Annotated in this window: 53 protein-coding genes (1 of these 53 only partly in view); 35 read left to right on the plus strand and 18 right to left on the minus strand. The window is 73.6% G+C overall.

The window, feature by feature from the left end; genetic code table 11:
* Positions 1-157: 157 nt before the first annotated feature.
* From ABZ479_RS16995 to ABZ479_RS17005, 3 genes are read left to right on the plus strand one after another with little or no spacing between them, the layout of a single operon-like run.
* Positions 158-805 carry an HAD family hydrolase gene (locus ABZ479_RS16995; protein WP_500462349.1) on the plus strand — a complete coding sequence of 216 codons (648 nt, stop codon included), beginning with the start codon at positions 158-160 and terminating at the stop codon, positions 803-805.
* A 43-nt stretch (positions 806-848) separates the two neighbouring features.
* Positions 849-2,078, plus strand: coding sequence for an MFS transporter (locus ABZ479_RS17000; protein WP_500462350.1), 1,230 nt, complete (start codon positions 849-851; stop codon positions 2,076-2,078).
* A complete protein-coding gene (locus tag ABZ479_RS17005; protein ID WP_500462351.1) occupies positions 2,029-3,204 on the plus strand; it encodes an acetoin utilization protein AcuC in 1,176 nt (391 codons plus the stop codon). The genes ABZ479_RS17000 and ABZ479_RS17005 overlap by 50 nt, the downstream gene beginning before the upstream one ends.
* 50 nt (positions 3,205-3,254) lie before the next feature.
* Here ABZ479_RS17005 and ABZ479_RS17010 read toward each other — a convergent pair whose 3' ends face one another.
* Positions 3,255-4,808 carry a GMC family oxidoreductase gene (locus tag ABZ479_RS17010; protein WP_500462352.1) on the minus strand — a complete coding sequence of 518 codons (1,554 nt, stop codon included), beginning with the start codon at positions 4,806-4,808 and terminating at the stop codon, positions 3,255-3,257.
* A gap of 145 nt (positions 4,809-4,953) precedes the next feature.
* On the opposite strand from ABZ479_RS17010, the gene ABZ479_RS17015 reads away from it, so the two are divergent.
* The 5 genes from ABZ479_RS17015 (at position 4,954) to ABZ479_RS17035 (ending at position 8,761) form a co-directional block, all read left to right on the plus strand.
* Entirely contained in the window at positions 4,954-5,769 is an 816-nt protein-coding gene (locus tag ABZ479_RS17015) for a phosphatase (RefSeq protein WP_500462353.1), read from the plus strand.
* 128 nt (positions 5,770-5,897) lie between these two features.
* A complete protein-coding gene (locus ABZ479_RS17020; protein ID WP_018558718.1) occupies positions 5,898-6,110 on the plus strand; it encodes a helix-turn-helix domain-containing protein in 213 nt (70 codons plus the stop codon).
* Between the two features lie 107 nt (positions 6,111-6,217).
* On the plus strand, positions 6,218-6,316 hold the full coding sequence (locus ABZ479_RS17025; protein ID WP_003948845.1) for a 30S ribosomal protein bS22: 99 nt from the start codon (positions 6,218-6,220) through the stop codon (positions 6,314-6,316).
* Positions 6,317-6,500: 184 nt separating this feature from the next.
* Positions 6,501-7,553: an NAD-dependent epimerase/dehydratase family protein gene (locus tag ABZ479_RS17030; RefSeq protein ID WP_500462354.1), complete on the plus strand. Its 1,053-nt coding sequence runs from the start codon at positions 6,501-6,503 to the stop codon at positions 7,551-7,553.
* 26 nt (positions 7,554-7,579) lie between these two features.
* Positions 7,580-8,761: a lysophospholipid acyltransferase family protein gene (locus ABZ479_RS17035; protein ID WP_500462355.1), complete on the plus strand. Its 1,182-nt coding sequence runs from the start codon at positions 7,580-7,582 to the stop codon at positions 8,759-8,761.
* A 69-nt stretch (positions 8,762-8,830) separates the two neighbouring features.
* Here ABZ479_RS17035 and ABZ479_RS17040 read toward each other — a convergent pair whose 3' ends face one another.
* From ABZ479_RS17040 to ABZ479_RS17050, 3 genes are all read right to left on the minus strand, one after another.
* Entirely contained in the window at positions 8,831-10,021 is a 1,191-nt protein-coding gene (locus tag ABZ479_RS17040; RefSeq protein WP_500462356.1) for a DUF5667 domain-containing protein, read from the minus strand.
* A 216-nt stretch (positions 10,022-10,237) separates the two neighbouring features.
* Complete coding sequence (locus tag ABZ479_RS17045) at positions 10,238-11,032, minus strand: ECF subfamily RNA polymerase sigma factor, BldN family (RefSeq protein ID WP_499606295.1); 795 nt, start codon at positions 11,030-11,032, stop codon at positions 10,238-10,240.
* A 308-nt stretch (positions 11,033-11,340) separates the two neighbouring features.
* Positions 11,341-12,270, minus strand: coding sequence for an HAD family hydrolase (locus ABZ479_RS17050; RefSeq protein ID WP_499606297.1), 930 nt, complete (start codon positions 12,268-12,270; stop codon positions 11,341-11,343).
* Between the two features lie 109 nt (positions 12,271-12,379).
* Between ABZ479_RS17050 and ABZ479_RS17055 the strand changes: the two genes are divergently transcribed.
* The 8 genes from ABZ479_RS17055 to ABZ479_RS17090 all read left to right on the plus strand — a co-directional run bounded on the left by ABZ479_RS17055 (position 12,380) and on the right by ABZ479_RS17090 (position 20,653).
* Complete coding sequence (locus tag ABZ479_RS17055) at positions 12,380-12,676, plus strand: glutaredoxin family protein (RefSeq protein ID WP_500462357.1); 297 nt, start codon at positions 12,380-12,382, stop codon at positions 12,674-12,676.
* Between the two features lie 93 nt (positions 12,677-12,769).
* Entirely contained in the window at positions 12,770-13,492 is a 723-nt protein-coding gene (locus ABZ479_RS17060) for a 3'-5' exonuclease (RefSeq protein WP_500462358.1), read from the plus strand.
* A 131-nt stretch (positions 13,493-13,623) separates the two neighbouring features.
* Positions 13,624-14,394: a redox-sensing transcriptional repressor Rex gene (locus ABZ479_RS17065; protein WP_499606301.1), complete on the plus strand. Its 771-nt coding sequence runs from the start codon at positions 13,624-13,626 to the stop codon at positions 14,392-14,394.
* Entirely contained in the window at positions 14,391-15,815 is a 1,425-nt protein-coding gene (locus ABZ479_RS17070; RefSeq protein WP_500462360.1) for a glutamyl-tRNA reductase, read from the plus strand. Before ABZ479_RS17065 ends, ABZ479_RS17070 begins: the two co-directional genes overlap by 4 nt.
* On the plus strand, positions 15,812-16,789 hold the full coding sequence (gene hemC / locus ABZ479_RS17075; RefSeq protein WP_499606304.1) for a hydroxymethylbilane synthase: 978 nt from the start codon (positions 15,812-15,814) through the stop codon (positions 16,787-16,789). The genes ABZ479_RS17070 and hemC overlap by 4 nt, the downstream gene beginning before the upstream one ends.
* On the plus strand, positions 16,786-18,504 hold the full coding sequence (locus ABZ479_RS17080) for a bifunctional uroporphyrinogen-III C-methyltransferase/uroporphyrinogen-III synthase (RefSeq protein WP_500462361.1): 1,719 nt from the start codon (positions 16,786-16,788) through the stop codon (positions 18,502-18,504). The genes hemC and ABZ479_RS17080 overlap by 4 nt, the downstream gene beginning before the upstream one ends.
* 188 nt (positions 18,505-18,692) lie before the next feature.
* Positions 18,693-19,697: a porphobilinogen synthase gene (hemB, locus tag ABZ479_RS17085; protein ID WP_500462362.1), complete on the plus strand. Its 1,005-nt coding sequence runs from the start codon at positions 18,693-18,695 to the stop codon at positions 19,695-19,697.
* 632 nt (positions 19,698-20,329) lie between these two features.
* Complete coding sequence (locus ABZ479_RS17090; protein WP_499606308.1) at positions 20,330-20,653, plus strand: hypothetical protein; 324 nt, start codon at positions 20,330-20,332, stop codon at positions 20,651-20,653.
* An 82-nt stretch (positions 20,654-20,735) separates the two neighbouring features.
* Here ABZ479_RS17090 and ABZ479_RS17095 read toward each other — a convergent pair whose 3' ends face one another.
* A complete protein-coding gene (locus ABZ479_RS17095; protein ID WP_500462363.1) occupies positions 20,736-21,548 on the minus strand; it encodes a DUF4253 domain-containing protein in 813 nt (270 codons plus the stop codon).
* A 92-nt stretch (positions 21,549-21,640) separates the two neighbouring features.
* Positions 21,641-23,386 carry an arginine--tRNA ligase gene (gene argS, locus ABZ479_RS17100; RefSeq protein WP_500462364.1) on the minus strand — a complete coding sequence of 582 codons (1,746 nt, stop codon included), beginning with the start codon at positions 23,384-23,386 and terminating at the stop codon, positions 21,641-21,643.
* A 128-nt stretch (positions 23,387-23,514) separates the two neighbouring features.
* Between argS and lysS the strand changes: the two genes are divergently transcribed.
* Together lysS and ABZ479_RS17110 are read left to right on the plus strand one after the other, a co-directional pair.
* Positions 23,515-25,182, plus strand: a complete 1,668-nt coding sequence (gene lysS / locus ABZ479_RS17105) for a lysine--tRNA ligase (protein ID WP_500462365.1) — start codon at positions 23,515-23,517, stop codon at positions 25,180-25,182.
* A 331-nt stretch (positions 25,183-25,513) separates the two neighbouring features.
* The gene (locus ABZ479_RS17110) at positions 25,514-28,132 is read left to right on the plus strand and encodes an MXAN_6230/SCO0854 family RING domain-containing protein (protein WP_500462366.1); all 2,619 of its coding nucleotides are present in this window, start codon (positions 25,514-25,516) and stop codon (positions 28,130-28,132) included.
* Here the strand turns inward: ABZ479_RS17110 and ABZ479_RS17115 are convergent.
* From ABZ479_RS17115 to ABZ479_RS17125, 3 genes are all read right to left on the minus strand, one after another.
* Positions 28,129-29,400, minus strand: a complete 1,272-nt coding sequence (locus ABZ479_RS17115) for a DUF2637 domain-containing protein (RefSeq protein WP_500462479.1) — start codon at positions 29,398-29,400, stop codon at positions 28,129-28,131. The two genes, ABZ479_RS17110 and ABZ479_RS17115, sit on opposite strands and share 4 nt — an antisense overlap.
* A 119-nt stretch (positions 29,401-29,519) precedes the next feature.
* On the minus strand, positions 29,520-30,224 hold the full coding sequence (locus ABZ479_RS17120) for a DUF3558 domain-containing protein (RefSeq protein WP_500462367.1): 705 nt from the start codon (positions 30,222-30,224) through the stop codon (positions 29,520-29,522).
* 65 nt (positions 30,225-30,289) lie between these two features.
* Entirely contained in the window at positions 30,290-31,096 is an 807-nt protein-coding gene (locus tag ABZ479_RS17125) for a hypothetical protein (RefSeq protein ID WP_500462368.1), read from the minus strand.
* Between the two features lie 217 nt (positions 31,097-31,313).
* Between ABZ479_RS17125 and ABZ479_RS17130 the strand changes: the two genes are divergently transcribed.
* The 3 genes from ABZ479_RS17130 to ABZ479_RS17140 all read left to right on the plus strand — a co-directional run bounded on the left by ABZ479_RS17130 (position 31,314) and on the right by ABZ479_RS17140 (position 33,585).
* Positions 31,314-32,507, plus strand: a complete 1,194-nt coding sequence (locus tag ABZ479_RS17130) for an RtcB family protein (RefSeq protein ID WP_500462369.1) — start codon at positions 31,314-31,316, stop codon at positions 32,505-32,507.
* Between the two features lie 84 nt (positions 32,508-32,591).
* Complete coding sequence (locus ABZ479_RS17135; RefSeq protein WP_500462370.1) at positions 32,592-33,428, plus strand: outer membrane protein assembly factor BamB family protein; 837 nt, start codon at positions 32,592-32,594, stop codon at positions 33,426-33,428.
* Entirely contained in the window at positions 33,391-33,585 is a 195-nt protein-coding gene (locus tag ABZ479_RS17140) for a hypothetical protein (protein WP_500462371.1), read from the plus strand. Before ABZ479_RS17135 ends, ABZ479_RS17140 begins: the two co-directional genes overlap by 38 nt.
* Positions 33,586-33,598: 13 nt before the next feature.
* On the opposite strand, the gene ABZ479_RS17145 is transcribed toward ABZ479_RS17140, so the two are convergent.
* Positions 33,599-34,354, minus strand: coding sequence for an SDR family NAD(P)-dependent oxidoreductase (locus ABZ479_RS17145; RefSeq protein ID WP_500462372.1), 756 nt, complete (start codon positions 34,352-34,354; stop codon positions 33,599-33,601).
* Between the two features lie 247 nt (positions 34,355-34,601).
* On the opposite strand from ABZ479_RS17145, the gene ABZ479_RS17150 reads away from it, so the two are divergent.
* Positions 34,602-35,588 carry a 2-hydroxyacid dehydrogenase gene (locus tag ABZ479_RS17150; protein ID WP_500462373.1) on the plus strand — a complete coding sequence of 329 codons (987 nt, stop codon included), beginning with the start codon at positions 34,602-34,604 and terminating at the stop codon, positions 35,586-35,588.
* A gap of 20 nt (positions 35,589-35,608) precedes the next feature.
* Here ABZ479_RS17150 and ABZ479_RS17155 read toward each other — a convergent pair whose 3' ends face one another.
* Complete coding sequence (locus ABZ479_RS17155; RefSeq protein WP_500462374.1) at positions 35,609-36,346, minus strand: hypothetical protein; 738 nt, start codon at positions 36,344-36,346, stop codon at positions 35,609-35,611.
* A gap of 443 nt (positions 36,347-36,789) precedes the next feature.
* Here ABZ479_RS17155 and ABZ479_RS17160 point away from each other — a divergent pair, with 443 nt between their 5' ends.
* Both ABZ479_RS17160 and ABZ479_RS17165 read left to right on the plus strand, forming a co-directional pair.
* Positions 36,790-37,185 (plus strand): hypothetical protein, encoded by a 396-nt coding sequence (locus tag ABZ479_RS17160; RefSeq protein ID WP_500462375.1) that lies wholly within the window; start codon positions 36,790-36,792, stop codon positions 37,183-37,185.
* Positions 37,186-37,218: 33 nt separating this feature from the next.
* Positions 37,219-38,214 (plus strand): phosphotransferase family protein, encoded by a 996-nt coding sequence (locus ABZ479_RS17165; RefSeq protein WP_500462376.1) that lies wholly within the window; start codon positions 37,219-37,221, stop codon positions 38,212-38,214.
* A gap of 53 nt (positions 38,215-38,267) precedes the next feature.
* On the opposite strand, the gene ABZ479_RS17170 is transcribed toward ABZ479_RS17165, so the two are convergent.
* A complete protein-coding gene (locus tag ABZ479_RS17170; protein ID WP_500462377.1) occupies positions 38,268-38,861 on the minus strand; it encodes a hypothetical protein in 594 nt (197 codons plus the stop codon).
* A gap of 115 nt (positions 38,862-38,976) precedes the next feature.
* On the opposite strand from ABZ479_RS17170, the gene ABZ479_RS17175 reads away from it, so the two are divergent.
* Positions 38,977-39,708, plus strand: a complete 732-nt coding sequence (locus tag ABZ479_RS17175) for a DUF429 domain-containing protein (protein WP_500462378.1) — start codon at positions 38,977-38,979, stop codon at positions 39,706-39,708.
* A 33-nt stretch (positions 39,709-39,741) separates the two neighbouring features.
* Here ABZ479_RS17175 and ABZ479_RS17180 read toward each other — a convergent pair whose 3' ends face one another.
* Positions 39,742-40,170: an ATP-binding protein gene (locus tag ABZ479_RS17180; RefSeq protein WP_500462379.1), complete on the minus strand. Its 429-nt coding sequence runs from the start codon at positions 40,168-40,170 to the stop codon at positions 39,742-39,744.
* On the minus strand, positions 40,170-41,072 hold the full coding sequence (locus ABZ479_RS17185; protein WP_500462380.1) for an MEDS domain-containing protein: 903 nt from the start codon (positions 41,070-41,072) through the stop codon (positions 40,170-40,172). The genes ABZ479_RS17180 and ABZ479_RS17185 overlap by 1 nt, the downstream gene beginning before the upstream one ends.
* 659 nt (positions 41,073-41,731) lie before the next feature.
* Between ABZ479_RS17185 and ABZ479_RS17190 the strand changes: the two genes are divergently transcribed.
* Together ABZ479_RS17190 and ABZ479_RS17195 are read left to right on the plus strand one after the other, a co-directional pair.
* Positions 41,732-45,649, plus strand: a complete 3,918-nt coding sequence (locus ABZ479_RS17190) for a Pls/PosA family non-ribosomal peptide synthetase (protein WP_500462381.1) — start codon at positions 41,732-41,734, stop codon at positions 45,647-45,649.
* Positions 45,646-47,010 (plus strand): M1 family metallopeptidase, encoded by a 1,365-nt coding sequence (locus ABZ479_RS17195; RefSeq protein WP_500462382.1) that lies wholly within the window; start codon positions 45,646-45,648, stop codon positions 47,008-47,010. The genes ABZ479_RS17190 and ABZ479_RS17195 overlap by 4 nt, the downstream gene beginning before the upstream one ends.
* A 157-nt stretch (positions 47,011-47,167) precedes the next feature.
* On the opposite strand, the gene ABZ479_RS17200 is transcribed toward ABZ479_RS17195, so the two are convergent.
* The 3 genes from ABZ479_RS17200 to ABZ479_RS17210 all read right to left on the minus strand — a co-directional run bounded on the left by ABZ479_RS17200 (position 47,168) and on the right by ABZ479_RS17210 (position 48,630).
* Positions 47,168-47,608 carry a protein-tyrosine phosphatase family protein gene (locus ABZ479_RS17200; protein WP_500462383.1) on the minus strand — a complete coding sequence of 147 codons (441 nt, stop codon included), beginning with the start codon at positions 47,606-47,608 and terminating at the stop codon, positions 47,168-47,170.
* Entirely contained in the window at positions 47,598-48,323 is a 726-nt protein-coding gene (locus ABZ479_RS17205) for a hypothetical protein (protein ID WP_500462384.1), read from the minus strand. Before ABZ479_RS17205 ends, ABZ479_RS17200 begins: the two co-directional genes overlap by 11 nt.
* Before the next feature lie 79 nt (positions 48,324-48,402).
* A complete protein-coding gene (locus tag ABZ479_RS17210) occupies positions 48,403-48,630 on the minus strand; it encodes a hypothetical protein (protein ID WP_499606341.1) in 228 nt (75 codons plus the stop codon).
* A gap of 555 nt (positions 48,631-49,185) precedes the next feature.
* On the opposite strand from ABZ479_RS17210, the gene ABZ479_RS17215 reads away from it, so the two are divergent.
* Entirely contained in the window at positions 49,186-49,488 is a 303-nt protein-coding gene (locus ABZ479_RS17215) for a hypothetical protein (RefSeq protein ID WP_500462385.1), read from the plus strand.
* A 32-nt stretch (positions 49,489-49,520) separates the two neighbouring features.
* Here ABZ479_RS17215 and ABZ479_RS17220 read toward each other — a convergent pair whose 3' ends face one another.
* Positions 49,521-50,099: a hypothetical protein gene (locus ABZ479_RS17220; protein WP_499606343.1), complete on the minus strand. Its 579-nt coding sequence runs from the start codon at positions 50,097-50,099 to the stop codon at positions 49,521-49,523.
* Positions 50,100-50,205: 106 nt separating this feature from the next.
* On the opposite strand from ABZ479_RS17220, the gene hemL reads away from it, so the two are divergent.
* From hemL to resB, 7 genes are all read left to right on the plus strand, one after another.
* Complete coding sequence (gene hemL, locus ABZ479_RS17225; RefSeq protein WP_499606344.1) at positions 50,206-51,519, plus strand: glutamate-1-semialdehyde 2,1-aminomutase; 1,314 nt, start codon at positions 50,206-50,208, stop codon at positions 51,517-51,519.
* On the plus strand, positions 51,516-52,190 hold the full coding sequence (locus ABZ479_RS17230) for a histidine phosphatase family protein (protein WP_499606345.1): 675 nt from the start codon (positions 51,516-51,518) through the stop codon (positions 52,188-52,190). The genes hemL and ABZ479_RS17230 overlap by 4 nt, the downstream gene beginning before the upstream one ends.
* A 259-nt stretch (positions 52,191-52,449) precedes the next feature.
* Positions 52,450-53,769: a polysaccharide deacetylase family protein gene (locus ABZ479_RS17235; protein ID WP_500462386.1), complete on the plus strand. Its 1,320-nt coding sequence runs from the start codon at positions 52,450-52,452 to the stop codon at positions 53,767-53,769.
* Positions 53,770-53,859: 90 nt separating this feature from the next.
* A complete protein-coding gene (locus ABZ479_RS17240; protein WP_500462387.1) occupies positions 53,860-54,432 on the plus strand; it encodes a type 1 glutamine amidotransferase domain-containing protein in 573 nt (190 codons plus the stop codon).
* A gap of 87 nt (positions 54,433-54,519) precedes the next feature.
* Positions 54,520-55,137: a TlpA family protein disulfide reductase gene (locus ABZ479_RS17245; protein ID WP_500462388.1), complete on the plus strand. Its 618-nt coding sequence runs from the start codon at positions 54,520-54,522 to the stop codon at positions 55,135-55,137.
* Position 55,138: 1 nt separating this feature from the next.
* Positions 55,139-55,897, plus strand: coding sequence for a cytochrome c biogenesis CcdA family protein (locus tag ABZ479_RS17250; protein ID WP_500462389.1), 759 nt, complete (start codon positions 55,139-55,141; stop codon positions 55,895-55,897).
* A 3-nt stretch (positions 55,898-55,900) separates the two neighbouring features.
* On the plus strand, positions 55,901-56,022 hold the 5' portion of the coding sequence (gene resB, locus ABZ479_RS17255) for a cytochrome c biogenesis protein ResB (RefSeq protein WP_500462390.1). Its footprint extends 1,651 nt past the window's final position; 122 of the gene's 1,773 nt are visible here — the first part of the coding sequence; its start codon is at positions 55,901-55,903; the stop codon falls past the right edge of the window.

Here is a 56,022-nt window from a genome sequence, read left to right on the forward strand (position 1 = left end):
TTTCAGCGCCGATGGTACTGCAGGGGGGACCCTGTGGGAGAGTAGGACGCCGCCGAACAATTTTTAGCCTCAGCCCCCGAGTTGATACTCGGGGGCTGAGGCATTTTTGCGTTCGGCACCCGCAGGGCCGGGTCGTGTGCCCGACTACAGTGGGGCGGTGTACTACGACCTGGTCATCTTCGACAACGACGGCGTGCTCGTGGACAGCGAGCCGCTCTCCAACCGCATCCTGGCCGGCCTGCTGACGGAGCTGGGCCACCCCACCACGTACGAGGAGTCCGTCCGCGACTTCATGGGCGCCGCGATGCACCGCGTCCACGACCTGGTGGCGGAGCGCACGGGGCAACGGCTGCCGGAGGACTTCGACGCGACCTACTACGCGCGGGTCTTCGAGGGCTTCCGGCGTGAACTGCAGCCGGTGCCGGGCGTGGCGACCGTGCTGGGGAAGCTGGCGGCGGACGGGGTGCCGTTCTGCGTGGCGTCCTCCGGGAGCCACGAGCGGATCCGGGTGGCGCTCAAGAAGACCGAACTGTACGGGTACTTCGGCGAGGAGCGGATCTTCAGCTCGCAGGACGTCGGGCGGGGGAAGCCGGCGCCGGACCTGTTCCTGCACGCGGCGCGCACGATGGGTGTGGCGCCGGAGCGGTGCGCCGTGGTGGAGGACAGCCCGCTCGGGGTGCGGGCGGCGGTGGCGGCCGGGATGGACGCGTACGCGTTCACGGCGATGACGCCCGCGGAGAAGCTGGCCGGGGCGCGGGAGCTGTTCGCGGACATGGCCGAGCTGCCCGGGAAACTCTTTGTGTGATCTCCCTACCCGTGCGTAGCGTGCGGCCCTACGCTGCACGCTCATGGACGGCATCGACGGCGGTTTGCGCCACGGACGGGCCTCGTTGGCCGTCGGTTTCTTCGCGCAGGGGGCGGCCTTCGCGCTGCTGGTGACGCGGATCCCGGCCCTGCAGGACCGTTACGGCGTCAGTGACGCGCTGCTGCCCGCGTTCCTGGCCGCGGTGCCCGTGCTGGCGGGCGTCGGGAGCGTCGCCACCGAGCACCTGGTCAAGCGGGTGCGGCCGAGTGTGGTGCTGCGCTGGGTGCAGCCGGTGGTGTGCCTGGCGCTGCTGGGCGCCGGTGCCGGGAGCGCGCTGTGGCAACTGGCGGCGGCGTTGGCCGTGTTCGGGATATGCGTCGGTGCCCTGGACGCGTCCATGAACATGCTCGGGGTGAGCCTGCAGCGCGCGTACGGGCGCAGCATCATGCTGGGCTTCCACGCCGCGTACAGCTTCGGCGGCATCCTGGGTGCGTCGCTGGCCTGGGCGGGGGCGCACTGGCACCTGTCGCTGGCGGTGCTGTACGGGCCGGTGGTGGCGGTGCTGATCCCGCTGACGCTGGTGGCCAGTCGCTGGTACGTCGACCGGAGGGCGGAGGCGCAGGCCCAGGACGGCCCGGACGCACCGGTCGCGGCGCCGGTGGCGATGCGGTTGCTGCTCCCGCTCTGCCTGGTGATGGCGTTCGCGTACATCGGCGACTCCACCGTCTCCAACTGGAGCGCCAAGTACCTGCAGGACGTGCTCGGCGGTTCGGAGCAACTGGCGACCGTCCCGTACAACGTCTACATGGTCACCACCCTCCTGGGCCGTTCGGTCGGCGACCTCGGTGTGCGGCGCTTCGGGGCGGCCGCGGTGGTGCGGGCCGGTGCGCTGCTGGCGGCGGCGGGCTTCGCGGTGGTCGCGGCCGCGCCGGGCGCGTGGGCCGGGATGGCCGGGTTCACGTTGCTGGGGCTCGGTTTGTGCGTGATCGTGCCGCAGACGTTCGCGGCCGCCGGGCGGCTCTTCCCGGGGGCGTCGGACACCGCGATCGCCCGGCTGAACATCTTCAACTACGTCGGTTTCCTCGTCGGTTCCCCCCTGGTGGGCGCGCTCGGCGACGCCTGGAGCTACCGGGGGGCGATGCTGGTGCCGATGGTGCTGGTGGCGGCGACGCTGCTGTACGCCCGCTCGTTCGGGGCGGACCCCGCCCGATACGGTGTCGACCATGAGCGGCCGCGCACAGCTGATGTGGGACGAGCAGGTAACGGGCTATGACTTCGGTCGCGGCCACCCGATGGACCCGGTGCGGCTCGCGCTGACCATGGGGCTGGTCCGGTCGCTCGGACTCGACCGGGCGGTCACGGTCGCCGCGGCCCCCGTGGCCGGCGACTCGACGCTGCGCCTGGTGCACGACGCGGAGTACGTGGCGGCGGTGCGCCGCGCCTCCGCCGACCCCAAGGGCATGACGGAACTGGCGTACGGCCTCGGCACCGAGGACACCCCGGCGTTCGAGGGCATGCACGAGGTCTCGGCGCTCATCGCGGGCCAGTCGGTCGGGGCCGCCGAGGCGGTGTGGCGGGGCGAGGTGTCGCACGCGGTGAACTTCGCGGGCGGACTGCACCACGCGATGCCCGGGATGGCCTCGGGCTTCTGCGTGTACAACGACGCCGCGCTGGCCGTCGCCCGGCTGCTGGAGCTGGGCGCGGAGCGCGTCGCGTACGTGGACGTGGACGTGCACCACGGGGACGGCGTCCAGACGGCGTTCTGGGACGACCCGCGCGTGCTGACGATCTCGCTGCACGAGCACCCCCGCACGCTTTTCCCGCAGACCGGCTGGCCGGAGGAGACCGGCGGCGCGGCCGCGGAGGGCGGCGCGGTGAACGTCGCGCTGCCGGCCGGCACCGGGGACGAGGGCTGGCTGCGGGCGTTCGACGCGGTCGTCCCGGAGCTGCTGGCGTCGTTCCGGCCGCAGGCGCTGGTGACCCAGCACGGCGCGGACACGCACTTCGAGGACCCGCTGGCGCACCTCGCGGTGAGCCTGGACGCGCAGCGGGCCGTGGCGGAGGCGCTGCACGGCCTGGCGCACGAGCACGCCGAGGGCCGCTGGGTCGCCCTGGGCGGTGGCGGCTACGCGGTGGTGGACGTGGTGCCCCGGACGTGGACGCACCTGGTGGGCATCGCCGCCGGGCGGCCGGTCGCGCCGGAGACGGCGACGCCCGAGGAGTGGCGGGCGGAGGTGTACCGCAGGACGCGGCAGATGGGGCCGCTGCGGATGACGGACGGGCGGGACGCGGCGTTCACCGGTTTCCACGACGCGGGGTACGACCCGGCGGACCGGCTGGACCAGGCGATCCTGGCGACCCGGCGGGCGGTCTTCCCGTTGCACGGGCTGCTGCCCTGAGCCGCTCCCGGGCAGGGCGCGCTCCCGCGGGGAGGCGGGGTCAGGCGCGGTCAGGCGCCGTTGCGCAGTAGCTCCGCGGCCCGCTCGGCGATGGCGTGGACGGTGGCGTTGGTGTTCGCCGAGACCGGGGCCGGCATCACGGACGCGTCGGCCACGCGCAGGCCGTCGACGCCGCGTACCCGCAACTGGGGGTCGACGACGGCGTAGGCGTCGGTGCCGATGCGGCAGGTGCCGGCGTAGTGGTTGTAGGAGCGCAGGTTGCGGCGGAGGTAGGCGCGCAGCTCCGTCGCGCCGGTGGTGTCCGGGCCGGGGAGGACCTCCTCGCCGTACCAGTCGGCCAGCGCGGGGTCGGCGGCGATCTCCCGCGCCGCGTCCAGGCCCCGCGCCATCGTGTCGAGGTCGCGGACGTCGGCGTAGTAGCGGGGGTCGATCAGCGGTGGCGCGCCGGGGGCGGTGCCGGAGAGCCGGACCGTTCCGTGGCCGTACGGCGCCATGAGGGCGACCATGACCGTCCAGCCCTCGCCGGCGGCGGGCCCGGGCAGGCTCTCCTCGCGGACCGGTACGTCGACGACCTGCAACTGCACGTCGGGGCCCGGTGCGTCGGGCCGGGTGCGGATCAGTCCCTGGACCTCGCCGTGGCCGTTGGCGCCCGGCGGGACGGGTCTGGGGGAGCGTACGACGATGCCGGAGAGCACGTGGTCCAGCAGGTGGGAGCCGACGCCGGGCAGGTGCACGGCGGTGGGGATGCCCCAGTGGCGCAGGTGGTTGCGGGGGCCGATGCCGGAGAGCATCAGCACGTGGGGGGTGCCGACCGCGCCCGCGGTCAGGACGACCTGCCCCGAGGGGGAGCAGCGGGCGGTGCGCGGCTGCCCGTCGACGGTGTACTCCACGCCCGTGCAGCGGCCGCCGGCCAGCAGGACCCGGTGCGCGAGGGCCCCGGTCACCACGTGCAGGCCCGGCCGGTGCAGTACGGGGCGCAGGTAGGCGGTGGCGGCGTCCTGGCGTACGCCGTCGGCGATGCTGAGGTCGCCCCAGCCGAAACCCTCCTCCAGGCCGCCGGCGAGGTCGTGCGCCCGGGGGTGGCCGGTGCCGAGCGCGGCGCGCAGGAAGTCCCGGGCGAGGGGGTGGCGACGGACGGCGGGGCCGACGCGCAACGGGCCGTCCGTGCCGCGCAGTTCCGGGTCGCGGTCGGGGACGCCGGTGACGTTCTCGCTGCGGCGGAAGAAGGGCAGCAGGTCGTCCCAGCCCCAGCCGTCGGCGCCCTCGGCGGTCCAGGCGTCGTAGCCGGAGCGGTGGCCGCGCAGGAAGTTCATGGCGTTGACGGCCGAGCTGCCGCCCAGGACGCGGCCGCGGGGCCACGGGACGGTGAGGCCGGTCTCGGTCTGCGGCACGGTGCGGTCCGCCCAGTCGAGGGAGGTGCCGAGCAGGCCCGGCCAGGCGGCCGGGACGGAGACCTCCGGGGGGTGGTCGGCCGCGCCGGCCTCGAGGAGCAGTACGCGGGCCGCGTCGTCCTCGGAGAGGCGGGCGGCGAGCACGCAGCCCGCGGTACCCGCCCCCACCACGACGTAGTCGAACCCGCCGGCGCCGGCGGAGGTGTCGGCCACGGTGGACCTCCCCTCGCTGTCGCGCGGTACGCCTGCATTGTACGGAGGGCCCCACCGGGGGCGCGGACCCGAACAACCGCCCCTCGGGAGTGATGTTCGGGCCGTTCCGGCACGTGGGCGGGCGGGGACGGCCACCATCGGCTGCGTGGTGACTGTTGCCGCGCTGCGCGCGCATCTGGTGGGGGCGGGGATCGCGGGGGTCGTGACGACACCGCGGGAGAAGAGCCTGCGCAGCTACCGGCTGTTCGTGGCGGGCGATCCGCGGCAGACGCTGGGGCTGGAGCCGGCGCGGCCCTGGACGCAGACCGGTCTCCTGCGGTTGATGGCCGACCGATGTGGGGTTTCGCCTGACCCGGGGCACACTTCCGGGCAGGATGTGATCGACCCGGACCGTACGCTCGCGGGGCTGGAGGCCTTCGCCGTCCGGCTGGGGGAGGCCGCGCAGCGCAGGGAGCCCGTCCTCATCGGTACTGGTCACCCGCATCGGCTGCTCGGGTTCTACGCCGGATTGGCGGCCGCCCTGTCGGCGGCGGGATGTCCCGTCCTCACCCCATCGCATGGCCGATGTATCGACATGGCGACCCGATTCGGCCTACGCACGTACAACCTCTGGTACGTAGGGGGCGTCGCGACGGTCCGGGATGCGCCGGGTGGGGGCGCCCGTGGTGCGCCGTCGGTACACACGCACTCCCCGCTCCCGGTTCGGGCCGCGCTGGCGGGTGCGGCAGGACGCGGGGGGCTGCTGCCGAGCCTCGTGGTGGGAGACCACGGCTGGGTCTGCGGAGCAGGTCAGCTGGGCATCGAGGCCATCGGACTGGCCGATTCGGACGACCCGGCGGTGTTCGTCGCGGAGACGGAGGGCAGGGTCTCGGTCGTGGTTCCGCTTGATGACGCTGTGCGGTCCGATTACTACCGACCGCTTACGCGCTATGTACTCAATCGAGCGTGTCTGTCACAGTAGTCAACCGATCGCTACTCCTCTTCCCCACTTGCATCACCCGCACCTAATCTGGGGAGGAGCGCACGTGCGAGAGGGAGTCACCGGAGGGGAAGCCGGTGCCCGTCATGTGCGGAAGGTTCAGGTGTGTCATGGCTTCAAGCGAGAGGCCTCTCAACGAGGTCGTGTTCCTGACCGTGGCAGAGGTCGCCGCGGTGATGCGAGTGTCCAAGATGACCGTGTACCGGCTGGTGCACAGCGGTCATCTGCCGGCGATCCGGGTGGGGAGGTCCTTCCGGGTCCCGGAGCAGGCCGTCCATGACTATCTTCGGGAGTCCTACGTGGGGGTGGGGGAAACTGCCTGACGACCGCCTCGGTTTCTGCTCGGCGCTTGCGGACGGGTAGGCTGTGCCGACGTAGGTCGTGTGGGCTCGGACGCCCCGCACCGAGTGAAAACGAAGCGAGGGTAGTCGTGGGCTCTGTCATCAAGAAGCGGCGCAAGCGTATGGCCAAGAAGAAGCACCGCAAGCTGCTGAAGCGTACGCGTGTGCAGCGTCGCAACAAGAAGTAAGCGAGCTACGCGTCGCACTTCGCTGCCCTCCCGCCCCCACGGACCGTGGGGGCGGGAGGGCAGTTGCGTTCCCGGGGGCCGGCGGGCCGTGCCCCCTTGACGGTGCTCGTACGTTCGGGCGTCATCACGGCGCAACATCGAACCGATACGGTGCGTACATGCGGTGCGAGGGAAGGCGCTGATCTTGGGCAAAGTGGTGCTGGTGACCGGAGTGGCCCGCCGGCTCGGCGGCCGGCTGGTACGACGTGTGATGCGCGACCCCGACGTCGACCGGGTGATCGCGGTCGACACGATGCCGCCCACGCACCAACTGGGCGGTGCCGAGTTCGTCCGTGCCGACATCAGGCACCCGATGATCGCGAAGGTGCTGGCGGAGCACTCGGTCGACACGGTGGTCCACATGGACGTCAGCGGCACCCTGCCGGGCCGCAGCAGCCGGACCGCGGTCAAGGAGACCAACGTCATCGGCACGATGCAGCTGCTCGGCGCGTGCCAGAAGGCCCCGACGGTGCGCCGCCTGGTGGTGAAGTCCACCACGAGCGTCTACGGCTCCGCGCCCCGCGACCCCGCGGTCTTCACCGAGTCCATGCCGCCCAAGTCGCTGCCCAGCGGCGGCTTCGCGAAGGACGCGGTCGAAGTCGAGGGCTACGTACGCGGCTTCGCACGACGTCGCCCGGACGTTGCCGTATCGGTTCTGCGGTTCGCCAACATCCTGGGCCCCCGGGCCGACACGCCCCTCGCGGAGTACTTCGCGCTGCCGGTGCTGCCGACCGTGTTCGGCTACGACCCGCGGCTGCAGTTCGTCCACGAGGACGACGTCGTCGACGTCCTGATGCTGGCCCTGCGGGACGAGCGCAACGGGACGATCAACAGCGGCACGTTCAACATCGCCGGTGACGGGGTGCTCCTGCTGTCGCAGACCGCGCGGCGGCTGGGCAAGCCCACGGTGCCGGTGCTGCTGCCCGCCGTCACGTGGGTGGGGCAGGTGCTGCGCACGGCCGGCGTCACCGACTTCTCGCGTGAGCAGATCCGGTTGCTGACCCACGGCAGGGTCGTGGACACCACGCAGATGCGCGAGACGCTCGGGTTCGCCCCGAGGTACACCACCGCCGAGACCTTCAGCGACTTCGCCCGCAGTCGCGGCCCCGGCCTGCTGCCGCCCGACCGGCTCGCCGAGGCCGTCGACCGGCTCGCCGCGCTGGTCCCGGCGGGCGGCCCCCGAGGACTGAGCTCGTGAGCACTGCTGCGAGGAGGAACCGCACCATGGCGGACGCCAAGGTCATCCCGTTCGACGAGGACACGCGGACACGGAGGGGGACGCCGCGCTCGCGCGGGCGGGCCGCGGCCCGCGGCAAGGCGGCCGGCGACACCGGGAACCCGGTGGCCGCCCTGCCGGTCGAGGAGCGCACCGCGGACGCCGCGGCGGGGACCGGCGCCGCCGAGGACGCCGTGACGGCCTCCGCGGACGCGCCGGGCACCGGTGGTGCCGGTGAGGCGTCCGAGGGCGCCGGGACCGCCCCGGAGGGCGCCGAGGGGCCGTCCGGCGGCACCGCGGGCACCCCGCTGGCGGCGGCCCTCGGCTCGGCGGCGGACCGGCTGCTGGGCGCGCCCTGGGAGCGCCGGGTGGCGCACGGGCTGGCCTTCCTGCGGCGCCGGATCACCGGCGACTACGAGGTCGACGACTTCGGCTACGACGAGGAGCTCACCGACCAGGTCCTGATGTCGCTGCTCCGGCCGCTGTACGAGTCGTACTTCCGGGTCGAGGTGAAGGGCATCGAGAACATCCCGGCCGAGGGCGGGGCCCTGGTGGTGGCCAACCACTCCGGGACGCTGCCGCTGGACGGGCTGATGATGCAGGTCGCCGTCCACGACCACCACCCCGCGGGGCGGCACCTGCGCCTGCTGGCGGCGGACCTGGTGTTCGTGCTGCCGCTCGTCAACGAGCTGGCCCGCAAGGCCGGTCACACCCTTGCCTGCGCGGAGGACGCGCAGCTGCTGCTGGAGCGCGGTGAGGTCGTCGGGGTGATGCCCGAGGGCTTCAAGGGGCTGGGCAAGCCCTTCTCCGAGCGCTACAAGCTGCAGCGCTTCGGGCGGGGCGGTTTCGTCGCGACCGCGCTCAAGACCGGGGTGCCGATCGTCCCGTGCTCCATCGTGGGCGCGGAGGAGATCTACCCGATGGTCGGCAACGCGAAGACGGTGGCGCGGCTGCTGGGCTTCCCGTACTTCCCGCTGACGCCGACCTTCCCGTGGCTGGGTCCGCTGGGCATGGTGCCGCTGCCGACGAAGTGGACGATCCAGTTCGGCGAGCCCATCCCGACGGACGGCTACGCGCCGGAGGCGGCCGAGGACCCGATGCTGGTGTTCAACCTGACCGACCAGGTACGGGAGACCATCCAGCACACCCTCTACAAGCTGCTGGTGCAGCGCCGGTCGGTCTTCTTCTAGGACGACTCGGGTTCCAGGACGACGTGGGCCGGGGCGTGATGCCCCGGCCCACCGCCGTGAGGCGCTCGCTCAGTCGCCCCTGTCGTCCTCGGCGCTGAGCCCGAGGCCCGGGAGCAGCCCGGGCAGCAGCGGCGGGAGGGTGACCGACGGCTGGGTGCCGTCGCCGCCCGGGGAGCCGCTGCTCGGCGTGGGGTCGAGCAGATCGCCCGTGCCGCCGATGAGGCCGCCCTCCGCAGTGCGGGACGCCGACGGGCTGGACCTGTCGTCGCCGCGCTCGTCGGCCGAGCCGCTGGCGGAACCGCTGACCGAGGGCGAGGGCCCCCGGGTGCCGCTCGCGGAGCGGCTGCCGCTGCCCGGCAGGCCGCGGCCGTCACCGTGGCCGGAGCCGGTGTCGGGCGGCAACAGCTTCTGCAGCGGGGCCACTTCGTCCTCTATGGCGTCGAAGACCGAGGTGACCCGGTTGCCCATGTCGTCGAGCCGGGAGGGGAGCCGGCCGCGCAGTTCCGTCCAGCCCTTGCGGTGGTTGCTGGAGAACGCGGACAGCGTCTCGATCGGCCTCAGCGAACCGTCCTTGCGGTACGCGGCGGCGAGCAGCCGGTGGCCCTCGGTGGCCTCCTGCTGCATCCCCGACAGCGCCCTGCGGATCTCGCCCACGGACTCGTCGTCGAGCTCGCCGCCCCGGCCGCGTTCCATGAGGCGGCGGGCCTCCTGGAGCCGGGTGGAGGCGAGGTCGAGGTAGACCTTGCCGCGGTCGGCGTCGTCGTCGGCGAGGTTGAGGCGCATGTCCTCCATGCCCCGTTTGAGGCCGTAGAGGGTGTCGCCGGGCAGTGCGTCCGTGCTCGCGGCGGCGACGCCGCCGAGGGCGCCGGCCGCCACACCGACGGAGAGACCGCCGGCGGCGAGCCTGCGCGACCACGCGGAGCGCGGCTTCAGCTTGCCGATACCGCGGCCGCCGGCGCGGTGCGTGCCCCGGCCGCCGTCACGCTGTACGGGAACCGTCAGGGTGCCGTCGGCGAGCGCGGCCTCCATGGCGGCGATCAACTGGGCACGCTGGACGGTCTTGGTCTCCGGTTCCAGCACCGGTCGCGGTACGTCCCGCAGGGCGTCCGCCAGGGCCAGGAACGTGCCCTGGTCCGGATCCGCATGCCGGTCCGCGGCGTGGGCACCGTGCTGTACGCCGGCACCCGTCTGGGGGCCTTCGCCCTCGAGGGCGTCGGCGAAGGCGTTGGCCCGCCGGTGCGCCGTTGGATTCGCGATCACGGGCGGCACCTCCTCTCGTCATCCACCTCGACTCCCCGGAGTGCCTTCAAGGTTGTGCACCTTGAGCCTTTCCACCCGATCGAGTGATCGGAAGCGGGCAGGGCACGGCATTGGGGGGTCCGCATGTGATGCAACGAGTGCCGCCCGAGTTGGGTTACGCAGTCATGATGATCGGACCGTGGAGGCAGTCGCAAGATGAAGATCCATCCATCGCGCTCATCGCGCGTCGTCGGGGAGCAGCCGGGCGAGGGTCCGTACGGCCCGGTACTGCAGGGTCTTGATCGCGCCCTCGTTCTTGCCCATGATGCGGGCCGTCTCGGCGACCGAGAGCCCCTGCAGGAAGCGCAGCGTCACGCACTCCTGCTGCTGGGGGTTGAGCTTGCGGACGGCCCTGAGCAGCGACTCGTTGGACAGCGCCTCCAGGACGCAGTCCTCCGGGCTGGGCTCGACCTCGTTGGCGTCGAGCATCTCCCCGGTGGTCACCTCCAGCCGGAACCGGCTGGACTTGAAGTGGTCGGCCACCAGGTTGCGCGCGATGGTGACCAGCCAGGCGCCGAAGTCGCGTCCCTGCCAGGTGAAGGTGCCGATGCGGCGCAGCGCGCGCAGGAACGTCTCGCTGGTCAGGTCCTCGGCGGTGGCCTTCCCCCCGACCCGGTAGTAGATGTACCGGTAGACCGTGTCGGAGTAGTGGTCGTAGAGCCGCCCGAAGGCCTCGGTCTCGCCCGCCTGCGCGCGCTCGACCAGGTCCATCATGCGTCCGCTGTCGCTGTCGGCCGCCGGCCGGCGCGGGGTGGCGCCCGTGGTCCGGTCGGCCTGCTGGGTGTTGCGGGAACGTCTGCCGACCGTGGCCCGGCCGTCGGCCAGCGCGTAGGCGCGGCCGGCGGGCGTTGCCGCCGTGGCGAGTGCGGGGACTGGCACGGCGTACGCGGGGACGACGCGCAGCAGGTGCTCAGCCACCAGTGCGCGCAGCGTAGCCAGGCCAGAGGCGTCAACCCCGGTGTGTGGGTACACGGGACTCCCAGAGGCAGAACTTCCATCACGTGCAGTACGGAACCGTTCACCCGTCGTGGCGACGTGTGGGTACCGGCTTGCGTCTGAGGAGAATAACGCTTCGTACAGGCGACGCTACACCGAGTTGCTGAAATCGTCGGTTCCGCCCACTCTCTGGCGGAATGGTGATCGATCAATTATCGAACACCGAAACAGTGTTGACCACATAGCGTCGTGAAATGCTCGCGTGGAGAGCGTGTTGTGGCTGTGTGGCTCACCGTGAACTGACGGGGTGCCAGAGGGTGACCCCGGGCGTGTCGCCCGGGGCCCTAGCGGCGGCGGCGCTGCAGGGCCATCGCGGCGGCCGCGCCGCCCGCCACGGCGCCCACGCCCGCGGCCGCCGGGATGCCGATCTTCGCCGCCTTGCGGCCCGTACGGTAATCGCGCAGGCGCCAGCCCTTTTCGCGAGCGTGCTTGCGCAGACGCGTATCAGGATTGATCGCATATGGATGTCCGACGAGCGACAGCATCGGGATGTCGTTCGACGAATCGCTGTACGCGGCGCAGCGCGAGAGTTCGAGTCCCTCCGCGGCGGCGAGCGCCTTGACGGCCTCGGCCTTGGAGGGGCCGTGCAGCGGCTCGCCGACCAGCCGGCCGGTGTAGACGCCGTCGACGTGCTCGGCGACCGTGCCGAGGGCGCCGGTGAGGCCGAGCCTGCGGGCGATGATCGTGGCGGTCTCCACCGGGGCGGCCGTCACGAGCCAGACCCGCTGGCCGGCGTCGATGTGGGCCTGGGCGAGCGCGCGGGTGCCGGGCCAGATCTTGTCGGCCATGTACTCGTCGTAGATCTCCTCGCCGATGGACATGAGTTCCTCGACGCGGTGCCCCTTGATGATCGTGAGCGCGCTCTCCCGCACCTCCTGCATGTGCTCGGGGTCCTCGGACCCGGCGATCCGGAAGTACGCCTGCTGCCAGGCGAAGCGCACGAGGTCGCGGCTCTGGAAGAACTTCCGCTTGTACAGGCCGCGCCCGAAGTGGAAGATCGCGGCGCCCTGCATCACGGTGTTGTCCAGGTCGAAGAAGGCGGCCGCGTGCGGATCGCCGGCCACCGGGAACGCGGGGGCGCCCGCCGGGTCGTCCTTCTTCCCCGCGGGTGCCGCGGGAGCCGCGAGCGCGGCCTCCGCCGCGGCCTCGCCGGCCAGCACGCTGCGCGCGGTGGCGGAGCGCTTACGGGGGGTGAGCCATCGCAGAGCGGCCATGGGGCGAGCATAGCCAGTCCGTTGGGCAACTCCGGTGCACCGATGGAGCAGGTGAATGAACTCCTCGCGACGAGGGTGTTACCGCGGGTCGGGAGTTGACGGGGGCAGAATGGCCGGCATGAGCCCTCTGTTCGGACGCCAAGCGCGCGAAGCCCCGAAGGACCCGGCCGGCCGGACGGTGACGCTGATCGCCAAACCCGGCTGCCACCTGTGCGACGACGCGCGGACGGTGATCCGCAGGGTCGTCGACGACCTCGGCGCGCGCTTCGAGGAGAGGGACATCACGCGCGACGAGGAGCTGCACGACCGGTACTGGGAGCAGATCCCGGTCGTCCTCATCGACGGTGAGCAGCACACCTTCTGGCGTGTCGACGAGGCCAGGCTGCGGCGCGGGCTGGGCGCCTGAGGGCCCTGGTGCGACAGGTGGGCGATTTGCGTGTGTTCCTCTGGACGCGTGTGCTCGATTACCATCAAGGCGTTTTGTGTACAGCGGGGGTGCGTGAGTAAGGACGGTGACTGCGTGCTCCCGGGCAGGCTTCAGACGCGCGGCGGCTTCGCCGTGGTCGATCTCGAGGCCACCGGTGCCAGTTCGCGGCGCCACAGGGTGGTCGAACTGGCCGTGGTCCTGCTGGACCGCGACTTCGGGTACGAGGGCGAGTTCTCCACCCTCGTGGACCCCGAGGGGCCGGTCGGGCCCACCCACATCCACGGCATCGAGTCCCGCCACGTCGAGGCGGTCGGCGCCCCCCTGTTCGGGCAGATCGCCCCGAGGCTGCTGGGGCTGCTGCGCGGCAGGGTGCTGGTGGGGCACAACGTCGGCTGCGACCGCGCGTTCCTGGCGGCGGAGTACGCCCGGCTCGGGGTGGAGTTCCCCGTCGTGCCGGAACTGTGCACCATGCGGATGGCCGCGCTGCGCGAACCCGCGCCGGGCGGGCTGAGCCTGCTGGCGTGCGCCGAGGCGGCCGGGCTGACCGGCTGGACCGCGCACACGGCGCTGGGCGACGCCCGCGCCACGGCCCGGTTGTTCGCCTCGTACGTCCTGGACCCCCCGGGTGGACCCGCGCAGGCCGAGAAGGCGCTGGCGCGCGCGGGGGCGGTCGAGTGGCCGCAGTTGGCCGGGGCGGACGCGCTGTGGGTGGGACGCCGGAGTGCGGAGCGGGCTCCGGCGTGGAACGTTCCGTCGCAGCAGAAGGTTTCTTATGTCCGTAATGGGGGTGCGTGATGCCGGTCACTTCCCCCGGGCAAATCGGACACCATCTTTGTGCACGCGTTCACAAAGACATAGCCTGGCGTGCACGGGGCGGTCCCGACGAAGGGTGCCGCTCGCAGCCCAGCTCTACCCGCAGGAGCATCGTGGCAACTGGCCGAACTCACCGACCGGCGACCCGCAGCCGAGGGATTCCCGAGGCCACCGTCGCCAGGCTCCCGCTGTACCTGCGGGCCCTGACCGCGTTGTCCGAGCGATCGGTGCCCACCGTTTCCTCGGAGGAACTCGCGGCCGCCGCCGGGGTGAACTCCGCCAAGCTGCGCAAGGACTTCTCCTACCTCGGTTCCTACGGAACCCGCGGCGTCGGCTACGACGTCGAGTACCTCGTGTACCAGATCTCCCGTGAGCTGGGCCTCACCCAGGACTGGCCCGTCGTCATCGTCGGCATGGGAAACCTCGGGGCCGCGCTCGCCGGGTACGGCGGCTTCGCCTCCCGCGGTTTCCGCATCGCCGCGCTCATCGACGCGGACGTCCAGCTCACCGGCCGGCTCATCGCCGGGCTGCCCGTGCGGCACGCGGACGAGCTGGAGGGCATCGTCGAGGACAACCAGGTGTCCATCGGCGTGATCACGACGCCGGCCGGGGCCGCGCAGGAGGTCTGCGACCGCCTGGTGGGCGCCGGGGTCACCTCGATCCTCAACTTCGCCCCGACCGTGCTGACCGTCCCCGACGGGGTCGACGTCCGCAAGGTCGACCTCTCCATCGAGCTGCAGATCCTCGCCTTCCACGAACAGCGGAAGGCCGGCGAGGAGCTGGAGGGCAGCCTCGCGGCGCCCCCGGCGGCGGCCAAGGCGGGCCGTGACGGCGGCCGCCGTCCGGGACCTGACGGGGACGTCCCCGCCGTGATGCCGGCATGAGCCTCCTCGTCGTCGGACTGAGTCACCGCACCGCCCCCGTCAGCGTCCTGGAGCGTGCGGCGCTGGGTGAGGACACCAAGGGCAAGCTGCTGCTGGACGTGATGGCCGCCGAGCCCGCCGGCGAGGCCGCGGTGCTGTCCACCTGCAACCGCATCGAGCTGTACGCGGACGTGGACAAGTTCCACGCCGGCGTCGCCGAGCTGTCCACCCTGCTCGCCACGCACAGCGGCGTCGGTCTCGACGAGCTGACCCCGCACCTGTACGTGCACTACGAGGACCGGGCCGTCCACCACCTGTTCTCGGTCGCCTGCGGCCTGGACTCCATGGTCGTCGGCGAGGGCCAGATCCTCGGCCAGATCAAGGACACCCTGAGCCTCGGCCAGGAGCTGCACACCGCGGGTCGCTCCCTGAACGACCTGTTCCAGCAGGCGCTGCGGGTCGGCAAGCGGGCGCACTCCGAGACCGGCATCGACCGGGCCGGGCAGTCGCTGGTCACCTTTGGCCTGGAGCAGATGGCCCAGGCGGTCGGCGGCGTCCCCTTCGAGGAGTGGGGCAAGGGCAAGCGCGCCCTGGTCGTCGGCGCCGGATCGATGAGCTCGCTGGCCGCGACCACCCTCGCCCGCGCGGGGGCGGGCGAGATCGTGGTCGTCAACCGCACCCACGAGCGTGCCGAGCGCCTCGCCGAGAGCGTCGGCGGCCGTGCCGCGTACCTGGAGGACCTGGCCGGCGAACTGTCGTCCGCGGACATCGTCGTCTCCTGCACGGGGGCGACCGGGCTGGTGCTCACCGCCGACACCGTGGCCCGCGCCACGCTCTCCCGGGCCCTGCGCTCCGGCGGCGAGCCGGTGGCGCCCATCGGGATGCTCGACCTCGCCCTGCCGCGCGACATCGACCCGCTGGTGCACTCCCTGGACGGCGCCCACGTCATCGACCTGGAGACCATCGCCGAGGCCGCCGCCGACGCCCCGATGGCCGCGGACGTCGACGAGGTGCGAAAGATCGTTTCGGCTGAGGTGGCCGCCTTCGGCGCCGCCCAGCGCGCCGCGCACATCACGCCGACCGTCGTCGCGCTGCGCGCCATGGCCGCCGACGTGGTCGCCACCGAACTGGCGCGCCTCGACGGCCGCCTCCCCGACCTGGACGAACGGCAGCGCGCGGAGGTCACCCAGACCGTGCGCCGCGTCGTCGACAAGCTCCTGCACGCGCCTACTGTGCGGGTCAAGCAGCTCGCGGGAGAGCCCGGCGGCGCCGGGTACGCCGACGCGCTGCGCGAACTCTTCGACCTGGACCCCCAGGCGGTCGCCGCGGTCAGCAGGGCCGACTCACCGCGCACGCCGGTGATCCCCTCCGCCGCCTCGGCCGTACCGCCGGTGGCGTCGGCTGCTTCAGCAACGAGTGACTCGAATCGAGGGCGGGCATGACGAGCCCAACCGCACTGAAACTGGGAACCCGGCGCAGCGCGCTGGCGATGGCGCAGTCCGGCATGGTGGCCGAGCAGGTCCGCCGGATCACCGGCCGTGACGTGGAACTGGTGGAGATCACCACCTACGGCGACGTCTCGCGCGAGCACCTGGCGCAGATCGGCGGCACCGGCGTCTTCGTCTCCGCCTTGCGCGACGCGCTGCTGAGCGGCGAGATCGACTTCGCCGTCCACTCCCTCAAGGACCTGCCGACCGCCGACCCCGAGGGCCTGACCCTCGCCGCGGTCCCGCTCCGTGAGGACCCGCGCGACGCGCTGATCGCGCGTGACGGCCTCACCTTCGAGCAACTGGCCGCCTCCCCCCGGGGAGCCCGCATCGGCACCGGCTCGCCGCGCCGCATGGCGCAGCTCAACGCCTGGGCCCGCTCGATGGGGGTGCGCGTCGAGACCGTGCCGATCCGCGGCAACGTCGACACGCGCATCGGATACGTTGCCTCGGGCGACCTCGACGCCGTCGTGCTCGCCGCCGCCGGGCTCAGCCGGCTGGGGCGCCTCGCGGAGGCCACCGAGCTGATCTCCGCCGACGTCGTGCTGCCCGCTCCCGGACAGGGAGCGCTGGCCGTCGAATGCCCTGCGGACGACGCAGGGCTCGTCTCCGTGCTCGCCGAGCTCGACGACCCGTTCACCCGGGCCGCCGTGACCGCCGAGCGCGCACTGCTCGCCGCCCTCGAGGCCGGCTGCTCCGCGCCCGTGGGCGCGCTGGCCGAGCCTGCCTTCGAAGGCGTCGGCGAGCCCATCACCGAGCTGCGCCTGCGCGGTGTCGTCGGGACCACCGACGGCTCCTCGCTGGTGCAGATGTCCATCACCGGTCCGACCCCCGCATCCCGGGACGAAGCCGTGGCCCTCGGCCGCGAGCTCGCCGACGAGATGCTCGCCAAGGGCGCGGCCGGTCTTATGGGGGAGCGCGAACTTTGAGCCCCACCGCCGCCGCAGCGACCAACACGACCGCAGACGCCACCGCGGCCGGGCCGGCAGGACCGGCAGGCCGGACGGCCACCGCGGGCCGCACCGGGACCGCGGGCACGGGAACCCCGGGTTCCGTCCTCGGGCACGTCACCTTCCTCGGTGCCGGGCCCGGTGACCCCGGGCTGCTGACCCTGCGCGCCGTCGAGGCGCTCGCCCACGCCGACGTCCTGATCGGTGACCAGCACGTGCTGGACGTCGTGACGGCCCACGCCCGGCCGGGCGTGGACACGGCACAGCCGGGCGACGCCGAAGGGGAGTTGAGCCCCTCGGCCGCTGCCGCCAAGCTTTTCATGGCCTCCGCGCGCACCGGCAAGCGGGTGGTCCGTGCGATCGCCGGCGACCCCGGACTCGACTCCGCGGCCGCCGGTGAGATGCTCGCCTGCGCGCAGGCCGGCATTCCCTTCGAGGTCGTGCCGGGCGTGGCCGCGGCCGTGGGCGTGCCCGCGTACGCGGGTGTGCCGCTCAGCGGCGACGTGCGCTTCGTGGAGGCCGCGACCGCGTCGGGGCGGTGCTGGAACGAGGCGGGCGCGAGCGACGCGACCCTGGTCGTCTCCACCACCCTGCAGACGGTCGCCGCCAACGCGGCGGAGCTGGTCTCCGGGGGCCGCAAGCCGGACACCCCGCTGACCGTGACGGTCGCCGGCACGACGACCCGCCAGCGCACCTGGACGGCGACCCTGTCGACGATCGCGGCCGAGCTGAAGGCGACGAAGGCGCTGCCCACGCCGGAGGGCCCGATCGCGGCGATAGCCGTGGTCGGCGAGCCGACCACGCGGCGCGACCTGCTCTCCTGGTTCGAGACCAAGCCGCTGTTCGGGTGGAAGGTGCTCGTCCCGCGCACCAAGGAGCAGGCCGCCTCGCTCTCGGACCAGCTGCGCTCCTACGGTGCCGTGCCGCACGAGGTGCCCACGATCGCGGTGGAGCCGCCCCGCACCCCGCAGCAGATGGAGCGCGCGGTGAAGGGCCTGGTCACCGGGCGGTACGAGTGGATCGCCTTCACCTCGGTGAACGCCGTCAAGGCCGTCCGTGAGAAGTTCGAGGAGTACGGGCTCGACGCGCGCGCCTTCGCCGGGATCAAGGTCGCGGCGGTGGGCGAGCAGACGGCCGCGGCGCTGGTGGACTTCGGCGTGAAGCCGGACCTGGTGCCCAGCGGCGAGCAGTCCGCCGCGGGCCTGCTGGAGGACTGGCCGCCCTACGACCCCGTCTTCGACCCGATCGACCGGGTCTTCATGCCGCGCGCCGACATCGCGACGGAGACGCTCGTGGCCGGGCTCGTGGAGCTCGGCTGGGAGGTCGACGACGTCACCGCCTACCGGACCGTGCGGGCTTCCCCGCCGCCGGCGGAGACCCGTGAGGCGATCAAGGGCGGCGGGTTCGACGCGGTGCTGTTCACCTCGAGCAGCACGGTGCGCAACCTCGTCGGCATCGCGGGCAAGCCGCACAACGTGACGGTGATCGCCTGCATCGGCCCGGCCACCGCGAAGACCGCGGAGGAGCACGGGCTGCGGGTGGACGTGATGGCCCCGGAGCCGTCCGTCCACGCGCTGGCGCAGGCGCTGGCGGACTTCGGCGTCCGGCGGCGCGAGACGGCGATCGCCGCGGGCGACCCCGTCACGCGGCCCAGCGAGCGGCGTCCCGGCTCCCGTCGCAGGGCCCGCGTCTGAGGCCACCCCGGCCGCGTTCGCTCCGTGCCCCCGGCTCCCTCCCGGAGCCGGGGGCCGCTGCGTTCCGGGGCGGCGCCGGGACGGTCCGGGGCCAGTGCCGGGCCGACAACGGGTCGGCATGAGCACGGCGCCCACGGGCGTACCGTGGAACGCGGAAAACGGCCCGGGACGGAGAAAGGCGCGGCGCGATGACGAGCGGAAGCGGAAGCGGACACGGTCAGTTCCCCGGTACGAGGCCCCGCCGGCTGCGCACGACGCCCGCGATGCGCCGCCTCGTCGCGGAGACCCGGCTGCACCCCGCCGAGCTGATCCTGCCCGCCTTCGTCCGTGAGGGCGTGCACGAGCCCGTGCCGATCACGGCCATGCCCGGCGTCGTCCAGCACACCCGCGACACCCTCCGCAAGGCGGCCGTCGAGGCGGCCGAGGCGGGCGTCGGCGGGATCATGCTCTACGGGGTGCCGCTGGACGAGAAGAAGGACGCCGTCGGCACGCCCGGCACGGACCCGGACGGGATCCTGCAGGTGGCGATCCGGGACGTGATCAGCGAGGTCGGGGACGCGCTGGTGGTCATGTCCGACCTGTGCCTGGACGAGCACACCGACCACGGTCACTGCGGAGTGCTGGACGCCGAGGGCCGGGTGGACAACGACGCGACCCTGGAGCGCTACGCCGAGATGGCGCGGGTGCAGGCCGACGCGGGCGCGCACGTGCTGGGCCCGAGCGGCATGATGGACGGTCAGGTGGGGGTGGTGCGGCAGGCGCTGGACGCCGCCGGTCACCAGGACGTCTCCATGCTGGCCTACACGGCGAAGTACGCCTCGGCGTTCTACGGGCCGTTCCGTGAGGCCGTGGGCTCCTCGTTGAAGGGCGACCGCAAGACGTACCAGCAGGACCCGGCGAACCTGCGCGAGTCGCTGCGCGAGCTGGCGCTGGACATCGCCGAGGGCGCCGACATGGTGATGGTGAAGCCGGCGCTGCCGTACCTGGACGTGGTGGCGAAGGTCGCCGAGGCCGTCGACGTGCCGGTCGCGGCGTACCAGGTCAGCGGTGAGTACGCGATGGTCGAGGCGGCCGCCGAGCGCGGCTGGATCGACCGCGAGCGCGCCATCATGGAGACCCTGACCGGGATCCGCCGCGCCGGTGCGCAGCTGATCCTCACCTACTGGGCGACCGAGGTGGCCTCGCAGCTCTGAGGTCTGCGGCCGCCCGGCTCGTGGGTACCGGTCGCCACCGCGCACCGGACGCCCAGGGCGCGGCGTGGTGCCGCGTCCGGCGAACACCCGTACCGGGCACGCGAGTCCGGCCCGTCGCGGGAGCTGCGACGATCTCCGGCCCGTCCGTGCGTGTGCACGGGCGCGGCTGAGCACCGCGGACGGATGTGGAAGGGCCTGCCCCCGTGAGGGGTGGGCCCTTCGTCCGTTCCCGGGGGCCTCGGCTCTTCGGGTCCGGGGCCCTGTCGGAACGTGGAGGGCACGGGACGTGACGCCCCCTCAGCGTGGGGCGGCCGTCGCGCAGCCGTGGGGCCGCCGGCCGGGTGTGACCGGCGGCAGAGGAGTGATCATGCCCGGCCGGGTCTGCAGCCGGGACGGTCACCTGCCGAAGGAGGCGGGGCGGCGTTCTTCCCGCCCTGCCCGGACGCGGTGCCCACAGATGATCGCGCGCAGGACGCGGATGCGGACGGCGCGGTTCCAGGTCCTCCGGCATTTCATTACATCAAGTGGCGTTGGTGTCGATTCGGACTTAACGGCCTAAGTGGGTGGGAAATTCACAGCAAGTCCACAGCAGGCGGAGGCACAAGGGCCTCCGCCGTGAAAGGAGAACCGCGATGCGGATTCCCCGATTCGCCGCCGCGCTGGGCGTCGCTGCCGCCGTCCTGCTGGGCGGCGCCGGCGCTGCCGGCGCCGCAACGCCGCCCACGGCGGCGGTGTCGCAGACGACCCAGGCGACAAACGACCGGGGCGGCGAGTACCGGTACGACGGTGACCGCGGCCGGGGCGGCCGTGAGTTCCGCCGTGACCGGGGCCGTGACGGACGCGAGTACCGCCGCGGCGGGCGCGACGGCCGCTGGCACCACCGCCACCACCGGCACCACCCGCGCTGGCACCACCGCCACCACCGTCACGACCACCGCTGGCACTTCCACCGCTGAGCGGTCCTGACCGGGTTGTCTCGGGGGTGTCCTTCCACCGCGGGGAAGGACACCCGTACCTCGGGCCCGGCCGGAAGCCGGCCTAGTCCCACCAGAAGGACCAGACGGGGGCGTCCACCAGGGATCCGGCGTACGCGCGCAGCGAGCCGTCGCCCTGGGTGACGTTGTCCGGGCAGAAGGCGAAGTGCTCGGCGGCCACGGCCTCGGCCTCCGCCACGGTGGCCGGCGGCGCGGCCACGGAGACGACGAGCACGTCGAAGCCGACGGCCACGACGCGCACGCCGAAGCGCTCCTCCCAGGAGCGCAGGACCGAACAGAGCCGGGCCACGTCGTACTCGTGGTTGCACGGCCCCGTCCAGCCGATGGCGGCGGGGACGTCGGCGCTGCGCCGGGCGGGGACGAGGGCCGCTCGGGGGTCCTTGATCCATCCCGCCTCGACCACGGACGCGGCGACCTCGGCCGCCCTGACGTCCGGGTCGGCCTCGAACTCCCGCGCGGGCGCGAGGCCGGGCCACGTCCGGCCGAACGGGGCGACCAGGTCGCCGTCGTCCTCGTCGGGCTCCTCTTCCCACCCGCCCTCCCAGAAGCCGGCGAGGACCTCGTCGGCTTCGTGGTCGCCGGGGTAGGACATCGCCCCGGGGTCCAGGTCCCTGGTGGTGGGCAGCGCCCCGTCCATGGAGAGCAGCACCGGGAGCAGACCCGCCGTCATCCGCGCGGGGAGCAGCCGTTGCCAGGAGGCGGGTTCGGCGGGCCCTTCCGCGTGCCAGAGCAGCGGTTCGTGCCGGCGGCCGTCGCGCGTGGTGTCGACGAGCGTGCCGGGCGGGAGGTCGAGGCCCAGGGACCGGCCGGCCGGGTCCTGCGCGAGCTTCGGGAGCTGGTTGGGGAGCATCGCCATGGCCGTGAATCTAGGGGTGCCCACCGACAGCGGCGGCCCCGGGGGAGTGATGACTCCCGCCGGGGCCGCCGACGTACGGACGCGGGGGCGCGTCAGAGGCGCTCGGGCGTGCGGATGCCGAGCAGCGCCATGCCCTGCCGCAGGGTGCGGGCGGTCAGGTCGCAGAGGAAGAGGCGGTTCTCCCGCAGCTCCGCGGTCTCGGCCTTCAGGACCGGGCACTGGTCGTAGAAGGTGGTGTACGCCGAGGCCAGCGCGTACAGGTACGAGGCCAGCTTGTGCGGCTCGTACGTCTCCGAGACGCTCGCCAGGGTCTCCGCGAACCCGTCCAGCAGCAGGCCGAGCGCCCGCTCGGCCGGGGCCAGCGGCAGCTCGGGGTGGGCGACCGGCTTCGCGTCGCCCGCCTTCCGCAGGATCGACTGGATACGCGCGTACGCGTACTGCAGGTACACGCTCGTGTCGCCGTTGAGCGAGACCATCCGGTCGAGGTCGAAGACGTAGTCCCGGCCCAGCGAGGTGGACAGGTCGGCGTACTTGATCGCGCCGATGCCGACCTCCTTGGCCCGGTCGGCGACCTCCTCGTCCGTCAGATCGGGGGACTTGTCCCGGATGACGGTCGCGGCCCGCTCCACGGCCTCGTCCAGCAGGTCGACCAGCCGGAAGGTCTCACCGGACCGGGTCTTGTACGGCTTGCCGTCCTTGCCGAGCAGGGTGCCGAACGGGATGTGGAGCGCCTTGACCTCGTCGGTCAGCCAGCCCGCCCGCTTGGCCGTCTCGAAGACCATCTTGAAGTGCAGGGCCTGCCGGGAGTCCACCACGTACAGCAGCGTGTTCGCGTGCAGGTCGGCGGTGCGGTTGCGGATCGCGGACAGGTCGGTCGCGGCGTAGCCGAAGCCGCCGTCGGCCTTCTGCACGATCAGCGGGACCGGCTCGCCGTCCTTGCCCTTGACGTCGTCGAAGAACACGCACAGCGCGCCCTCGGAGCGCACGGCGACGCCGGACTCCTCCAGCAGCTTGCAGGTCTCGACGAGCATGTCGTTGTAGCCGGACTCGCCGACGACGTCCTCGTCGCGGATCTCGATGTCCAGCTTGTCGTAGACCGAGTTGAAGTAGATCTTCGACTCGTCCACGAAGCGCTGCCACATCGCCAGCGTCTCCGGCTCGCCGGCCTGGAGGTCCACGACCCGCTTGCGCGACCGGGTCTTGAAGTCGTCGTCGGAGTCGAAGACCGTCCGGGAGGCCTTGTAGAGCCGGTTGAGGCGCGACATGGAGGCCTCGCCCGCCTCCTCGCCGGCCTCGGACGTCCCGTGGTCCAGCTCGTGCGGGTGCTCCACCAGGTACTGGATGAGCATGCCGAACTGGGTGCCCCAGTCGCCAATGTGGTGGCGCCTGACCACCGTCTCGCCCTCGAACTCCAGGATCTTGACGAGCGCGTCGCCGATGACCGAGGACCGCAGGTGGCCGACGTGCATCTCCTTGGCCACGTTCGGCTGCGCGTAGTCGATCACCGTGATGCCGGGGTCGGCCTTGGCGGGCACGCCGAGCCGGTCGTCGGCGGCCCGGGCGGCCAGCGTACGGGTGATCGCGGCGTCGGAGACGGTGATGTTCAGGAAGCCGGGGCCCGAGACCTCGACGTCGGCGATGAGGCCGTCGTCCTTCGGGAGGGCGGCCACGACCTCGGCGGCCAGCTCGCGCGGGTTCGCCTTGTTCCGCTTGGCGAGGCCCAGCACACCGTTGGCCTGGAAGTCGGCCCGGTCGCTACGTCGCAGCAGCGGGTCGGCACCGAGGGCGTCAGCGACGCGCTGCTGGATCGTGGCGGAAAGCGAGTTGACCGAGGCCATGGGATGGGTGCTTCCTGAGAGGGATCGGAGATCAACCCTCAGTATCCCACGCGCTACCACTCATTTTTCTCTGGGACAATTGCCGGGTACCGCGCTACCCGCTGCACAGGTGGAAGGAAGTCGAGACAGTGGCTCAGAGCACCGAGGCCGACTGGGTCGCCCGCTTCGCGGACGACGTCATCGCGGAAGCCGAGCGGCGGGCTCCGGGCAAGAAAATCACCGTCGCCTCCGGGATCAGCCCGTCCGGGCCGATCCACCTCGGCAACCTGCGCGAGATCATGGTCCCGCACCTGGTCGCCGACGAGATCAAGCGGCGCGGCGTGCCCTGCGAGCACATCCTGTCCTGGGACGACTTCGACCGTTACCGCAAGGTGCCGGCGGGCTACGACCCGTCGTACGCCGAGCACATCGGCAAGCCGCTGACGGCTGTCCCGGCGCCCGAGGGCAGCGCGTACGGGAGCTGGTCCGACCACTTCAAGGCGCCCTTCCGCGAGGCGCTGGCGGCGCTCGGCGTCGAGGTCACCGAGATCAGCCAGACCGTCGAGTACACCTCCGGCACCTACCGCGAGCAGATCCTGCACGCGATGCGCGAGCGCCGGCGGATCGACGAGGTGCTCGGCCGCTACCGGACGAAGAAGAAGGCCGGCGGCGAGGAGCAGGACGACGAGGAGGCCACGCTCGCGCAGGCCCCCGAGTACTTCCCGTACAAGCCGTACTGCACGGCCTGCGACAAGGACCTCACCACCGTCGTCGCCTACGACGACGACACCACCGAGCTCAGCTACGAGTGCCAGGCCTGCGGCAACCGCGAGACGGTCCGGCTGAGCGAGTTCGACCGCGGCAAGCTGGTGTGGAAGGTCGACTGGCCGATGCGCTGGGCCTTCAAGGGCGTGGACTTCGAGCCGTCGGGCGTGGACCACCAGTCGCCCGGCTCCTCGTGGATGGTCGGCCAGCAGCTGGTGCGCGAGATCTTCGGCGCCGAGCCGCCCATCGGCCCGATGTACGCCTTCGTCGGCATCAGCGGCATGGCCAAGATGTCCAGCTCCAAGGGCGGCGTGCCGATCGCGGCCGACGCCCTGCAGATCATGGAGCCGCAGCTGCTGCGCTGGCTGTACGCCCGCCGCCGGCCCAACCAGGCGTTCAACATCTCCTTCGGCGACGAGATCTCCCGCACCTACGACGAGTGGGACGCGCTGGAGCGCAAGGTCGCCGAGGGCGCGGCCGCGCCGGTGGACCTCGCGGTGCACTCGCGGGCCGCGCGCACCGCGAGCGGCGAGCTGCCGACCACCCCGCGCAAGCTGCCGTACCGCACCCTCGCCTCCGTCGTGGACATCACGACCGGGGACGAGGAGCAGACGCTGCGCATCCTGCGCGACCTCGACCAGGAGCGGCCGCTGGCCTCCCTGGACGAGGCCCGGCCGCGGCTGGACTGCGCCGAGCGCTGGGTGAACACCCACGTCGAGCCGGAGGCCCGTACCCGGGTGCGCACCGAGCCCGACGCGGAGTCCCTCGCGGCCCTGTCCGGCGAGGAGCGGGAGGCCCTGAAGCTGCTGGTCGACGGGCTGCCCGAGCACTGGTCGCTGGACGGGCTGACCACCCTGGTCTACGGCGTGCCGAAGATCCAGGCCGGCTTCGCGCCCGACGCCAAGCCGACCCCGGAGATGAAGGTCGCCCAGCGGTCCTTCTTCGCCCTGCTCTACAAGCTGCTGGTCGGCCGGGACACCGGACCGCGGCTGCCCACCCTGCTGCTGGCCGTGGGCCAGGACCGGGTGCGGGAGCTGCTCGCGGGCAGCTGACCCCGGCTCGTACACGACGGCGGCGGGTGGCATGGCCACCCGCCGCCGTCGCGCGTTCCGGGGCGAATATTCGAACGCGTCGTGGCGCGTGGGGCGTTATGGTCGTCGGGCGCGGGGCGGCTCCTGGTGTGCTTCCTTCTCTTCACTCTCACTGAATCGAGTGCACCCCCTTCCCGCCCCGCGCGCGCAACCGGCGTCACCGGTCCGGCGACCGGACCGGACCCGGGGCGGCTCACGGGCGTGCTTCCTTCTCACTGCGAAGTCGCATTCTTGCGATGGATTTCAGCGCGCCCATTTCCCGCCCTGAGGTCAACCAGGGGGAGACACAGCGATGTTCACGACCACGACCGCACCCGCCACGACCGCTCCGCGTCCGCTCGCGGCCGTCATGCTCGCCCGCCGCGGAGCCGTGTACCTGCCCTCCGCCCCGGCGGGCATCTCGCTCGGCAGCGCCGCAGGCGCGGCGCTGCTGGAGGCCGACCTCCTGGACCGCGGCTACCTGATGTCGCCCGCGCTGCGCGAAGCGCTCGCCGGGCGCGGCGGGACCGCGCTGGCCGCCGCGGGCCGCGCGCTGCTGGACGACGTCGACGAGGCGCTCGGCGCGGACCGGTCGCACGTACCGCTGTTCCGCGACTTCCCCATGAGCACACCGGCCGACACCTTCGCGTTCTACGTCGACCGCGTGCTGACCCTGCTCTTCCAGCACCCGGAGCAGCCGTGCGTCCTGTGCGGCACGGACGGCACCGTCCACGCCGTCTCGCCCTGCGCGCACCTGGTGTGCCGGAGCTGCTTCGACGGCGCTGACTTCTCCGCGTGCCCCGTCTGCCACCGCCGCATCAAGGCCGACGACCCCTTCCTGCTGCCGCGCCGCCCGCGCCGTTTCGGCGGCCGCCGGCGCGCCCTGCCCGAGCGGCTGCGCGTCCTGCACCACGGCGGCGACCTCGCCGCCCGGGACGCGGACGCGGTGCGCGAGCTCCACGGCCTCCTCGCCAGGCCCGGCGCCCTGAGCCCGCAGGACGCCGACGACCTGGCGGCACTGCTGGAGACCCGCGACCGGACGGACGTCTCCTGGCTGCCGGAGCACGTCCCCGGCCGCGAGACCAAGGCCCGCGTCCTGGCCTGGCTGCTGGCGGACGCCGCCGCCCACGGGACGACGGTCCCGGCCGTGACCGCCCGCATCGACACGGCGACCGACATCCTGCGGCTGCTCGCCGTGCGCTCCGGCGGCGACCCCGGCCTGGTCGACCTGCCGCGCTTCGTCTCGGTGCCCCGGCCGCTGCGGCGCGCCCTGCTCGGGGTGCTGGAGGGCCTGGCCACCGACCTCGCCGTGCAGGACATGCGCCGGCACCGGCACGCGTGGCTGCGGGTCGCCGAACTGCTGCACCCCTTCGAGTACGCGGACCGCTTCCCCCGGGCGGCACTGGCCGTCGCGGCGCTGCGCGACACCCGGCTCGCGGACGGCGACGCGCTCACCGCGACCCTGCGGACGGCGGCCGGCGCGGACGCGCGGGTCGACGCCACCGGCACCACGGTCCGGGTGCGCGGCTGGGCGGGCCGGGTCGAGGCCGCGCTGCACGCCATGGACGTGCCGGCCGCTGTCGCGCTGCTGGCGCAGCGGCCCGGCGAGTTCGTGCGCCGCCTCGACCACCTGCTGCGGCTGTCGGTCGCCGAGGACGTGCACACCGTCCTGGCGGCGCTGGAACCCGCGGTGATGCGGGTGTCGCCCGCCGTGCTGCTGTCCGCGCTCGGCGAGCTGCGCAGCCGTCCCCACGCGGTCCCCACGCGGGTGTTCTTCCCCAAGGGCGGCACCGCCAGGGCGCACCTGGCGGAGGACGACCGGCTGCCGATCGGGGCGGACGTCGTCGCGCGGGCCGTCGCCCTGCTGGAGGCCGAGGTGCTGCGGCGGGCGGCGCAGGGGGAGGCGGCCGACGTCGCCGTCGTGGACGCGGGCCTGGACGGCGTGATCGCGCCGTTCACCGAGCGCACGGCCTCGCGCGCCCTGGTGACGCTGCCGCGTGGCAGTGAACTGCCCGTCCCGGACGGGAGGACCCTGCGGCTGTTCCTGCACTGGATGGAGAGCGAGGAGTCCGGCCGGACCGACCTGGACCTGTCCACGGCCATGTTCGACGCCGAGTGGAACGCGGTCGGTCACTGCGACTACACGCGCCTGCGGTTCGGGGCGGACGCCGCCGTGCACTCGGGCGACCTCACCAGCGCCCCGGCGCCGCAGGGCGCCGCGGAGTTCGTGGACCTCGACCTGGACGCGCTCGCGGCCGCCGGGGTCCGCCATGTGGTCGCGGTGGTCTTCTCGTTCAACAGCGTCCCGTTCGAGGCGCTGGCCGAGGCGTTCGCCGGGCTCATGGTCCGCGACCTGCCCGGGGACCGGGGGCCGGTCTTCGACGCACGCGCCGTGGAGCAGCGCTACGACCTGACCGGCCGGGCCTCCGCGAGCGTGCCGCTGGTGGTCGACGTGGTGAACCGCACGATGCGCTGGCTGGACGTGACGAGGGGCGTCACCGGCACGCACCACTCGGTCGCGCGGCACGGGGACGACCTCGCCCTGCTCGGCAAGGCCCTGACCGCCCAGTTCGCCTCCGGGGCGCGCGTGGGTCTGGGCGAACTGGCCGTGTGGCAGGCCGCGGCCCGTGCGGCGACCGTGCTGCTGCGGCACGCGGACGGCTCGGTGACGGCGTACCGGCGTCGCGCCGGGGAGCCGGTGGCGGGGTTCGCGGCGCGGATCGGGTCGCCGGACGCGGACGGCGACGTCGACGTGCCCGCGGAGCTCGGGCGGGTGCGGCTGGCCTGGCTGGTCCGGGGGGACCTCGAACCGGCCGAGGGCGCTGAGGTGTTCGCGCTGCATCCGGCGGGGCTGGACGCGGCGCGGGTGCGGCTGCTGTCGGCGGCGGACGTCGTCGCGGCGCTCACGCCCGCCCCGGCGGGCGTCTCCTAGGAGGCGTACTGGCCGTCGAGTTCGAGCTTGCGGCGCAGGTCGCGGACGTGCGGGCGCAGCGTGCTCTCGCTCAGGGGGCCGCCGTTGGGGCTGGAGATGCCGTAGCGGTCCTGGAGCAGCAGGCCGAACTGGCGGGCGTTGGGGAAGACACCGAACTGCTGGTGGTAGGCCCGGAAGGCCCGGTCGTAGAGCTCCTCGCGGCTCATGCCCTCGACGACGGGCTCCGACTCCGGCTCCGGCTCGACGTAGTACTCCGTCTCCGGTTCGGGCGTGAACTCCGCGCGCGGGGTCGGGATCACGCCGGTGCCGTCGGCGAGGGCGCGGCGGCGGTTGCCCGCGCCGACCGGTGCGGTCAGGGGCTCCGGCTGCGGTACGGGGGCGGGAGCGGGGGCCGGTGCCTCGGCCTGCGGCTGCGGCTGGAACGGCACTGCGGCGGCCTGCGCGGGCGTGAACCGCGCCGGGTCCGGGGCCGCTTCGGGGGCCGGGTCCGGGACCGGGAACTCCTCGGGGTACGGGGCGGCCTCCGGTACCGGCGCCTCCGCGACGGCCGGGGCCGGTTGCGGGGCGGGCAGCGCGGCGGGGGCCGGGGCCGGGAGGTCGATGCCGGCGGCGGCGAGGCCGATGGCCGCGGTCTGCTCCATGGGGACCCCGTACCGGGCGAGCTTCAGCGGCATCAGGGACTCGACCGGGGCCTTGCGGCGCCAGGCCCGGCCGTAGCGGGCGCGCAGCCGGGCGCGGTAGACGAGACGTTCCTGCTCGACCCGGATGACCTCGTCGTAGCTGCGCAGCTCCCACAGCTTCATGCGCCGCCAGAGGCGGAAGGTCGCGAAGGGGGCCAGCAGCCAGCGGGCGAGCCGGACCGACTCCATGTGCTTGTCGGCCGTGATGTCGGCGACCCGGCCGATCGCGTGCCGGGCCGCCTCCACGGAGACGACGAAGAGGATCGGGATGATGCCGTGCATCCCGACGCCCAGTGGGTCCGGCCAGGCCGCCGCGCCGTTGAAGGCGATCGTCGCCGCCGTCAGCAGCCACGCGGTCTGGCGCAGCAGCGGGAAGGGGATGCGCAGCCAGGTCAGCAGCAGGTCCAGCGCGAGCAGGACCACGATCCCCGCGTCGACGCCGATCGGGAAGACGTTGGCGAACCAGCCGAATCCCTTGTCGAGCGCGAGTTCGCGCACCGCCGCGTACGAGCCCGCGAAGCCGATCGCTGCGATGATCACCGCTCCGGTGACCACCACACCGACCAGGATGCGGTGCGTCCGGTTCATGCGTATCGCGGACACCCGCGACCCTCCCAGGCTCGGAAACTGGCCCGCCCAGCCTGCCACACGGGGCGACGGGCAGGTTGCCCAAACGGGGTGTATCGGTACAGCGGATCCCGCAGTTGTTACGCGTTCGCCGCCGCGACCGCGGTGGCCGCCTCCTTGGCCGCCTCGAGCGCGCGGGCCTTCAGCCCGGACCCGGCCGGGGTCTTCGCGTCCTCGAGGCCCGCGCCGTTGTAGGTGAGCACCAGCACGGCGTTCGCGGTGCGGGCGACGACCGTGACGTCCCGGTACTCCTCCTTGTCCTTCTTGACCGTCGAGGTGACCGCGGTGCCCGCGTCCCACACGCCGTCCACCGTGACCGGAGCGCTCTTCGCGCCCTTCGCCCGGCCGGCCTCGGCGACCTGCTCGGCGTAGCGCCGCTTCGCCTGCTCCTCGGCCGAGCCGAGGCCCGCGACCGTGTCGTAGCGCTGGAGCGAGACGTCCAGCCACCGGTACTGGTAGCCGTCCAGGCCGTTCCACGAGCAGCCGCCGCGCTCGTCGCGCTCGGCGGAGTGGGCGGGGGTGCCCGCGGGCTTCTTCGCCTTGGGGACGAGCGACGTGACCGTCTTGGCGCCGATGACCTCGCAGGGGTCGGGGAGTTCGGCGAACTTCGCGGCGACGGCGCGGGCCGACGGTGACGCGGACTTCGACGCGGGTGCGGAGGCGGTGGCCGCCTTCCGCGCGTCGTCCTTCGACGAGTCCGAGCCGGAGGAGCAGCCGGCGACGAGCATCACCGGCACGGCCGCGCCCACGAGCAGGCGGGCGAGGTGCGGGGCTGATCGGTGCATGGATCCTTCGCTCATTTCGTTGCGTGTCATGTCATGGCACAAACGGCCAGACTACGCGCTTCGTCTCATTCGTCGAGTTGATCTGCCAGCTCCGCGGCCACCTTACGGGCGCCCAGCTGCAGCTCCTCGCTGGGCGGTTCGACCGATTTGTCCGTGGACCACTGGGAGAGTTCGACGGTGACCAGGACGTTCGCCATGCGGAAGACCACGGTGATGTCGCGGTGGAGTCCGGAGCCCTGGTTCTTGAGGACGTCGTCGAGGAAGGCGCCGTCGCCGAGGTCGTCGAGGGTGCGCGGCGAGATGTCGCCGGTGGCCGTGACGGACGGCGAGGGGGTGTCGGAGGGCGCCGGGTCGCCACTGCGTGAGCCGGGCGGGCTCGCGGTGGCCGAGGTGGAGGCGGCGGCGTCGGCGGGCGCCGTGGCGGCCGGGATGTGGGCCTCCGCGACCCGGCTGTCGTAGTCCGCCGTGGCCTGGTTCTCGTCGCTGACCGATGTGTCGTACGACACGACCCGCTCGAGGTCGATGTGGAGGTAGCGGTTGCCGAGGTCGGTGCGGCCGGTCCACTTGCAGCCGACCTTGCGGTCCGTGTCGAACGTCACGGTCGCCTCGCCCGCGTCGTCGTCCGACTCCGGCACGAACTTCGCCAGCGTGTCCGGCGCGATCGAACCGCACGGCTCGGGCAGCACCCGGTAGCGGCCGGGAGGGGCCGCCGGGCTGGACTGCCTGCCGTCCGGGGTGTCGCCGTTGCGCGCGCCGTCCCCGGTGCCGCCCGACCCGGTGCACCCCGCCAGTGCGGCGACGGCGAGCGCGGTCGTGCACGCCGCGGCCACCAGGCCACGGATCCGGTGGACACGGTCTCCCGTTGGCTGCACTTGAGGTGGCCCCTTCCTCCGGCGATCGGTCCGGCGCCCGCGTAAATCCCTTGGCGGGGGTGGGCGACGGGTAGACACAATGTCTACCGCACACGCTGCGGCCGTCGCCTGATCATGGGGCTCTATGGCTGCTTTCGCCCTTTATTTCGCTTTCCGTTGAGACGTGTTGTTTGTGCTGCCTTGATGGAAATCAGCGTCCGACCCAGGGGGGATCGAGATGTCGTACACAGAAGTGCCCGGAGTGCGGGTGCCCATCCGCATGTGGACCGACCCGGCCGCGGTCGAGGGCGGGGCCATGCAGCAGCTGCGCAACGTCTCCTCGCTGCCGTGGATCAAGGGCCTCGCCGTCATGCCCGACGTCCACTACGGCAAGGGCGCCACGGTGGGCTCGGTGATCGCGATGCACGGCGCGGTCTGCCCGGCGGCGGTCGGCGTGGACATCGGCTGCGGCATGAGCGCGGTGCGGACCTCGCTGACGGCGAACGACCTGCCCGGCGACCTCTCCCGGCTCCGCTCCAAGATCGAGCAGGCCGTCCCGGTCGGCCGCGGCATGCACGACGAGGCCGTCGACCCCGCCCGGCTGTACGGCCTGTCCGCCGCCGGCTGGGACCGCTTCTGGGACGGCTTCGACGACCTGGCCGAGCCCGTCCGGTTCCGCAGGGAGCGCGCGACCAAGCAGATGGGCAGCCTCGGTTCCGGCAACCACTTCATCGAGGTCTGCCTCGACGAGGAGGGCGCGGTCTGGCTGATGCTGCACTCCGGCTCGCGCAACATCGGCAAGGAACTCGCCGAGTACCACATCGGGGAGGCCCAGAAGCTGTCCCACAACCAGGGCCTGGTCGACCGCGACCTGGCCGTCTTCATCGCGGACACCCCGCAGATGGCGGCCTACCGGCGCGACCTGTTCTGGGCGCAGGACTACGCGAAGCGCAACCGAGCGATCATGATGGCGCTGTTCCAGGAGGTGCTGCGGCGCGAGTTCCGCAAGGCCAAGGTCACCTTCGACCAGGTCATCTCCTGCCACCACAACTACGTGGCGGAGGAGCGTTACGACGGCATGGACCTGCTCGTCACCCGCAAGGGCGCGATCAGGGCCGGCAGCGGCGACCACGGCATCATCCCGGGCTCCATGGGCACCGGTTCGTACATCGTCCGCGGCCTCGGCAACACCGACGCCTTCAACTCCGCCTCGCACGGCGCGGGCCGCAAGATGAGCCGCACCGCGGCGAAGAAGCGGTTCTCCACGCGGGACCTGGAGGAGCAGACCAAGGGCGTCGAGTGCCGCAAGGACTCGGGCGTGGTGGACGAGATCCCGGGCGCGTACAAGCCGATCGAGAAGGTGATCGAGCAGCAGCGGGACCTCGTGGAGGTCGTCGCGAAGCTCAAGCAGGTCGTCTGCGTGAAGGGTTGAGCCCGGGCGGACGAGCGGCGGGTCCGGGGCCGTGAAGGGCCCCGGACCCGCCGTTCGTACGGCGCCGGTGAGTGGGGAGCGGTGATGCGCGAGGGGACCCTGTGGGAGCGGACGCTGCACCAGCGCGTCGACCCGAGAACGCTGGGGATCGCCGGGGACCGGCTCGTCGTGCACGAGCGGTGGAGTCGGCTGGTCTGCCTGGACCGGCGGGACGGCACCGTCCGGTGGGACGTGCCGTTCGGCCTCTGGCCGCGCTCGGTCGTGGTGGCGGGCGACCATGTGCTGGGCATCGCCCAGGACAGCGACGTCCTGCGCTGCTGGGACCTCGCGACCGGGGTCGCGCTCTGGGAGGCGCCCCTGCGGCCTTTCACCGGGCACATCACGGTCGGCGCCGGCACGGTGCTCGTCGGGGGCCGGCGCGGATACTCGCCCCTGCACGCCTTCGACCTGCGCACCGGCCACCCGCTGTGGAGTACCGGCCAACGCCGTGACACCGTCCTGCCGTTGGCCGTCGGGGACCATGCCCTCGTCGGCGCGGACAGTGGGACGTGCCTGTGCCTGCTGGGGATGCGGGACGGAGTGGAACGGGCCCGGTGGGAGCTTCCGGAACCGCTGACCCCGGTGGACGCCGGGGCGGCCTTCTCCCGGGCAGCCGACGACCGCGTCCTGGTCCGCTGCGGACCGGGGACCGTCGTGGAGGTCAGGGTGGAGTGCGGGACCGTGCGCACCCTCCGGCGCCACGACACCGCGCTCATGGCTGCCCCCGTCGAGTACACGGGCGAACTGCTCTGGCTGCGCGAACCCGGGGGGGTACGCGGTCGTCGACCCGTCGGACGGGTCGCTCCGTCGCCGGGTCGATCTCCGGCAGCGACCGGCCGAGGGCGTGGTTCCCACGGGGTCCGGGTTCCTGGTCGGCGGTGACCAGGGCACCGTGCTGCGCCTCGACCCCGCCGGGCGGGTGGTGGCGCGCACGACCGTGAGCCGGCGCGTCTGCGCGATGCGCCCCGCGGGCCCGGACGGCCACCCCGAGCACGTCGTCGTGGCCACCCGGGGCACCCTGCCCGCGCTGCGCCTGTGATCCCGCCGGGCGGCTACGGCTCCCGGTGCACCCGGTGCTGGGCGGCCTGGGCGCGGGGGCGGACGACCAGCAGGTCGACGTTGACGTGGGACGGGCGGGTGACCGCCCAGGTGACGGTGTCGGCGACGTCGTCGGAGGTGAGGGGCTCGGCCACGCCCGCGTAGACGGCGGCGGCCTTCTCCTCGTCCCCGTGGAAGCGGGTGAGGGCGAAGCCCTCGGACTTCACCATGCCGGGGGCGATCTCGATCACGCGGACCGGCTCGCCCAGCAGCTCCAGACGGAGGGTGCCGGCGAGGGCGTGGGTGCCGTGCTTGGCCGCCACGTAGCCGCCGCCGCCCTCGTACGGGGTGAGGGCCGCCGTGGAGGAGAGCACGACCACGGTGCCGTCGCCGGACGCGATCAGCCCGGGCAGGAAGGCCTGGACGGTGTGGAGCACGCCGAGGACGTTGACCTCGTACATCGTGCGCCATTCCGCGGGGTCGGCGGTGGCGACCGGGTCCGCGCCGAGGGCGCCGCCGGCGTTGGCGAACAGGACGTCCACCCGGTCGAGCGAGGCGGCGAGCGCGTCGACGGCGTCGCGGTCGGTGACGTCCAGGGCGACGGCGGCCGCAGAGTGGCCCGCGGAGGTGATCTCCTCGGCGAGCGCTTCCAGGCGGTCGGCACGGCGGGCGGTGAGCACGACGTGGTAGCCGGCTTCGGCCAGCCTGCGGGCGGTGGCGGCGCCGATGCCGCTGCTCGCGCCGGTCACGACTGCGGTACGGGGGCTCATGGTCGTGCTGCCTTTCGCCGGTCGGGGGTCGGAGGTCCGAGGTCAGGGGGTCGGGAGGGGCAAGTGCCCGCCTACGCTTGCAGCATAGGCGCGGTGGCGCCGCGCCCTCTCGGTGCGGTCCGCCGGGTGGACCGGAGCACGGACACCTCGGGCGCCCCATCGGCGTGGCGGTCCCGGCACCGCCGGGTGCGACCGCCCCGCCGGCGGTCCGCGCGAGCGGACCGGCGAACGGACGGAGTGACGGCGCATGGATGGACCGAAGAACGTCCTCGCGGTGGTCGCGCCGCACGTCGGGGGCCGCCGCATCGGGGCCGCCCTGGCCGGGCTCCTCGAGGGGCGGGCCGCCGTCACCGTCGTCGAGTCCGCGGACGAGGACCCGGACGCGCTGGCCGCGGCCCACGTGATCATGACGGCGCTGTCCCCCGTGACGGCCGGGCACCTGCTCCGTGCGCCCGTCCTGGAACTCGTCCAGTGCACCAGTCACGGCCACGAGCACGTGGACGTCGCCGCCGCGCGGGCCCGGGGCGTGCCCGTGTGCACCATCGGCTCCAGCGGGGTGGAGACGCAGAGCGTCGCCGAGCAGGCCTTCGCGCTGATGCTCGCCCTCGCCAAGCGGATCGTCCCCGGGCACGAGGCGCTCTCGCGCGGGGAGTGGCCGCTGCCGGACCTGCAGCGCTCGCTGACCGGGCTGGACGGCCGGGTCCTCGGGGTGATCGGCTTCGGGGCGATCGGGCAGGCCGTGGCCCGGCGGGCCGCCGCCTTCGGGATGAGCGTCCTCTACACCTCGCGCGGGCCCGTGCCGGCCGCGACCGAGCGGCTGCTCGGGGCCCGCGGCGTGCCGCTGGAGGAACTGCTGGCGGGTGCCGACTACGTCTCGGTCCACGTCCCGCTGAGCGAGGCGACCCGGCACCTGCTCGACGCGCCACGCCTGGCGCTGCTCAAGCCCACGGCCTTCCTGGTCAACACCGCCCGGGGCGCGGTCGTCGACCAGGACGCGCTCGCCGACGCCCTGGAGGCCGGGCGCCTGGCCGGTGCCGGGCTCGACGTCTTCGACCCCGAGCCCCCGGCCGCCGGGACGCGCCTGCTGCGGGCGCCCAACGTCGTCCTGTCGCCGCACGCGGGCGGGGCGACGCGGGACACCCTGGTGCGGATCGCGCAGGCCGCCGTCCGCAACGTCGTGGACTTCCTCGACGGCCGTCCGCCGCGGGACGTCGTGACCGCCGCGGGGGCCTGACCGGGAGGCCGCGGCACGCCTCAGGCGCTCTGGTCGCCCTCGACGTTGGTGCCCGGGCCGAGACCGGCGAGCGCGTCCTTGGCCACCGCCAGGGCGGCGTCGCGGACCTCGGAGTCGTCCGGCGCCTTCTTGTTCTCGAAGTCGCTGCCGTTGTAGGTGACGGTCACGACCGCGTTGCCCTTGCGGAACACCACGACCGCCTCGCGGGTCTGCTGCTTGTCCTCGGTCGACAACTCGACCGACAGGGACGCCTCGTCACCGATGCCGGGGGCCGCGATCGACTTCTTCAGGCGCTTGTACGAGGCCTTCGCCGCCGACTCGCCGTCCTGGCCGCCGCTGGTCGTGGACACCTCGAAGGTCACGTCGAGCCAGCGGTAGTCGAAGCCCTTGAGGGCGTTCCACGAGCAGCCGGTGCGGTGCGAGGGGTCGGTGAGGGACAGCTGCTTGCCCGCCGTCTTGGCCTCCGGCACCAGCTTCTTGATGGTCGCGGTCTTGATCGCGGTGCACGGCGCGGGCGGCTTGGAGTAGGTGGCGGGCACGTCTTTCGAGCCGTCCGATCCGGAGTCGGAACCGCCGGAGCCGGAGTCCGGACCCGAGCCGGAGTCCGACCCGGACGGTGCGGCGGAACCGGTCTGGGATCCGTTCGCCGACGTGCGGCCGGCCTCCTCGTGGGACGAGGAGGCCATCGTCCAGCCGACGATGGCGAGGATGGCGGTGGGCAGCAGACGAGCCGCCAGGGTGAGGGGCAGGGACGCCACGGCGGTCTTCTCTTCGTCGATCCTGAGGAACCTGGGGCTGAGGAGGTGAACGTGGGGAACGTGGGGCCTGAGCGTACGACGTGAAGATGAGATTGCCATATGAAAGTGGCCCGGGAACAGACCAGGCGCGTAGGGGTTGCGGCACCCGGCGTGACGGGTGTAGCCGCACGCCCCCGGAATACGGGTGCGCCGGAGCCGCGCCGCGCCCCAGGATGGCGTCATGACGGACCCGCTGTGGGACGACGTGGCCGACGTCTTCGACCCGGCCGAAATGGGCCGGCTGCCTGATGTGCGCGAGTGAGCCGAAGGGGCGCGCGCCTGTCGAAAAGGAGAGCACGCGGAGGCTCCGAGGGACGAGGAGTCGAGCATGGTCGACTGTCGACAGGCGCAGAGGGCGCCCCGGAGGCGAACCGAGCCCCGAGCGCCGAGTTCCCGGCGTCGGGGTGGCCGGGTGGCAGGCCCTGCTCGACCTCGTCGTCGACCGTGGCTGGTGGTACGCGTACGACGAGGGCAGCCGCGTCCTGCCCCTGCCCACCGCCGCGCGGGTCCTGGCCCGGCAGGCCGACGGCGAGGTGCCGAACCTGAGCGTCCGCGTCGGCCCGGGACCCGGGTTCCTCGCGGTCTTCCGCTTCCTGTCCGACGAGGTGATCGACTTCGACGTGGACCTGTACGAACTACGGGACCAGGAAGGGCTGGACGCCTTCTGCGGCTTCCTCCGGGCGATCGGCCGCCGCCTGGACAGGACCGTCTTCCTGTGCCCGGAGGGAGGCGGCGAGAAGGTGGCCGTCCTGTGGTACGAACCGGGCGCGGACCGGATCACCGTCCGGCACGACCGGTGACAGCGTGGGAGCGCTCTCCTAGCATGCGGGGGCATGAGGAGCCTGACCAAGCGTGAGCTGTCCGCCGGCCAACTCGCCGCCCTGCTGCGGGAGTCGGCGGGTCTGGGCTGCAGCGTGGAGGCCGAGCTGACCGACGGCTGGTTCAACGCCGCCTACCGGGTGCGGCTCGACGACGGGCGTCCCGCGGTGGTGAAGATCGCCCCGCCGCCGGACGCCGACGTGCTGCGCTACGAGCGCGGCATCATGGCCACCGAGGTCATGGCGCACCGCCGCATCGCCGCCCTCGGCGACGTGCCGCTGCCGGAACTGCTGCACGCGGCGCCGGACTTCATGGCGCTGTCGGTCCTGCCCGGCACCGCCTGGGACAAGGCGGCCGACCGCATCCCCGCGGACCGGCAGGCAGCGCTGCGCCGTGAACTCGGCCGGATCGTGGCGCGGCTGCACACGCTCGCCCCGGAGGACGGCCGGTACGGCTACCCGGCCCCCGAGGCCGGACTGTCGGCGGCCGACTGGCCGACGGCGTTCGCCGCCATGGTGGACGCGATGCTGGAGGAGGCTGCGCGCCGGGGCATCCCGCTCGGCGTCGCCCCCGGCGAGGTCCGCGCGCTCGTCGCGGAGGGCGCGGACGTCCTCGCGGAGGTGACCGAGCCGCGGCTGGTCCACTTCGACCTGTGGCCCGGCAACGTCTTCGTCGCCGACGACGGCTCCGCCGTCACCGGCCTCATCGACCACGAGCGGGCCTTCTGGGGCGACCCGGTGGCCGAACTGGTCTCCCTGGCCCTCGGCGGCGACACCGGCCCCGGCAGCGACCTCGTCGCCGGTTACCGGGAGGCGGGCGGCACCCTGGACTTCGGGCCCTCCACGCTGCACCGGCTGGCCCTCTACCGGGTCTACCTGGGCCTGATCCTCGTCGTCGAGTGCGGTCCGCGGGGCTACCCCGCCGACCACGCCGACCACGTCCGCGGCGTCCTCGGCGGGTGGCTCGCGGAACTCGGGACCGTGACGCGGGACGAGGTGTCCGGGGCCTGAATCCCCGGCCGAAGCGGCGGACATCGCCTGGGCCGAGCCCCCTTCGGCCGGAGCTACCCCGCGGCGCTCGTGGGCTGTTCCAGCACGTTCCGGCCGCCGAGCGGCGCCACCCTGCCCGACGGATCCGCCGGCTGACCGGACGTCAGCCCCGGGCCGGACGCCGGGAGGGACGACGGGGCGGAGGCGGGGGAGGCGGTGCGGGTGGTGGTGTGCGCCGAGGTGGTGTGGGCGGCAGTGGTGTGGGCGGCGGTGGGGGCCGAGGCGTGGCCGGCCGCGTGGGCGGAGGTGTGCGCCGGGGCGGTGTGCGGGGTGGGGGCCGCGTGGGCGCCGCCGGACTGCTGGGCGGTGCCCGGTGCGATCGCCATCGGGGCGGCGGGGGGCACCGCTGCGGTGACCGCGCGGGTGGCCTCCGTCTTCGGGTGCTCGTCCTTGTCGGGCGCGTGGCTCACCCCGAACCGGGTCCGCAGGTGGTGCCCGGCCGCCTCGTCGAGGCTCACGGGCCGCTGCAGCCGCACCGCCAGCCGGCTCGCCTCACGGCCCAGCGCCGCGAGGTCCTCCCACCGCAGGTGCACGACGAGGGGCAGTTCCGCCTCGCCGTCGGGGAGCGCTTGGAGGCCCTGGAAGGGGACGTTGCTCTGAGTGTTCATCGGCCGGTCCTCACCGTCGGCTGCAGTGCGGTACGCCAGGGGATACGCACCCCGGCACCGGAACGTTCAGCCCGCGCCCGCGCGGCGCCCCCCGCGCGGCGGGGATGATGGGAGCGTGCGCACCCTCGGCATCGACCTCGCCGCGAGCCCCCGGACGACCGCGGTCGCGGTCGTCACCTGGCCCGGGGACGGCACGGCCGTCGTCGCCCCGCCGCTGCTCGGCTGCGCCGACGACGTGCTGGTGGACCTGTTGTGCGGCCTGGAACCGGGGGAACGCGCCGGGGTGGACTGCCCCTTCGGCTGGCCGATCCCCTTCGTCGAGGCCGTCGCCGCGCACGCGGCGGGCACTCCCTGGCCGGGGCGGGGCACCGACAGCACCGCCCACCGGGCGACCCTGCGCCACCGCCGCACCGACATCCTCACCCACGAGGAACTCGGCGGCCGGTGGCCGCTGTCCGTCGCCTTCGACCGGCTCGGCGCCACCGCCGCCCGCTGGGCCCACCTCGCCGACGAACTCGCCGCCCGGGGGCGGCCGGTGGCCCGCGACGGATCCGGCCCGATCGCCGAGGTGTACCCGGCGGCGTCCCGCAGACGGTGGGGCCTGGGACCCGAGCGTTCCACCGCGGAACTCCTCGCGGCCGCGCCCTGGCTGCGGTGCGGGCCGGCCGAACCGGCCGCGTACGACGGCAGCGAGCATGCCTTCGACGCCCTGATCGCCGCCCTGGCCGCCCGCGCCGTCCAGCGGGGGCTCACCCGCGCCCCGTCCGGTCCCGAGCAGGTCCGTGCGGCCGGCGTCGAGGGCTGGATCCACGTCCCGCACGCGGCCACGCTGCCCGACCTCCCGTAGCGTCCCCCGTCCCGCTGCGGGGGCGCGGCCGGTTCAGTGGAGGCGGATGGCCAGGGTGACGACCGCGCCGACCGGTCCCGGACCGATGGTGAGGCGGTCGGTGACCAGGCGGGCGAGCCACAGGCCGCGTCCGGGGCGGGAGTCGAGGCCCGGGAGCAGTTCCGGGATGACGGCGGCGTCGAAGCCGGGGCCGTGGTCGGCGACCCGGCACTGCACCTCGCCGTCGGCCCGGCGCAGCATCAGGCGGCCGCGGCCACCGCCGTGGACGATCGCGTTGGAGGCCACCTCGTTCACCACCAGGACGAACTCCCCGCGGCGCGCGGCCGGGAGGCCCGCCCACGTCGCGAACTCCTCGGTCAGTACCCGCAGCCGGGGCAGGTCGCCCTCCGCGAAGTCGCGCTCCAGCCGACAGCCGTCGGTGGCCGGCTCGCCGGCGGACGGTTCGCGCAGCTCGTCCAGCATCAGCCGCTCACCTCGATCAGCGTCAGCCCCGGCAGGGACGGCGCGCCCAGTCTGCGCAGCAGCGTCAGGTGGAAGGCCGAGCAGCGGACCTCCACCCGCACCCCCCGCTCCCCGGCGGCGGCCACCAGCGTCAGCAGCTCCGCCGCGCATCCCACGTCGAGGAAGTGCAGGTCGTGCAGGGCCAGCACGAGCCGCCCGCCCTCCGCGGTGCAGCGCAGCGCGTCCCCGACCGCGCCGCGGAACCGATGCCGCGTGCTGAGGTCGGCCTCGCCGAGCAGCCGCAGCAGGCCCTCGGCGCGCGTCGCGTAGAGCGCGCCGAGCCGGGTCAGCAGGTTGCGGGGGTGCGCCTGCGCCATCGCGTCGAGCACGTCCCCGGTGAACCACCGGCGGTCGTAGGCGCAGACCTCCGCGTACGGGCGTCCGGCGAAGAGGTGCTCGGCGTGCGTCTCGCGGTGCACCATCGCGTCGATGGGCGCGCCCATGTCGCGCACCCAGTGCATGTCGATGTACGTGCGCAGGCCCGCGTACCCGTCGCGGACGGCGCGGTCGGTCTCCTCGGCGAGCCGGCCCTGCTGCCGTACGGCGGTGAAATCGCGGTCCGGGCTGACCAGTTCGCGCATGCTGCTCAGCACGAGCTGTCCGCGCCGCCGCGCCGACCGCACCCACACGTCGGCGTCCCCGGCCCGCCCGGCGTCGTCGGCGGGCCCCAGGTGCGCCAGCACCTCCCGGTCCGGCACGCCGGGGGCGGCGAAGACCATGACCCGCTCGCCCGCCGCCAGGCCGAGCCGGGCGAAGGCGGCCAGGACGTCCCAGCGTGTGTCGTCGCCGTCGTAACTGACGAACGCGTGGTCGCCGGAGCGCATCCGCTGCACCGGCACGACCCGCACATCCGCGGCAGGCATCCGTGCTCACCCCCAGGTTTCCGAGCTGCCGAGGCTAGGAGTGCGCGGGGCGGGACCGCCAGGCGGGACCGACTCTGCCCGGGATCGCGCGCGGAGCGACCGCGGGTACGCCGGAGCTGCCCGTAAGCGCCCGTCCGTCAACGCGATGTGACGGGCGGGTGATCACCGGGCCCGGTCCGGCCGTCCCGGGGGCGTCACCCGGATGCGCCGCGCGGGGGATGCGCCGGCCCCTGCCGTGGTCCCGTAGGTGCCGGGAGGGCCGGACCGGACGCGCGAGGAGGCGGTTTCCGGCGCCCCGCGGGGCCCGGCACGCTGTGAGAGGGACCACTTGCCCTCTTTTCGACAGGCCGCGGGGATTAAGCCCCGGTAAACTGCCTGTTCGCCATATGTGACGCCAGGTGGGAGGACCCGTCGCCCGTCCGTCGGGGACGGCCGCGGTACGGGACACCGGGCGTACGCCGAACGCGGGGACGAGCCCGCGCGCAGGGACGCCGTGGTCCCCGGCCGGCCGGCCGAAGCCACCCGGCACCGCAGTGGTCCTGAGCCTTTGGAGGGTTTGACATGCGTCCGTCTCTGGCCGTGAGCGACCGGAACAAGATGCCCCGCACGTCCGCCGCCGCGCCACCCACCCCCGGCTCGTCCGAGCCGGGGAGCGCCGCATGACGCTCGTCGAGTCGCCCCTCCCGCTCCGGGAGGAGCCCGCGCCCGCGGGCGTCACCGGTGTGCTGTGCGCACCCGGTCCCGCTCCGGCGCTCTTCCGGGCCGGCGACGCCGCCCCCGAGCGCACCCTGCTCGGGGTCCTGGCCGCCACCGCCCGGGCGCACCCCACCGCGCCCGCCGTCGACGACGGCACCACGACGCTGAGCTACCGCACCCTCGCCGCCGCGACCGAGCGCCTGCGCCGCCGCCTGGCGGAGGCCGGCATCGGCGCCGGCGACCGGGTCGGCGTACGTGTCCCCTCGGGCACCGCCGACCTGTACGTGGCCGTGCTCGGCGTGCTCTCCGCGGGCGCCGCCTACGTCCCGGTCGACGCCGAGGACCCCGAGGAACGCGCCCGTCTGGTCTTCTCCGAGGCGCAGGTGTGCGCGGTCATCGGCGAGCACCTCACCATCACCCCGTACGCCGAGCCCCACGGCACCGTCGGCCGCCGCCCCGGCCCGGACGACGACGCGTGGATCATCTTCACCTCCGGCTCCACCGGCAAGCCCAAGGGCGTCGCGGTCACCCACCGCTCGGCCGCCGCGTTCGTCGACGCCGAGGCCCGGCTCTTCCTCACCGAGGAGCCGCTGGGCCCCGGCGACCGGGTGCTGGCCGGGCTGTCGGTGGCCTTCGACGCGTCCTGCGAGGAGATGTGGCTGGCGTGGCGGCACGGGGCCTGCCTGGTGCCGGCGCCCCGCTCCCTCGTCCGCACCGGCCTGGACCTCGGCCCGTGGCTGGTCGAGCAGGGCATCACCGTCGTCTCCACCGTGCCGACGCTGGCCGCGCTGTGGCCCGTCGAAGCGCTGGACGACGTCCGTCTGCTGATCTTCGGCGGTGAGGCCTGCCCGCCGGAACTGGCCGAGCGGATGGCCGTCGAGGGCCGCGAGGTGTGGAACACCTACGGCCCGACCGAGGCCACCGTCGTCGCCTGCGCCGCCCAGCTCACCGGCGAGGGCCCGGTCCGCATCGGGCTGCCCCTGGACGGCTGGGAACTGGCCGTCGTGGACGCCCACGGGGAACCGCTGCCCATGGGCGCGACCGGCGAGCTGGTCATCGGCGGCGTCGGACTCGCCCGCTACCTGGACCCCGCCAAGGACGCCGAGAAGTACGCCCCGCTGCCCTCCCTCGGCTGGGCCCGCGCCTACCGCAGCGGCGACCTGGTCCGCGCGGACCAGGAGGGCCTGGTCTTCGTCGGCCGCGCCGACGAGCAGGTCAAGCTCGGCGGCCGGCGCATCGAACTGGGCGAGATCGACGCGGCCCTGCAGGCGCTGCCCGCCGTGGCCGGCGCGGCCGCCGCCGTGCGCACCACCAAGGGCGGCAACCAGATCCTGGTCGGCTACGTCGCGGTCACCGAGGACTTCGACCAGGCCGACGCGCTCGCCCGGCTCCGCGAGGCGCTGCCCGCGGCGCTCGTCCCGCTGGTCGCCGTCGTGGACACCCTGCCCACCCGGACCTCGGGCAAGGTCGACCGGAACGCGCTGCCCTGGCCGCTGCCGGGGCTGGACGTGCCCGCCGCGGACCTCGCCGGCACCCAGGGACTGCTCGCCGGGATGTGGGGCGAGATCCTCGGCGCCCCGGTCACCGGGCCCGACGCCGACTTCTTCGCGCTCGGCGGCGGCAGCCTGACCGCCGCCCGCCTCGTCTCCCAGCTGCGCACCCGCTACCCCGCGGCCGCCGTCGGCGACATCTACCAGCACCCCACCCTCGGGGCGCTCGCCGCCCGCCTGGACGAGGCCGACGCGCGCCGCACCGCCGCGCGCCCGGTACGGCCGGTGCCCCGGCGGGCCGCCGCCGTCCAGCTGGCGCTGATGCTGCCGCTGCTCGCCCTGGCCGGTCTGCGCTGGGGCGTCGTGGCCGCCGCCATCGGCAACGCGCTGCTCCTGGCCGGCCCGCTCCCGTGGGTCCCGGCCGTCTCCTGGTGGTGGGTGCTGGCCGGCTGGGCGCTGCTCATCAGCCCCGCCGCCCGGGTCGCGATCTCCGCCGGCGGCGCCCGGCTGCTGCTGCGCGGGGTGCGCCCCGGCACCTATCCGCGCGGCGGGGCGGTGCACCTGCGCCTGTGGGCCGCCGAACGCCTGGCGCAGGTCAGCGGCGCCGTCAACCTCACCGGTGCCTGGCTGAGCCACTACGCCCGCGCGCTGGGCGCCAAGGTCGGCGACGGCGCCGACCTGCACTCGCTGCCGCCGGTGACCGGCATGCTCAAGCTCGGCAAGGGCAGCGCCGTCGAGCCCGAGGTCGACCTGTCCGGGCACTGGCTCGACGGCGACCTGCTGCACATCGGCAAGATCCGCGTCGGGGCGGGCGCCACGGTCGGCTCGCGCAGCACCCTGCTGCCCGGCGCCCGGATCGGCAAGCGCGCCGAGATCGCCCCCGGCTCCGGCGTCGTCGGCGCGGTCCGGGCCGGGCAGCGCTGGGGCGGCGTGCCCGCCGTCCGCACCGGCAAGGCCGCGCACCGCGGCGGCGACGCCCGGCCACCACGGCGGCTGCGCTGGGCGGCGGCGTACGAGGTGACCGCCTTCCTCCTGGAGCTGCTGCCCGCGGTGTCGGCGCTGCCCGCCCTGCTGGTGACGGCCTGGTTCCTGCACGGCGCCGGCGCCGCGCCGCTGTCCGCCGCGCTCGCGGCCGTCCCCCTGGCCACGCTCGCCTGGCTGCTGACGTACGCCCTGCTGGTGCTGGCCGGGGTGCGCCTGCTGGGCGTCGGGCTGCGCGAGGGTCACCACCCCGTGCACGGCCGCGTGGCCTGGCAGGCGTGGACGACGGCCCGGCTGATGGACCGGGCCCGCGCGCACCTGTTCCCGTTCTACGCCAGCCTGCTGACGCCGGTGTGGCTGCGGGCGCTCGGCATGAAGGTCGGCCGCCACGTGGAGGCGTCCACCGTCCTGGCGCTGCCCACGATGACCACCGTCGGCGACGGGGCCTTCCTCGCCGACGACACCATGGTGGGCAGCTACGAGCTGGGCGGCGGCCGGATGCGCATCGCCGAGGCCCGGATCGGCAAGAAGGCCTTCCTCGGCAACTCCGGCATGACCGCCCCCGGCCGCTCGGTGCCGAAGAACGGCCTGGTCGGCGTGCTCTCGGCGACGCCCAAGGGCGCCAAGGCGGGCAGCTCGTACCTGGGCATGCCGCCGATGCGGCTGCCCCGGGTCCCCGAGGAGGGCGACCGCAGCCGCACCTTCGCGCCGCCCCGGCGGCTCGTGCTGGCCCGCGCGGCCGTCGAGCTGTGCCGGATCGTGCCCGTGATGTGCGCGGTCGCGCTGGTGGTGCTGGTGCTCGCCGGGTACGCGGCGGTCGCGGACCGGTACGGGGTGCCCGTGGCGTTCGCCGCCGGCGGGGCGCTGCTCGCGGGTGCCGGGGCGGCCGCGTGCGCGGTGGCCGTGGTGATGAAGTGGCTGCTGGTCGGGCGGGTGCGGGCGGGCGAACGCCCGCTGTGGAGCTCGTTCGTGTGGCGCAACGAGCTGGCCGACACCTTCGTCGAGGTGCTGGCCGTGCCGTGGCTGGTCGGCGCGGTCGGCGGCACCCCGCTGATGAACCTGTGGCTGAGGTGCATGGGGGCGCGGATCGGGCGCGGCGTATGGTGCGAGACGTACTGGCTGCCGGAGGCGGACCTGGTCCGGGTCGGGGACGGCGCGACCGTCGGCCGCGGCTGCGTGGTACAGACACACCTGTTCCACGATCGGATCCTGCGGATGGACGAGGTCGTCCTCGGGGAGGGCGCGAGCCTGGGCCCGCACGGCATCGTGCTGCCCGGCGCGACCGTCGGGGCCCGGAGCGCCATCGGCCCGGCCTCGCTCGTCATGCGGGGCGAGGGCGTGCCCGAGGGCACCCGCTGGCTCGGCAACCCGATCTCCGCCTGGCACACAGAGGGGGCCCGCACAGGGTGAGCAACGGCAAGCGCGTGCGTGGCGGGGCCGTCGTCCCCGCCACGCCCGGGGCGGAGGTGTCCGCGGACCCCTACTTCCCCGAGCACGGCAACGGCGGCTACCGGGTCACCCACTACGACCTGGAACTGGACTACCGCCCGGCGGCCAACCGCCTGTCGGGCCGGGCCCGGATCTCCGCGGTGGCGGACCGGGCCCTCTCCGCGTTCAGCCTCGACCTGGGGGCGTTCCGTCTGGACCGGGTCCTGGTCGACGGGCGCCCCGCCCGCTACACCCACCGCGCGGGGAAGCTCCGCGTCAGGCCCGCGAAGGCGCTGCCCGAGGGCCCGTTCGCGGTCGAGGTCCGCTACGTCGGCAACCCGAGGCCCGTCCGCTCCCGCGACTGGGGGGAGCTCGGCTGGGAGCAGCTGGAGGACGGCGCGCTCGTCGCCAGCCAGCCGATCGGCGCCCCGTCCTGGTTCCCGTGCAACGACCACCTCGGCGACCGGGCGGGCTACCGGATCACGGTGACCGCGCCCTCGCCGTACACGGTCGTCGCCAACGGCGGACTGGAGTCGTACCGGGTGGGGGCCTCCACGACGACCTGGGTGTACGACCAGCCGCGGCCGATGCCGCCGTACCTGGCGACCGTGCAGATCGGCCAGTACGAGCTGATCGACCACCTCGGCGGCCCGCTGCCCCAGCCGGCCGCCGTACCGCCGCGCCTGACCGCGGACTTCGCCCACGACTTCGGGCGCCAGCCGCGGATGGTGGAGCTGTTCACCGAGCTCTTCGGGCCCTACCCCTTCGACGAGTACGGGGTCGTGGTGGTCGACGAGGAGCTGGAGGTGCCGGTCGAGGCGCACGGGCTGTCCGTCTTCGGCCGCAACCACCTGGACGGACGCCGCGGTTCCGAACGCCTCGTCGCCCATGAACTCGCCCACCAGTGGTTCGGCAACAGCCTCGCCCTCGCCGACTGGCGGCACATCTGGCTCAACGAGGGCTTCGCCGCGTACGCGGAGTGGCTGTGGGCGGAGTCCTGCGGCGAGATGACCGCCGCCCGCAACGCGGCCCGTGCGCACGCCCGGCTCGCCGCCCAGCCCCAGGACCTGCGGCTCGCGGACCCCGGTGTCCGGCGCATGTTCGACGACCGGGTCTACAAGCGCGGTGCCCTGACCCTGCACGCGCTGCGCACGGTCATGGGCGACCCGGCGTTCTTCCGGCTGCTGCGGGCCTGGACCGCCGCCCACCGCCACGGGACCGTGACCACCGGGCAGTTCACCGCCCTGGCGCAGGAGCACACCGACCGGCCGCTGGAGGCGCTGGTCTTCCACCCGTGGCTGCACGGGACGCGGCTGCCGCGCCTGCCGGCCGGGGGAGCGTGAGCGACGTGCGGGAGGCCGGGGGAGGGACGGCCGCCCGCCCTCGGGCCTGCGGCCGCTCTCGGGCCGGCCGCGCGAAGCCGTGGGCGCGAGCGCCGCGCACGGGGCCGCGCCCCACCACGACCGGCGTCCGGCGCGGTCCGGGCGCCGGCCCGCGCCGTCAGCCGAAGCGCGACACGTAGCGGCGCTGCCAGGGCGTCTCCACCGCGCGCCGGGCGTAGTGCTCGCGCACGTAGGCGACGGCCTCGCCGGACGGCACCCCGTCCAGCACCGCGAGGCATGCCAGGGCCGTCCCCGTACGGCCGACCCCGCCGTGGCAGGCGACCTCCACCCGCTCGCCCGCCGCCCGGCGCCACGCCCCGCGCAGCGCCTCCGCGGCGGCGGCCCGGTCCGCCGGCAGGCGGAAGTCCGGCCAGCGCACCCAGTGGGCCTCCCAGGCCGTCTCCGGGGGTTCGTGGCCCAGCAGGTACAGCCCGAACCCGGGGAGCGGCCCGGCGGGCAGCGGATGCCGCAGACCCCGTCCGCGCACCAGCCGCCCCGACGGCAGCCGCAGCACCCCCGGTGCACCCGGCTCCCAGCCGGCGGCGGGCTCAGCGCTCATGGTCGCCGCACGCAGCGGGGTAGAGCACGGCGCCGGTCAGGCCGCCGTCGTCCGCGGCACCGGTCGAGAGGCCGGACAGCCGCAGGCACGCGTCCTCGGTGGCGTCCACGCGGGGGCACTCGACTCCCACGGCGGCGACCTCGGTCACCGAGCCGTCGTGGTGGAGTTCGCCGGTGGCGGACGGCGCGGGCAGTCCGCCCTGCAGGGTGCCGAGGGCGACGACGTCGCCGCCGGACGTGCCGGATGCCTCACGGATGTCGAAACGCCAATGCGCGTCGCTCGCTTTGAGGAGGTATTTCCCGGACCTCCCGTATTCCGCCAGGGAATCCCCCCGGGCGCGGACCAGTTCGGCTATCGCGCAGCACAACGGGGCGTCATGTCCGGCCGCCGTGCGGAAACGGCTGAATTCGGCGAGCGGCGCGGACCGCATCGCGCGGTCGAGCAGGACGACCGCCGACTCCCGTGCGTGCGGATGGCCGTGCTCGGCGATGTCCAGCAGGAACGGAGCCGCGACGACGGCGCCGGGAAGCACCTCCCCGGTACGTCCGCGCAGCAGGGAACTGCTGGTCAGGGCCGCCACCGCGGAGGCGACCGAGTCGAGGTCGCGCGCGGCGGCGAGTGCCCTCAGGCCGTCCCGGGCGTCCTCGGTCCGAGGGCGCGGCCGCGGCGTGGGAATGGCATTCCAATTGACGGCGTCGATCTCGGTGAGCAGCATCCGCACATGATTCCACCCGCTCCGGAATCTCGGGGTTCCGCATGCGGGACAGACGTTCGAGCGGCTATCCTCCGCCGCCTCAGGCGGTATGACGCAGATACAGCGCGCCGCAACTGTGGCAGAACGGCTGCGCCTGCGGCGTCCCCCACACGTCCTCCGCCTGCACGGCCGCCGCGGGGGACAGCTCCCGCCCGCACAGTCCCGTCGCGGCGCCGTCCTCGACCATGTGCCACGCCCGCAGCGGGCTGTCGCCGGCCGGGCCGCCGTCCTCGGTGTCGTACTCCGCGCGCATCTCGTACACGGGCATCGTGGTGCCTCCGGGTGGGTCATGTCCTTTATCGGGTAGCAGGTCCAGTATGTCCGGGCCTTGCGCCTCCGGTGATCGCCGCCACGCCGGGGCGGGCGGGCCGTGGCCGACGGGGCCGGGCGGGTGGTCCAACGCGCCTGCGGTTCCGGTGAGTTCGGCCCCGGTGGACGGCACCCCTCCCTCGCCCCGTGTCGCCGGCGCGTTCCGAACGGCCCGGCCCCGGGGGCGCCCCCGCGTGACCGGTGGGCGGCGGACCGTCACCGACTTCGTCACCCTTCGTGGGCGGAGAAGTTCCCACCGCATGAATGAAGTCCGGAATTAGGGGATTTCACCCTATGTATTGACTGCGGGGAGTAATGGAACCTAAGGTTCATGTCAGAGGGTGACTCCTAGGAGCCGCATCCCGTCCGACAGTTCAGGTCCGTGATGGTGCGTCCGCCCCCAGAGGCCCGGGCGCACCTTCCGTCGCACCGGTGCCACGCGCACCGTCGGTGCGACCCGCGCACGGTCGTACGCGACCGGCGCCGACGTTTCCGCACCTCGAAGGGAACGACCATGCGCGTCCAGAGCATGACCATCCGCCGGGTCGCCGCAGCGGCACTGGCGGCACCGATCCTCGCCCTCGTCGGAGCCGGTGCGGCCGGCGCGGCGCCGCAGCAGGCGGCTCCCGCCTCGCACCAGTCCGTCGTCTCCCACGGGGACGGCTGCCGGGGCTACGGCGACTGGGGTTACGGGTGGCGTTACAACCACCACTTCCCCAACGACTGCGGCTACGGCTATGGCTTCGGAGGTTACGGCGGTTACGGCTACGGCTACGGCGACCGCTACGACGACGGCGTCGTCGTGGTGGTGCTGTAACCCTCAGTGAACCCGCGTCCGCCCGGCGCCCGTCACGGCCACACCAGGCAGTACAGCTGGTGCCCGCTCTCGTGGCAGCGCTGGGCGAAGTCCTGCCACTCGTGCAGCATCTTGTAGATCACGAACGCGTCCCGGGGGCCACGGCGGTCGGGGACGGTGGACCAGATGAACGCGGCGGCGCCGAGGGCCTCCTCGTCGGCCTTGCGCAACGGCTCGACGACGGAGTGGGGCAGTTTGACGACGGCGTAGTCGGGATGGAGCACGACGAGTTCCAGCGGCGGGACCTTCGCCGGGGGTATGCCCTCGATCCCGGTCAGCACCATCGCGGCCATCGTCTCCGGCTTGACCTTCGTGTACATGCCCTGGCCCAGCTCGTCGCCGCCCAGTTCCTCGGGCCGCATCGAGATGGGGACCCGTGCGGCGGTCGCACCATCGGGTGCGCCGAAGTACTTGTAGGTCACCCCCACTCGGCCACCCCTGCTCCCGCTTTTCTCAACGGCCATGTCGCGCTCTTTCGGCGGCCGGCGGCGCCGACCGGTGGGGCGGGCGTGCTCCGCGTCGGGGTCGTCCGCCCCGCCGCCCACGTCACCGCGTTCGCCACCGCGCTGCATTCCACTACCCGACCATCCGCAGACCCAACCGCGCAACCCGATCATCGTCTCAGATGCACGGTCGATACCTCGTCGCGCAACGCCCGGCATTTGAGAGCATGTGCTTGTGAGCTATCCGTACGCCTACGAAGCGCCAGTTTCTCAGACCTTGTTCGATCGAGCAGCCGCCGTGACCCCTGGTGGGGTGAACAGCCCGGTACGCGCCTTTCGTGCGGTGGGCGGTACGCCCCGGTTCATGGTGTCCGGATCCGGTCCCTACCTGAAGGACGCGGATGGTCGCGAATACGTCGACCTCGTCTGCTCGTGGGGGCCGATGATCCTCGGCCACGCCCACCCCGAGGTGATCGCCGCCGTGCAGGCGGCGGTTGCGCGGGGTACGTCCTTCGGCACGCCCGGTGAGGGCGAGGTGGAACTCGCCGAGGAGATCGTGGCGCGCGTCGCGCCGGTGGAGCAGGTGCGGCTGGTCTCCTCCGGCACCGAGGCCACCATGTCGGCGATCCGGCTGGCGCGCGGGTTCACCGGCCGGGCCAAGGTGATCAAGTTCGCGGGGTGTTACCACGGTCATGTGGACGCGCTGCTGGCCGCCGCGGGTTCCGGCGTTGCCACTTTCGGGTTGCCCGACACCCCCGGGGTGACGGGCGCGCAGGCCGGCGACACCATCGTGCTCCCCTACAACGACCTGGAGTCCGTACGGGCCGCGTTCGCCGCGCACCCCGGCGAGATCGCCTGCGTGATCACCGAGGCGTCGCCCGGCAACATGGGCGTCGTGCCGCCGGCGGAGGGCTTCAACCAGGGCCTGGCCGACCTCTGCCGGGAGAACGGCGCGCTGTACGTCTCCGACGAGGTCATGACGGGCTTCCGCGTCTCGAAGGCCGGTTGGTACGGCATCGACGGCGTCCGCCCCGACCTGATGACCTTCGGCAAGGTGATGGGCGGCGGCTTCCCCGCCGCGGCGTTCGGCGGCCGTGCCGACGTGATGGCGCACCTCGCGCCCGCCGGCCCGGTCTACCAGGCGGGCACGCTCTCCGGTAACCCGGTGGCCACCGCCGCGGGCCTGGCCCAGCTGCGGCTGCTGGACGACGCGGTGTACGGGACGGTCGACTCCGTCGCCGCGGAGGTGTCGGGCCTGGTCTCCGCCGCGCTCGCCAAGGAGGGCGTGGCGCACAGCCTGCAGACCGCGGGCAACATGTTCTCGGTGTTCTTCACCGAGCGACCGGTGACCGACTACGACGAGGCCAGGAAGCAGGAGGCGTTCCGCTTCACCGCCTTCTTCCACTCGATGCTCTCCCAGGGCGTGTACCTGCCACCCTCCGCCTTCGAGTCGTGGTTCGTGTCGTCGGCGCACGACTCGGCCGCCCTCGAACGCGTCGCCGCCGCCCTGCCGGCCGCCGCCCGAGCCGCCGCGGAGGCCACGGCATGAGCGAGATCACGGTCGTCCACCTGATGCGGCACGGCGAGGTGGAGAACCCCACCGGCGTCCTCTACGGGCGCCTGCCCGGCTACCACCTGTCCGACCTGGGGCGGAAGATGGCCGACCGGGTCGCCGAACACCTCGCGGGCCGCGACATCCGCCACGTCGTGGCCTCCCCGCTGGAGCGCGCCCAGGAGACCGCGGCGCCGATCGCCGCGCTGCTCGGTCTGGACGTCGCGAGCGACGAGCGGCTGATCGAGGCGGACAACGTCTTCCAGGGCAAGACCTTCGGCGTCGGCGACGGCGCGCTCAAGCGTCCCGCCAACTGGAAGCACCTGGTCAACCCGCTCCGGCCGAGCTGGGGCGAGCCGTACGCGGACCAGGTCGTCCGGATGACGGCCGCGCTGGAGGCGGCCCGGGACGCGGCCCGCGGCCACGAGGCGGTGTGCGTCAGCCACCAGCTGCCGATCTGGATCGTGCGCAGCGCCGTCGAACAGCGGCGCCTGTGGCACGACCCGCGCAAGCGGCAATGCACGCTGGCGAGCCTGACGTCCTTCACCTTCGAGGACGACCGGATCGTCTCCGTCGGCTACGCCGAGCCCGCCCGCGACCTGGTCCCGGCGCACCTGCTGGCCGGGGCGAAGCCGGTCAAGGGCGGCAGCAAGGGCTTCGGCGCGTAGGCAGCGCTCGTCGGGCTCCCCGGGCCAACGGCCGGGGGAGCCTTCCGGCGCGGGCCGGACGCGTCGAGACGAAGCCTCCCTGCCGCAGGCTCCGGTCACGGAAACGGGCGCCTTCCGGCACACCCCGTGACGCCCGCCGCCGCGCGGCCCGATCCGTGCCCGTCCCGGTGAAATACCGCCCGCCGGGAAGGAACCCGTCGCGCGCGCACGGCATCTAGCGCGGTGAGGCCGAGGCGAGGTACGGGAATTGGGGCGCGGAATGCGGGACATCAGCCGACGAGGAGTGCTGGGCCTGGCGGCCGGAGCGGCCGCCGCCGGGCTGGCGGGCTGTGCCGGGGAGGGCGCGGGCGGACGGCACGCCGGCGGGGCGTCCGAGCCGTCGTCGCCGTCCGCGAGCAGCACGCACGGGCGGCCCTCCCCGTCCCCGTCGGTGCGGACGATAGGCGACGGCTCCACGGCCGACACCGGGCCGCAGCCCCACCAGCCCGTGGTGGAGCGCCTGGAACCGGGGCAGACGCCGCCGCAGTTCGTGATCTTCTCCTGGGACGGGGCGGGCGAGCTGGACAACGGCCTCTTCGCACGGTTCCGGAAGCTCGCGGTCGAGCACGACGCGAAGATGACCTTCTTCCTCTCGGGCGTCTACCTGCTCCCCGAGTCGAAGAAGAGGCTCTACAAGCCGCCGTGCAACCCCGTCGGCGCCTCCGACATCGGGTACCTCACCGACGCCCACGTCCGCGCCACCCTCGAACAGCTGCGGCTGGCGTGGCTGGAGGGCCACGAGATAGGCACGCACTTCAACGGCCACTTCTGCGCGGGATCCGGCTCGGTGGGCCGCTGGAGCCCGGCCGACTGGCGCAGCGAGATCGACCAGGCCGTGGGCTTCGTGGAGAACTGGCGCACCCACACCGGGTTCACCGACCTGCCCCCGCTGCCCTTCGACTACCGCAAGGAGCTCGTCGGCGGCCGCACCCCCTGCCTGCTGGGCCAGCGTTCGCTGCTGCCCACCGCCGCCCGCCTGGGCTGGCGGTACGACGCCAGCGGGCCGGGCGGTCTGCAGGTGTGGCCGGGCAAGAGCCACGGGCTGTGGGACCTGCCGCTGCAGGCGGTGCCCTTCCCCGGCCGCTCCTTCGAGGTGCTGTCGATGGACTACAACATGCTGGCCAACCAGTCGGTGAACTCCACCCGCGGCAACCCCGCCCACTACCCGGCGTGGAAGCGGCAGGCCCGCGACGCCTACCTGGCGGGTTTCAGCCGGGCGTACGGGAGCAACCGCGCGCCGCTGTTCATCGGCAACCACTTCGAGCAGTGGAACGGCGGGATCTACATGGACGCCGTCGAGGACGCGCTGCGGCGCATCGCCGACCACCGGGACGTACGGCTGGTGTCCTTCCGCCAGTTCGTGGACTGGATGGACGCGCAGGACCCGAAGGTCCTGGCCAAGCTGCGCACCCTCGGGCCGGGGCAGCGCCCGGCGGGCGGCTGGCGCCGCTTCCTCGCGCAGGAACGTTCCTCCGGGTCTCCTTCCTCCGGGTCCCCTTCCTCCACCCTCTCCCCTTCCGCCCCCTCCTCTCCCTCTTAGCCCCTCCATCCGTTTCGTCCCGATGGCGGCGGGCAGGCGAGCCGGTGAGCGGGAACGCCCCGCAGTGCCGGACCGAGGAGGAGGGAAGCCATGCCCGCGACCCTGCACGGGAGGAAGATCGCCTTCCTGGTGGCGCCGGAGGGCGTCGAGCAGGCCGAACTCACCGGCCCGTGGGAGGCCGTACGCGAGGCGGGCGGCACGCCCAGGCTGATCTCCACCCGCCACGGCCGGGTCCAGGCCTTCGAGCACCTCGACCGGGCCGCCACCTTCCCCGTCGACGACACGCTCGGGGAAGTGATCGCCGCGGACTTCGACGCGCTGGTCCTCCCCGGCGGTCTGGCGGGCCCCGACCTGCTGCGCATGGACGCCGACGCCGTCAGCTTCACCAGGGACTTCTTCACCGAGGGCCGCCCGGTCGCGGCGATCTGCCATGCGCCGTGGCTGCTCGTGGAGGCCGGCGTCGTGCACGGACGCACCCTCACCTCCTGGCCCAGCGTGTGCACCGACGTCACCAACGCCGGGGGCACCTGGCTCGACCAGGAGGTCGTGGTCGACTGCGACGGCCCGAACGTGCTGGTCACCAGCCGTGGGCCCGGTGACCTCAAGGCCTTCCAGGACGCCCTGGTGGAGGAGTTCGCGCAAGGGACCGGGAGCGCCGATTAGCCGTCGCTTACTTGGGGCATTTGCCGCTTTCGGCAAAGCTGTCGGGGGTGCGCAAGATCGCCCCAGGCCTCATGCGAAACTTTTCACATGAGTCCTACGCGCGCCCTCCGACGCCGTCCGCTCCACGGTGCCGCGGCACTCGCCGGGGCAGCCGCGTTCGCGCTGGCCGTCACGGCCTGCTCCACCTCCACCGCGTCCTCCAACGGCACCGGCTCCGGGACCAACTACGTCGGCGGCACCGGTGAGATCTCCACCGTCGACCGGGGGCACCGGGTGGCCGCACCGGAGCTGAGCGGGAAGTCCGTCGAGGGCGCCCCGCTCAGCCTCGCCGACCACAAGGGCAAGGTCGTCGTCCTCAACATCTGGGGTTCGTGGTGCCCGCCCTGCCGGGCCGAGGCGCCCCACCTGGCCAAGGTGGCGAAGGAGACCGAGTCCCAGGGCGTGCAGTTCCTCGGCATCAACACCCGGGACCTGCAGACCGCCCAGGCCAAGGCCTTCGAGAAGGAGTTCGCCATCCCCTTCCCGAGCTTCTACGACCCGTCCGGCGACCTGGTGCTGCGCTTCCCCAAGGGCAGCGTCAACCCGCAGGCCATCCCCTCCACGCTGATCATCGACCGCCAGGGGAAGATCGCGGTGCGCGCCCTGAAGGAGCTCGGCGCCGACGAACTGCACGAGGTCCTCGACCCGGTGATCGCGGAGAAGTGACGTGAGCGCACTCGCCGCCGGCGCCAACCAGACCGTGATGAACGGCGCCCTGCTCGCCGCCGTGCCGATCGCCCTCCTGGGCGGCCTGGTCTCGTTCTTCTCGCCGTGCGTGCTGCCGCTCGTCCCCGGCTACCTGTCGTACGTGACCGGCGTCACCGGCACCGACCTCGCCGAGGCCCGGCGCGGCCGGATGCTCGCCGGCGCGTCGCTGTTCGTCCTCGGCTTCACCGCCGTCTTCGTCTCCGGCGGCGCGCTGTTCGGCAACTTCGGCTGGACGCTGCAGGAGCACAAGGCGGTCATCACCAAGGTGCTCGGCGCGCTCACCATCGTCATGGGCCTGGCGTTCATGGGCCTGGTCGGCGGCATCACCCAGCGCGAGTTCCGCTTCCACCGCAGGCCCACCATGGGCCTGGTGGGGGCGCCGCTGCTCGGCCTGCTCTTCGGCATCGGCTGGACCCCGTGCATCGGCCCGACCCTGGCCGCCGTCAACACGCTCGCCTTCAACGAGGCCAGCGCGGGCCGCGGCGCGCTGCTCACCGCCGTCTACTGCCTCGGCCTCGGCCTGCCGTTCATACTGGCCGCCGTCGCCTTCCGCCGCGCGCTCGGCGCGTTCGGCTGGGTCAAGCGCCACTACGTGTGGGTGATGCGGATCGGTGGTGGCATGCTCGTCGCCGTGGGCCTGCTGCTCGTCACCGGCGTGTGGGACCACATCGTCTACCAGATGCAGATCTGGTCGTCCGGCTTCACTCCAGGGATCTGATCGATGAGCTCCAAAGACACCGCGGGGACGTCCCCCGGCGCGGCGGCGGACAGCGCCGCCGACCTCGGCGCGGCCGGCGCCCAGCTGTCGACCGCGCCCGTCGAGGACCTGGGCCAGGCCGTTCC

It is taken from the genome of Streptomyces sp. NPDC005722 (assembly GCF_040630935.1).
Lineage (GTDB): Bacteria > Actinomycetota > Actinomycetes > Streptomycetales > Streptomycetaceae > Actinacidiphila.

What these genes read in the sequence shown, in the direction of transcription:
- ABZ479_RS17000 (WP_500462350.1), top strand. Translation starts at nt 849, where the DNA reads ATGGACGGCATCGACGGCGGTTTGCGCCACGGACGGGCCTCGTTGGCC.
- ABZ479_RS17005 (WP_500462351.1), top strand. Translation starts at nt 2,029, where the DNA reads ATGAGCGGCCGCGCACAGCTGATGTGGGACGAGCAGGTAACGGGCTAT.
- ABZ479_RS17020 (WP_018558718.1), top strand. Translation starts at nt 5,898, where the DNA reads ATGGCTTCAAGCGAGAGGCCTCTCAACGAGGTCGTGTTCCTGACCGTG.
- ABZ479_RS17035 (WP_500462355.1), top strand. Translation starts at nt 7,580, where the DNA reads ATGGCGGACGCCAAGGTCATCCCGTTCGACGAGGACACGCGGACACGG.
- ABZ479_RS17050 (WP_499606297.1), bottom strand. Translation starts at nt 12,270, where the DNA reads ATGGCCGCTCTGCGATGGCTCACCCCCCGTAAGCGCTCCGCCACCGCG.
- ABZ479_RS17055 (WP_500462357.1), top strand. Translation starts at nt 12,380, where the DNA reads ATGGCCGGCATGAGCCCTCTGTTCGGACGCCAAGCGCGCGAAGCCCCG.
- ABZ479_RS17070 (WP_500462360.1), top strand. Translation starts at nt 14,391, where the DNA reads ATGAGCCTCCTCGTCGTCGGACTGAGTCACCGCACCGCCCCCGTCAGC.
- hemC (WP_499606304.1), top strand. Translation starts at nt 15,812, where the DNA reads ATGACGAGCCCAACCGCACTGAAACTGGGAACCCGGCGCAGCGCGCTG.
- hemB (WP_500462362.1), top strand. Translation starts at nt 18,693, where the DNA reads ATGACGAGCGGAAGCGGAAGCGGACACGGTCAGTTCCCCGGTACGAGG.
- ABZ479_RS17090 (WP_499606308.1), top strand. Translation starts at nt 20,330, where the DNA reads ATGCGGATTCCCCGATTCGCCGCCGCGCTGGGCGTCGCTGCCGCCGTC.
- ABZ479_RS17095 (WP_500462363.1), bottom strand. Translation starts at nt 21,548, where the DNA reads ATGGCGATGCTCCCCAACCAGCTCCCGAAGCTCGCGCAGGACCCGGCC.
- argS (WP_500462364.1), bottom strand. Translation starts at nt 23,386, where the DNA reads ATGGCCTCGGTCAACTCGCTTTCCGCCACGATCCAGCAGCGCGTCGCT.
- ABZ479_RS17110 (WP_500462366.1), top strand. Translation starts at nt 25,514, where the DNA reads ATGTTCACGACCACGACCGCACCCGCCACGACCGCTCCGCGTCCGCTC.
- ABZ479_RS17115 (WP_500462479.1), bottom strand. Translation starts at nt 29,400, where the DNA reads ATGAACCGGACGCACCGCATCCTGGTCGGTGTGGTGGTCACCGGAGCG.
- ABZ479_RS17120 (WP_500462367.1), bottom strand. Translation starts at nt 30,224, where the DNA reads ATGCACCGATCAGCCCCGCACCTCGCCCGCCTGCTCGTGGGCGCGGCC.
- ABZ479_RS17130 (WP_500462369.1), top strand. Translation starts at nt 31,314, where the DNA reads ATGTCGTACACAGAAGTGCCCGGAGTGCGGGTGCCCATCCGCATGTGG.
- ABZ479_RS17135 (WP_500462370.1), top strand. Translation starts at nt 32,592, where the DNA reads ATGCGCGAGGGGACCCTGTGGGAGCGGACGCTGCACCAGCGCGTCGAC.
- ABZ479_RS17145 (WP_500462372.1), bottom strand. Translation starts at nt 34,354, where the DNA reads ATGAGCCCCCGTACCGCAGTCGTGACCGGCGCGAGCAGCGGCATCGGC.
- ABZ479_RS17150 (WP_500462373.1), top strand. Translation starts at nt 34,602, where the DNA reads ATGGATGGACCGAAGAACGTCCTCGCGGTGGTCGCGCCGCACGTCGGG.
- ABZ479_RS17165 (WP_500462376.1), top strand. Translation starts at nt 37,219, where the DNA reads ATGAGGAGCCTGACCAAGCGTGAGCTGTCCGCCGGCCAACTCGCCGCC.
- ABZ479_RS17170 (WP_500462377.1), bottom strand. Translation starts at nt 38,861, where the DNA reads ATGAACACTCAGAGCAACGTCCCCTTCCAGGGCCTCCAAGCGCTCCCC.
- ABZ479_RS17180 (WP_500462379.1), bottom strand. Translation starts at nt 40,170, where the DNA reads ATGCTGGACGAGCTGCGCGAACCGTCCGCCGGCGAGCCGGCCACCGAC.
- ABZ479_RS17185 (WP_500462380.1), bottom strand. Translation starts at nt 41,072, where the DNA reads ATGCCTGCCGCGGATGTGCGGGTCGTGCCGGTGCAGCGGATGCGCTCC.
- ABZ479_RS17190 (WP_500462381.1), top strand. Translation starts at nt 41,732, where the DNA reads ATGACGCTCGTCGAGTCGCCCCTCCCGCTCCGGGAGGAGCCCGCGCCC.
- ABZ479_RS17200 (WP_500462383.1), bottom strand. Translation starts at nt 47,608, where the DNA reads ATGAGCGCTGAGCCCGCCGCCGGCTGGGAGCCGGGTGCACCGGGGGTG.
- ABZ479_RS17205 (WP_500462384.1), bottom strand. Translation starts at nt 48,323, where the DNA reads ATGCTGCTCACCGAGATCGACGCCGTCAATTGGAATGCCATTCCCACG.
- ABZ479_RS17210 (WP_499606341.1), bottom strand. Translation starts at nt 48,630, where the DNA reads ATGCCCGTGTACGAGATGCGCGCGGAGTACGACACCGAGGACGGCGGC.
- ABZ479_RS17215 (WP_500462385.1), top strand. Translation starts at nt 49,186, where the DNA reads ATGCGCGTCCAGAGCATGACCATCCGCCGGGTCGCCGCAGCGGCACTG.
- ABZ479_RS17220 (WP_499606343.1), bottom strand. Translation starts at nt 50,099, where the DNA reads ATGCAGCGCGGTGGCGAACGCGGTGACGTGGGCGGCGGGGCGGACGAC.
- ABZ479_RS17230 (WP_499606345.1), top strand. Translation starts at nt 51,516, where the DNA reads ATGAGCGAGATCACGGTCGTCCACCTGATGCGGCACGGCGAGGTGGAG.
- ABZ479_RS17235 (WP_500462386.1), top strand. Translation starts at nt 52,450, where the DNA reads ATGCGGGACATCAGCCGACGAGGAGTGCTGGGCCTGGCGGCCGGAGCG.
- ABZ479_RS17240 (WP_500462387.1), top strand. Translation starts at nt 53,860, where the DNA reads ATGCCCGCGACCCTGCACGGGAGGAAGATCGCCTTCCTGGTGGCGCCG.
- ABZ479_RS17245 (WP_500462388.1), top strand. Translation starts at nt 54,520, where the DNA reads ATGAGTCCTACGCGCGCCCTCCGACGCCGTCCGCTCCACGGTGCCGCG.